The following is a 57671-nucleotide window of genomic DNA, read 5'->3' as shown; positions in this document are numbered from 1 at the left end:
AAACCAGCATTCTGGCAGGCACACTCGGTACTGACCGAGCTGGTGATATTCAATCTCTCCAGCCTGTTCGACCGCATTGCGCCGCGGGAAGCACGCAACCTGGCCCTGCAAATCAACCAATTGGTGCATGCCCGTCCCCTGAACCACTACGTATTGGTATATCGTGACGATGCAGGACCTTGCAGGAACAACCATTCCTATACGGCCTTCTGCAACCATCTTTCACCGGAGCTGAAACCGCTCCAACCGCAGATGCCCCTGTACGGAAAAATCCATTGTAACCCTACCGAAGGACTTCCGCTTTCACAGGAGTTCCTTTATGAAATACGTACCAACTGATGAAAAAGAAACCTATCCAGCGGGCCCTCATCGTAGGGGCCACTTCCGGCATCGGAAAAGAAACGGCCTTGCAACTGCTCCAAAAGGGATGGATACTCGGACTGGCAGGCCGACGCGAAGAAAAACTGAAAGAATTGCAGCAGTTGGCTCCGGACCGCATCCACATCCGGGCCATCGACATTTGTCAGGCGGATGCACCCGACCGCCTGCAGGAACTGATAGAAGAAATGGGAGGAATGGACCTCTACCTGCACTGCTCAGGCATTGGCCATCAGAATTACACACTGGCACCGGACATCGAACTTCAGACGCTCGAAACCAACGGAACGGGGTTCGTACGGATGGTCACCGCGGCGTTCCGTTATTTTGCCCGGCAACAAGGAGGACATCTCGCCGTCATCAGCTCCATTGCCGGAACCAAAGGACTGGGAGCCGCCCCGGCCTACTCCGCCACCAAGCGTTTCCAGAATATCTACATCGACTCCCTGGAACAGCTGGCTTGCATGCAACATCTCCCCATCCGCTTCACCGACATCCGGCCCGGATTCGTGGCCACCGGCCTGCTGAACGATGGCAAGCACTATCCCATGCTGATGTCCACGGAGAAAGTAGCCCGTCACATCGTGCGAGCCCTGGAGAAAAAGAAACGCATCGCCCTCATCGACTGGCGCTACCGTATCATGGTAGCCCTCTGGCACCTGATACCGCCTACCGTCTGGAAACGATTGCCCATCAGGAATTGACGAGCACCCGTCTTTCCTTCACCACAATCTCCTTCAGGCGGCGGTACACATAGATGAAAGCCGGCACCAGGAACAGGTTGGCAAACAGCCAGGCTGTCGGGTCGCCAAAGCAGACGCCCCAGAACTTCCAGGCCGGTACGAGGAAGAGGCTGACCAACACACGGGCCACCATTTCTGAAACACCCGAAAACATGGCCAGCCGCGTATAGCCTGCCCCTTGAATGGTATAGCGGAGAATACTCAGCGAGCCCAGCAGGATGAAGAAAGACGTGTTGATGTGCAGGAACAACACGGTATCTTTCATAATCTCCGTCTCATCGGGCGAAATGAACAGCAAGGCAAACTTGTCGGCCAGTCCCCACATTACAATGGCAATCGCTACGGAATAGACCAACATCATCAGCGTGGCCGACTTGATACCCATCCAGATGCGGTCGGGCTTTCCGGCACCATAGTTCTGTCCGGAATACGTGGCCATGGCCATACCCAGACTGTCCAACGGACACATCACAAACATCTTGATACGCATGGCCGCGGTGAAGGCAGCCACACAGGCCGTACCCAATGCATTGTTCGCACTCTGCAACATGATACTGCCGATAGCCGTAATGGAAAACTGCAAGCCCATCGGCACCCCGATGGACAAAAGCTGACGGGCCAAGTCTTTCCGGAAACGACGGTCGGACGGCTCGGTTTTCAAGATGTCAAATTTGCGGTACATATAGATGTAACACAGCAAAGCCGAAAGTCCTTGCGAGAAAACCGTGGCAATGGCCGCTCCGGCTACCCCCCATCCCAGCGTCAGGATACAGAACAAATCGAGTACAATGTTCAGCAACGTGGAGAACAGCAGGAACCAGAACGGGGTCTTGCTATCTCCCAACGCACGGATGATGCTGGAAAGCAGGTTGTAGAAAAACGTACACGGTACGCCGATAAACGTGATGAGCAGATAGATGTAAGCCCCTTCAAAAATATTCTCAGGTGTCTGCATGGAACGTAGGATAAATCCGCAGAGCAGACTCGTGACAATGGCCACCGCCACCGACATCATGGCCGCCAGCTTCAAGCTGACTGACACATAACGCCGCATCGTGACATAATCGCGGGCCCCAAACTTCTGTGCCACCGGAATACCAAAACCACCGCAACATCCATTACAGAATCCCAGTATCAGGAAGACCACCGATGTACTGGCTCCTACGGAAGCCAGTGCATTGATTCCCAAGAATCGTCCTACAATGGCCGCATCCACCAGCGAATACGTCTGCTGAAGCAGGTTGCCCAACAACAAAGGAAAAGTAAAATTCAAAATCAGTGGCAGACTCGGCCCTGATGTCATCTCTCTCGACTGTGCCATATATTCTCTCGTTATCCTCAAAAAATAATAAGTGTGCAAAAGTACACTAAAGTTGTGAAACGAGAGAGAATCATCCCGTTAAATAAGGTAATTCGAAGCGCTTTTTTGTCTTAAATCATCCCTGAAAAAACACAAAGAGGTTTTCGAAACACCCCTTTTCAGGCAGTGATTTATTATCATTTGTGAATTTTTTAGTGCCGGAATTGACTTACCTTCGCAGCCAAATGCAAAAACAGAGAAAAGACATGAAAGACAGTATTGACTTCGGAAGCATGGACATTCCGAAATTATTCCGGAAATTACTTATCCCTACCGTACTGGGAATGATTTTCTCGGCCATCTTCATCATCACCGACGGCATCTTCGTGGGAAAAGGCATCGGCAGCGATGCCCTGGCCGCCGTCAACATCACAGCTCCCCTCTTCCTGATTAATACAGGCGTGGGACTGATGTTCGGCATCGGTGCCTCGGTCGTGGCCTCCATCCACCTGTCGCAAGGGAAAGTAAAGGTGGCCCGCATCAATATCACGCAGGCTGTCGTAGTTTCCTCCTTATTGCTCATCGCCTACGCCGCTGTCATTCTCTGCAATGTGGAAAAAATAGCCTTACTGCTGGGAAGCTCGCCCCGCCTGCTGCCTCTCGCCGCCGAATACATGTATTGGTTCGTACCCTTCCTGGTGTTCAGTGCCCTGCTGAGCTCGGGCATGTTCTTCGTGCGGCTGGACGGCTCACCCAACTACGCCATGGTGTGCAACATCATCCCTGCCCTGCTCAACATCGGCCTGGACTACCTGTTTATCTTCATCTGCAAATGGGGCATGTTCGGAGCCGCCCTGGCCACCAGTCTGGGCTACATCGTCGGTGCCGCAATGATTCTGATTTATCTGATGCAGCCTCAGCGCGTCCTCCGTTTGTGTAAAGTCAAGCTGTCCTGGAAAAGCCTGCGGCTCACCCTCCGCAACACCGGCTATATGTGCAAGCTGGGATTGTCCAGTTTCCTCTGCGAGGCAGCCATCGCCACCATGATGTTTGCCGGGAACTACGTTTTTATCCACTACCTGGGTGAAGACGGGGTAGCCGCCTACAGCATCGCCTGCTATTTCTTCCCCATCATCTTCATGGTGTACAACGCCATCGCCCAGTCAGCCCAACCTATTCTCAGCTACAACTTCGGAGCCGGACACCCGGAACGCGTGCGGGCAGCCTTCCGATTGGCCCTGCTGACCGCCATCTCCTGCGGCATCATCGTTTTCGCCGTCACGGCCTTGTTCTCTTCCCCAATAGCCTCCTGGTTCATCGACAGCCGCTATCCGGCACACGACCTCGCCGTAGAAGGACTTCCTCTGTTTGCCTCCGGCTTCGTATGCTTCGGCATCAACATCGTATCCATCGGCTACTTCCAGAGTGTGGAACGCGACCGCCCTGCCATGGCCATCACCCTGCTGCGCGGATTTATCCTCGTGCTACTCTGCTTCTGGCTGATGCCCCTGCTATGCGGAGTGCCGGGAATCTGGCTGGCCGTCCCCGTTTCCGAGCTGCTGACCTTCCTTTTTGTCCTCACTCTCTACTGCCGCGACAAACGAAGCTAAGATTTTATTACCTTTGTAGCGACATAGATACCCAAAGGAATGAAGACTTTTAGCGAGATACTGCACGAAAAATATGGACTGAGTGCCTCGGAATCTGAGCAATTACTGGCACAGATGGAACGACTTACCTACCGAAAAGGGGAACACATCGTACGGGAAGGAGAACGCAACAGCAGTCTCTACCTGGTGGCCCAAGGCATCTGGAGAGGACATTATCTGCGCGACGGAGTGGACATTTCACTCTGGTTTGCTTCAGAAGGAGACACGCTCTTCTCTTCGTGGAGCTACGTGGCCGACCGTCCCTCTCTTACCTCCATCGAAGCCATTAGCGACAGCACGGTCTTCCGCATCTCCAAGCAAAAGATGGAGACTTTTTTCGCCTCTTCCATCGCCTTTGCCAACATCGGAAGAATCATTTTCGAACGGCAGTTTCTGGACATGGAAAACTGGATGATAAACGGAGGAGCTGCACAGGCGAAACAACGTTACCTTGCCCTGCTGGAGCAGAATCCGGAATTGCTGCAGCATGTCCCGCTAAAGCACATCGCCTCTTATCTGATGATTACGCCTCAGTCGCTCAGCCGCATACGGGCGGAACTGAGCAGAAAGAAATAACGGAGTAGAATTAATGAACGCCAGTGATGGCACTAATCCAATATCTGCCTTCTTGGTATGTAGTCTGAATATTCATTTGATGGGTGTACTTTCCTGCCTGATAAGTAACCTGATAATTATCAGCGTCCAACGGAAGAACTTTCAGACTTTTGAACCACATACTGTCGAAATCAAAATTCGTAACCAAAAGGTCATAGCCCTCGAAAGTATCCTGCAAATACTCCTGTTCTGCTTTCTTGAATTGCTCCAAAGCTGTGTGAGACAAATTTGACAGACGTAAAGACTGCAACCTGACATTCAAATCGCCGCACATACTGCAATAGGTAGCCAAATAAACTTTATAAAAACTTTCGACCAATGATTTTCCCGATGAACTATCTATTTTATCAGAAGCTACATTCCCAAAACAAAACAACCACTCATCTCCATATTGGGTATCGCTTTCAATCGGGGTAATATATACAATCTTACATTGGTCATTCACGTATCCCACTTTCAATGGAATCTCTACCAGACTGGTACTATCTTTTTCATCCCAAAGATAACTTACCATATACCAATCGTCTGCAATTTCTCTTACATTCAATGTCTTGATTGCATCTGAATTCACATCTTGTGCCCGTATAATCGGATTGCTTCCTGTAGCATAAACCATTCTTTGGAGTTTGGCAGCCAATTCTTCAGTTAAATACTTCTTACACAGTGCTTCATTATGCGAATCCACATTTAAAAGATTCGTCATATAATTCGTATAAAATGTACGCACTTCATCTATGCATGCACCAGAACAGATTGCGCTGCAACAAAGCCACAAAACCGAAATAAATAAAAGTTTCCTTTTCATTGTTTAATAGTTAACGTAAGCGTAAGACTTTTCAGCGCCTAAAGTACAGAAATTTATGATATGACTAATGATTTTTGTAAGAAATTTGCATTACAAGAGGAAAAATATAGGATTGAAGGCAAGCAAAAAGACATCATAACAAGCCCAACTGAGATTATGGTTATTCTCATTCTGCCCCACTCCGGTGGTTTCCGTTACTTTACACATTACTACAAAGAAAATCTCTTTCCTAATAGAACACTCCAGACATCGTTCCTTCAGCAATATATCATAACCGATTCATTGTCACCTATCGCAGCCTATTATTCCTTTAGAGAAGAGCCTCGCCATTGAAATGAACTTTATCAAAGACAGGCAGCCATTATCTTTTGATTTTATATCGAACTCACATAATTAACGTGAGCGTAAAATAAGAATCAATATTATCTATCGGTAAATTAAGAAAACATGAAGTTTTAGATTTATATGTCAAGTTGTAACCTAATGATTACCCAAATATGAGGCTGTCTTAAAACCGTTTTTATTGAAATCACAAACCCAATTATAAACATCTATTCATTTGTAAATCTGCAAATGAACCTTTTCTTCTATTATTTTGTTATCATAAAAATAATAAGTTCCTTGAATCACCAAGGGTCCAGTGCTATAAAGAACCATATTTTTTACCAACCTGAACATTATGAAAAAATCTCTATTAATTATTTCATTGTGTGCATTTATTTTTTCTTGTTCTAAAGATTTACCAGAAAATCAAAGTACACAAAACTCTACGAAGCTTATAGGAAAAACTTTTAGTACTCAGAGTCTTTCCCTCACCTTTACAAGCAGTGATTCTGTTTCTTTCCAAACCAAAAATACGTTATATCTTTTGAAAGGAAAATCAAAATATGAAATGAATAATGACACCATCGTCATAAAAAGTCCTTATGGAAAAAGACTGAAGCCCAATGAAACTACCGACAGTTATATACTTAACTTCATCGGTTACTTACGGAATGATAGAATAGAAGCTACGTTTTTCATCATTGGCCCAGAGGAAAAAGAACAGTACTTAGGACATGATGTCACATTGTTTATGGAATAAGATCTATAATAAAGTAAGCACTATCTATAGCATACATACTCTAATAAAAACAAAAAAAGGTGTGAAAGCACTTGGGTTCCACACCTTTTCTTATGGATGTTTATCGATACTTATTTCATTTCTTGGATATTTTAGAGAGTGAAATATTACTTAATTTTATTATGATTTTTTCTTTCCCAATATCACATAGCCGTTGTCATCCGGTGAAATCTTTGACTTCCAAACATTCATGAACCAGCGCTTGCTTTCCAAGGCTATTCCGCCAAGCCACTGTTCACCATTTTATAATATGCACCTCGTAGCGTCTGCTTATTGATGATAATTCGCTTCACCACCGTGGCGGTATGCAAATGCTTGGTCTTCGGGTCAGTATTGGGACCGTAGATGTCCGTGAAATAGTAATTACCGCAATCTTTGAAAGCATGACTTGGAATTTCGCTACCAAAATCCGTAGTAAATAGCGGGATAAGTTTGTTGTTGTCCGTATGATAAATATATAAGGAATCCACGGTCGGCATAAAACGGTCTATTGAGAATATCAGACCGGAACCACTTTTCCGGTGCAAGTAAATCTCGTTGCTATAATCCGGTTCCATGTCCATCTGTGGTGATTTGTTTTCGAACAGGATGTTCCCTTCCATGTCCTGCACCCAAGCCACCGGTTCACCCATAAACGCAAGTTGCAGTACAGCTACCCGTTGTCTGTCATAGTCCACCTGCATCTCTCCTTTTCTAACCCTGTAAGGCAATGGGATACTTCCTACGTAATTACCCAGTAAGTCGTAAGACAGTATTTGTTTCGTAGTCCAGGGAAGCAGGAAGATTCGGTTGTCGCTTCGTCAATTTGACTAACACAAATCATATTCGCCGGGGCCTTGCCCGATATTTCCTACACGACCTATAAACTTGCCTTGGCGGGTAAACAGTTTATAAGGGTCGTGAGCGATATTTATTCCCAGGTAATTGTCTGTCAAGGTTATCATCTGCGCTTCACTCACCAACGCATCCTCATTACTGTTGTCAAGCTTGATGACCTCCAACGTATCGAAAAACGTACTAAACGGTATACGCACGGATTCTTTCACGGCAGACATATCGCAGGTTATCACCGTATCTCCATTTACCACCGTCCGATTGGCCACAACACTACATTTGTCTATCCACCGCGCATTGTTATCACTGTTTCCACCAGCACATGAAGCCATAAGGGCAGGCAGAATCATGAATGTGGCAATTCGGTACGTGAGTTTACAGCACCAAGTAAATTGTTTCATGGAGATGTTTTGCATGACTGTTAAAATTTATGCGCAATGAATGTACGAAAAATAACATTTGGTGGTTCCGTATAAGTTTTAATTTAAGAACGTCCTAAAAATCAACACCAACAAACAATGACAAACGTATCATCTCAGCATTATTCCTTTTGCATCATCAAAGAGTGCAGATTCCATACAGTATTAATCTTTGCTATCGCAATCGGATATTTTTGAATATGCCCCACCAAAGTTTTGGCTATCCGATAAAACTTTTTAAAAGTAAATCAGGTAGAAGGAAAAACGAAGTAATTTTCTTCCTACTCGATTATAGGTTATATTGTATATAAACCACAATTATAGATTTATCCATCTATATTTTTCAATTATAGATTAAATAATCTATAATTTTTGATAGAATAAAAGAAAACTCATACCTTTGTCATTAAATCAATGACTAATAATATGTTTGCAACAATTTCAGCGGATATAGTAGCATCCACTTCCTTGTCTGTGAATGAAACTATAAGATTAAAGCAAAGGATAGAATCATTATTTGGCTTGCTAAAAGTGAGTTATCCTGATTTTGAAGGTCGCCAAATAAAAGGGGACTATATAGAGTGTGTAATGCAAAATGTATCAAACGTATTCCGGATAGCCTTTATAATCAAATCCTGCATCAAATCTTTTTCCACAGCTAAAAATGAAAAGACGAAAAATTTCCATACATACGGAATACGGATAGCCATTGGTATCGGAGGTATGAGAATAGTGAATACCGAACAAGGCATTTGGGATGGTGAGGCCATATATCTATCAGGACGTGCGCTTGAGGAAATGAGTTCCCTGAATAAGGGAACGATGTCTGTTCATACAAGTAAAAAGCAATTATCTGCTCCTTTGCAAACTATAGCCCTATTGACCGATGCCATATTAAATGATATGACTATGCGCCAAAGTGAAGTTGTTTATTATAAACTACTTGGTTTCAAAGAGGCAGACATTGCCAAGAAACTAGGTATATCCCAAGCCAGTGTAAATAATGCTTCTACAGCTACAAAATGGTATTGTATAGAAGAATCCATAAAATATTTTGAACAGATAAATTTTGAAGAATATGAATAGTTGGTTGTTTTTAAGTCTGTTATTGGCACATGTTATAGGTGATTTTTACCTGCAAAATGATAAATACTGTGCACAGAAAGAGGAAAGGAAATTTAAAAGTTGGTTCCTGTATGTGCATTCGCTTATCATAGGCGGGGTGTCATGGGCAGCTGTTCCTGTTTGTGAATTCAGATTTTATGCCCTTGCCATTGCTTTTTCTCATCTGGTGATAGATGTTATCAAAACATATAGCCCCAAAGGATTATGGAATTTTGTGATTGATCAGATTTCTCATTTGGCGATACTGATTATAGTAACATTTTCCTTTGACACTACAACAAAGTTGCCAATCCAATCGATGGATTGCAATGGCAGCTACTCTATACCTCTGTTCATATTGGCGTTACTATTGTGCATCAAGCCTGCAAACATCCTGATTAAGTTGGTCTTAAAGAAATATCAAGTTGGAGAGACACAGTCTTGTGAAAATATCAAAAATGCAGGAGCGTTAATTGGTAATTTAGAGCGTATTCTTACAATCATATTCGTTATCATTGGACAATATGAAGCAATCGGTTTTATCATAGCGGCAAAATCCATCCTTCGATTCAAAGACACGGATACAGCAAAAACAGAGTATGTCCTTGCCGGAACGTTTCTAAGTTTTGGAATTGCATTGCTGTGTGGTTTAATGGTAACAAAATAACAGATGGACAGTTTTCAAGAGAAATACAATGTGCTTGTCATAAAATACGATGCCCTGCTTGCCGAAAATGAAGAACTGAAGTCAATACTTTCACAACATGGTATAGTGTATTCCTCCATCAAACGTGACGATGAAAGCACAGCATTTTCTTCCATAATATACCCTCCAATCAAACTATCTCTTGATGAGAAAATTGCATTGTTCCGTAACTTTTTCAAGGGACGAGATGATGTATTTGCACGACGATGGTTCAACAAAACCACAGAAAAAGGTGGTTACCAACCTGTATGTATCAACGAATGGCGCAGAGGAATATGTGACAAGAAAAAGCATAAATGCGCAGAGTGTCCTAACCGCAATTTTGCCCCGTTAACCAATCAAGACATATACCGACATCTGGAAGGCAAGGATGAGAACGGATGCGATGTTATCGGTCTGTACGTCGTTACTTCTGATAATAAATGTTCTTTCCTGTGTGCTGATTTTGATGACAAAAATTGCACTCATGGATATAAGAACGATGTTTTGGCATTTATTTCCATTTGTAGAGAGTGGAGAATTCCGTTCAGTATAGAACGCTCACGTTCTGGCAATGGTGCGCATGTGTGGACTTTCTTTAATGAACCCATACCAGCCTACAAAGCAAGGAAATTAGGCAATACAATTCTTACAGAAGCCATGAAGCGCAATGGACGGATTACATTCGATTCATACGATCGCTTCTTTCCCAATCAGGATAAAGTACCGGAAGGTGGATTCGGCAATCTCATTGCGTTACCATTGCAGGGAAAAGCCAGGAAAGCAGGAAACAGCGTTTTTGTAGATGAGCAGTTTCTTCCGTTCCAGGATCAATGGACATATCTATACAATGTAAGAAAAATAGATGAAGGTACCGTAGATACATTATTGATACAGCATCAGCAAGAAGATTTTGGGACATTAGCTACTTCTTCGGAAAATAAACCGTGGGAAATACCAGTCATACAGGATGTGACCCAGGAAGACTTTAACGGCAGACTTATAATACATAAATCAGACAGGATATATATTCCTTTAAAATCTATTTCAGATAAGGTTAGTAATCATTTGAAACATATTGCGGCGTTCAAAAATCCTGAATTCTACAGCAAACAGGCGATGCGTATTTCCACATATAACATTCCTCGTATTATCTGCCGTGCAGATTTTACCGATGAATATCTTGCAATGCCTCGGGGGTGTGAGGATGCCATTATCAACATGCTGTATTCCCTCAAAATTGATTATGAAATAGTTGATAATACAAATTATGGTAAACCTATTGGCGTAACATTCAAAGGAAAGGAACGCGATGAACAGTTGGACGCTATCAATGCCCTCATGCCATTTTCCAACGGTGTGTTGTCTGCAACGACAGCCTTTGGAAAGACTGTTACAGCCGCGGCTCTGATTGCCCGAAGAAAGACAAATACACTTATTCTGGTACACTCCAAGGCATTGCTTATGCAATGGCATGAACGCCTGTCAGAATTTCTTGACATAGATTTTACAGAAGATGAGATTTCCAAGAAACGAGGCAGGAAGAAGGCATTTTCTCCAGTCGGGTGTCTTGATTCTACCTCTAACACGTTGCATGGTGTTATTGATATAGCCCTTATGCAGTCATGTTTTGAAAACGACGAAATCAAACCTTTTGTAAAAGGATACGGGATGATCATTGTAGACGAATGTCATCACGTATCTTCCATTACATTCGAGAATGTATTAAAACACGTTACGGCACATTATGTCTATGGACTTACTGCCACTCCCATCCGCAAAGATGGTTTGCAGCCTATTATCTTCATGCAATGCGGTCCGATTCGTTTTTCTGCCGATGCCAAGGCACAGATTCAGAAGCAGTCGTTCCAGCGCTATCTTGTGCCGAGATTTACATCTTACAGACCTGTTACCGATGATAAACAATCGTTTACGGCACTATCACAATCCCTCGCTGAATCGAAAATACGGAATAATCTTATAATAGAGGATGTTCTTAATGTCGTGGCTGCAGGCCGAACACCTATAATACTTACTGCCAGAACTTCTCATGTAGAATTGCTTGCCGAAATGTTGAAGCAGCATGTAGCCAACATCATACAACTCACAGGAGAAGGGACTGCAAAAAACAAGAGAGAAACGCTGCAAAAGTTACAGGATATACCCAAAGATGCCCCTCTTGTAATAGTAGCCACGGGAAAATATGTGGGAGAGGGATTTGACTATCCACGACTTGATACACTGTTTTTGGCACTGCCAATCTCATGGAAAGGATTGGTGGCACAATATGCCGGACGTTTGCACCGTGAGAATGAGGGGAAAAAAGATGTCCGTATTTACGACTATATTGATATACACGAACCTGTTTGTGAGAGCATGTATCGTAAACGCCTGAAAGGATACTCTGCCATCGGTTATCGTGTACTGTCAAAAGATAATCCGACATTGTTTGATGACACAGAAAACTTGCACACATCGTCATGTGAAGGACAGATTTTCAATGGCAGTACGTTCCGCTTGGCATTTATGGAAAATTTGAAAAGTTCAAGACAATCTATTGTCATATCCTCTCCAAGACTCTATCGTACAGAACGAAACACATTTGTTAAAACACTCAGAGAGTTTCATGCGAGTGGTATTCAAGTATCAATTCTCACATCAGAGGAAAACAGTCAGACGGATTATCTAAAAAGTTTGGGATTATATGTAAAGATTGTACCGAAACTATCCTTATCCTCGTGCGTCATAGATAAGTCCACAGTCTGGTATGGCAGTATCAATATACTTGGCTATGTAACAGAGGAAGACAACATTATTAAAATCACAGATGTGAAACTTGCAAATGAGCTACTTGATGTCATTTACGATAGCGAAAAATAGGGGAATGCAAATAAGTAGAATTTAGTTTCACATTATCTACTTTTTTGTCTTGTCGCAAATAAGAGATAAAAAAGCCTATAGAAAACACATAGAAACCATGAACCCTATAAACGCAAAAAGCGTGCAACTCGTTGAGCTGCACGCTTTTTGTTTATTATTTGTTTACTTATCGGAATCATTTGACTTCCTCGAAGTCAGCATCCTGTACATTCTCATTGTTCTTGCTGTTTGAACTCTGACCGTTGTTTGCCTGACCAGCATTAGGACCTGCCTGAGCACCGCCTTGTGCACCAGTCTGAGCGTACATTTCTGCACTTGCAGCCTGGAAAGCGGTCTGCAATTCAGCGCTTGCTGCATCGATACCAGCCAAATCCTGAGCCTTGTGAGCATCTTTCAGCTTCTGGAGGGCAGCTTCGATAGGAGCTTTCTTGTCAGCCGGAATCTTATCGCCAAGATCTTTTAACTGATTTTCAGTAGTAAAGATCAAGCTATCTGCCTGGTTCAACTTATCGATACGTTCCTTTTCCTTCTTATCAGCTTCTGCGTTAGCTTCAGCTTCAGCCTTCATACGGTCGATTTCTTCCTTGCTCAAACCAGATGAAGCTTCGATACGGATGGCCTGTTCCTTACCTGTTGCCTTATCCTTGGCAGATACCTTCAAGATACCGTTGGCATCGATATCGAATGTAACTTCAATCTGAGGCACACCACGACGAGCCGGAGCGATACCTGTCAAGTTGAACTGACCGATTGACTTGTTCTGAGCAGCCATCGGACGTTCACCCTGCAATACGTGGATGGTAACTTCCGTCTGGTTATCAGCCGCAGTAGAGAAGACTTCACTCTTCTTGCACGGAATAGTCGTGTTGGCATCAATCAGCTTGGTCATTACTCCACCCATTGTTTCAATACCCAATGTCAACGGAGTGACATCCAGCAATACGATGTTACCTACACCGGCTTCCTTGTTCAAAACGGCACCCTGGATACAAGCACCTACGGCTACTACTTCATCCGGATTTACACCCTTAGAAGGAACTTTGCCGAAGAAGTCTTCAACCAGCTTCTGTACAGCCGGGATACGTGAAGAACCACCTACCAAGATGACTTCATCGATATCTGCGTTGTTCAGACCTGCATCGCTCATAGCTTTCTTACAAGGTTCCAAACAAGCCTGAATCAGGTTGTGAGCCAAAGCTTCGAATTTTGCACGAGTCAATGTCTTCACCAAGTGTTTAGGCACACCGGCAACCGGCATAATATACGGCAAGTTGATTTCAGTAGAAGTGGAAGAAGACAATTCAATCTTTGCCTTTTCAGCAGCTTCCTTCAAACGTTGCATAGCCATCGGATCAGTAGTCAAGTCGGCACCTTCGTCATTCTTGAATTCCTGAACCAACCAATCGATGATTACTTGGTCGAAGTCATCACCACCCAGGTGAGTATCACCGTTAGTTGACAATACTTCGAATACGCCACCACCGAATTCCAGGATAGAGATATCGAATGTACCACCACCAAGGTCGAATACGGCTACCTTCATATCTTTGTTAGACTTGTCCACACCGTAAGCCAATGCAGCTGCAGTCGGTTCGTTCACGATACGTTTTACATCCAGACCGGCAATCTGACCAGCTTCCTTAGTGGCCTGACGCTGAGAGTCTGAGAAGTATGCCGGAACGGTGATGACAGCTTCAGTGACTTCCTGACCCAGGTAATCTTCAGCAGTCTTCTTCATCTTCTGCAGAATCATGGCTGAGATTTCCTGCGGAGTGTACAGACGTCCGTCGATATCTACACGCGGAGTATTGTTGTCGCCTCTTACTACTGAGTAAGGTACACGAGCAATTTCTTTCTGAACCTGATCGTAAGTTTCACCCATGAAACGTTTGATAGAATATACCGTACGTTTCGGGTTTGTGATAGCCTGACGTTTGGCAGGATCACCTACCTTACGTTCGCCACCGTCAACAAAACCTACAACTGAAGGAGTGGTACGTTTACCTTCGCTGTTGGCAATTACCACCGGTTCGTTACCTTCAAATACTGCAACACATGAGTTTGTTGTTCCTAAGTCAATACCAATAATCTTTCCCATAATTGTATCTATTTTTATTATTATCTAATCAGTTAATTCTGTAGCGCCGAAGCGTTACGCCCTATAAAAGACAAATCTCATGCCAGAAGAAAAAAAAGTCCGGGCCAGCATTTTTTTCTGACACGGACTGCCATTTTGGCCGTTTTATGTGACATTCTTGTCTCCAGACACACTATGGAGACTGACAAAATCAGAGGAACTCTCCCCAGAAAGGAACAGTCTGAAGGGGCTCCGAGAGGAAAGGCACCTGGAAGAACAACACAATTCCTACAGCCAGGGCCACCATCCACAACAGCACCAGCACCACTTTAGCGGAGGTACCCATGGGCTTCCAGCTTCCAAACGACTGCATGACGGCCTGAATCAGTCCGGCAATGGGAATACCCACCACCAGTAGTCCGCACACGGTCAATCCGACAATCACGCCCGGAATGGCATGCACACCGCTCCAGTCCACCCAAGGCAATATATTATATATAAAGGTAGGCAGGTTCACAATCACCCCCGTGGCAGCCATCAGCAAGGCAGACAGTACCACCAAACCGACCAGCAGGAAGGGCGCACAGCAAATCAGCAACAGTACCAGACACAGTTTCAGTAGGAAGCCGAACACGGCCACCACTCCGTTTCCCAACTTCTGCAAGGCCGAACGGGGCTTCTCGGAATGTACGTAGTCGTTCACTTTCTCAAAACCGTCGGTCACCGTGCGTCCGATGTTCTCCACATTGATAGGTTCCCCCCGCATCTGCAATTTCTCCGTAGCCGTTCGTGCCAACGGAATGATAATCCAGGCCAGCAGATAAGCCAAAATCAATCCATGAATCAGGAAACCGGCCAGGATAAAGACGATACGGGTCCAGGTCACGTCCCAGCCGAAATAGGCTGCAAGACCGGATACAACTCCACCCAAGACACGGTCGTCCGGGTTACGGAACAAACGACGGCTGGTTCCCGTCGATTCGCTGCCATAAGCCTTCTCGCCCGAGGCGGATGCGTTTTCCTCCTCCCCGTCGTTCAGCTCTTCGGGCTTGCCCATACGGGCAATGACCTCTTCCACCTCTTTTATCGTAATCACCTGCAAGCCGCCGCGCAAGGCTTCGTCAAACAGTTCGGCGATGCGGGCTTCCATGTCGCGCACAATCTCATCCGCCCCTTCTTCCTTGCGGAAATGATAGCGGAGGTTATTCAAATAATTATCCAGCAGGATATAGGCATCCTCATCAATGTGATATACGGTGCCTCCTAAATTTACAGTCAGTGTCTTTTTCATGTCATGCAGGTTTTAAATGTTCTTTCTTAAATGGTTTACCGTGTCGGAAAGTCCGTCCCAGGCACTTTCCAGTTCTTTCAGGAAATTCTCTCCTTCCGGAGTCAGTCCGTAATACTTGCGGGGAGGTCCCTGGGTAGACTCCACCCACTCGTACGACAGGAGTCCGTCGTTCTTCAGACGGGTCAGCAACGGATAGAGTGTGCCTTCCACTACAATCAGCCGGGCCTCCTTCAGCTTCTGGATGATGTCGGAAGAATAGGCAGACTCCCGGTGCAACAGCAGCAGGATGCAGTATTCCAGCATCCCTTTGCGCATCTGTGATTTTACATTGTCTACATTCATTTCATCTCATTTATCTTGTATGACACAAATATAGGTTTTATCTAGATACTATGCATTGCAAGGTATTATAATTTTAGAACATTTAACAAGATTCTATCTCCATAAAAGCAAAGCAATCGAAAGAAAAAGTACTTTTGTAGAAAACACACTTATTTTATTACAAAACGCCTATGTTTAATATCAGAAAAGCGACAATCGAAGACATTGAGATTATCCGGTCACTGGCCAAGCAGACCTTTCCGGTCACTTACCAGAAGATTCTGACCCCGGAACAAATTGATTACATGATGGAGTGGATGTATTCCGCCGAGAGCCTGAAGAACCAGATGGAGAAGGAGCACCACATTTACTACCTCGCCTACGAGGAGTGCGAACCGGCCGGCTACGTGTCCATCCAGCAGGAAGGGCCCGACCTCTTCCACTTGCAGAAGATTTATGTGCTCCCCTACTTCCAGAAATACAAACTCGGACGGCAACTGTTCAAGCAGGCCATCAAAGGCATCAAGGAACTTCATCCCGAACCTTGCCGGATGGAACTGAACGTGAACCGTCACAATCCTGCACTGGGATTTTATGAGCACATGGGCATGAAGAAGGTACGCGAAGGTGACTTCCCCATCGGCGAAGGGTATTACATGAACGATTACATCATGGGGCTGGACATCTAAACGGACTGCCCCGTTCTGTTCATCTCTTTGCGCAGCAAGCAAGAATCAGGTTCTTACAGCTTGCAGAACAAAGAGATGAAAAACGGAACGGACATATCTACCAGGATGCCATGGAAAATGGCAATCGGCACCACCTCCTTGCCGGATACCCGGATGATGGAAGGCAGGGCCACATCGACAGAGGTCACCCCGGCCACCGAGATAGGGGCCAGTTTCCCGAAATACTTGCAAATCAGAGGGGCTCCCACCAGCGCCACGAGTTCGCGGATGACATTCGTCAAGAGGGCGATAGTAGCCAGTTCCGTGGCCAACTGCGTTCCGATAACCGGGGCCTTCAGCTCCACAATCAGAATGGAGGCCAGGGAGTAATATCCCAGCCCGCTACCGATGGCCATGCAGTCGAACACGCTCCAGCGGGTCAGCAGCACACTGACCAAGGCAGAGAACAGCAAGGTTCCTCCAATCGTAGCCAAAGGAATCAGCAGCATCTTCCACCGGAAACCGTGAATCAGCGCCTTGAAATCTTCGCCTCCTCCAATGCTGATACCTACCTGAAACATCAGGGCATACAGGATATACAGCGACAACTGGTGCATATCTCCCATTTCCCAACCGGACACATTCCACACGTAACCCAACAGACAGCCCATGAAAAACATGGACAGTACCAACAGACTTCCTTTCATTTCTCACCTCCTTCCTTGAAAAACCACAGATACACCAGCCGTGCCAGTAGCACGCTTCCCGTAATGCCGGCCACACTGAGCAGCAGGGCCTGTCCGCCAAACGAGCCCAGATTCTTCACAATCAACGGGTTATAGCCTACGGAAAGTCCCAATACAAACAGCATCAGACAAATAGTGACTGAAATGGTCTGATTCACTTTCTTCAAAAAATCACACGTACGAAGGACATATCCCAACAGGACCCCTGCCAGGACAGTCAAGATAATACTCCACATAACAAATTCGAAATTAAAAGTTCATAAGCAATTTCTACCACACGTCAGGAAGACGCAACTTCCTGTCTTACAAACTTTCGTGAAGGAATCCGCTAAACCAATGTGCACGTGACAGGCGCAGGCGGTACATCGCCGTACCCGCTTTCCGCTGAATGATCTTATGTGCTCCGTACACTTTCATACTTTTATTATTCTCCAAACTCTCCCTATGATATAAGAAAAACGTCTGCCCACCTTCTATGTTTTTCAGCCCGAAAACGTATGTTTCCGCTCCCGGAGCCGTATGTTTCCCAAATGGAAAACGTACGTTTCCCTCATGGGAAACATAAAAAAGACCTCGAAGGCAGTCTTTCTTCTCCAAAGGATTTTTTATTTTATGTGGCGAACCTCTTCGCAAACAAGCGGTCCCATCCGCTCCCACTGGTTCTGAATCACGGTGCAAAGGTAACTCATTTTAAATTAATATGCAATTAATATGCAATATTTTATAAAGAAAGGCCGCCAGAAGTACTTCCAGACGGCCTTTTGCACCAAGAAAAAAACAATCAACGGCGCCCCGTGACTTGCAGATATTCCCGTTTCTTCAACTCATAATTTGTATAGCTTTCCACGTATTTGTCACAGCTTTGCTGAAACAAGGTCTGCGCATCAAGCAAATCACTCATCGTACAAGTACCTGACTTGTAATAATCGGTGTTCAAACGCAGGTTCTCCGTGGCCTGATCAATGGACAGACGAGCGATTTTTATCTGCTCGTAGGCCTCATTCACCCCGTTCCATGCATTTTTCATGCGGATAACCAACAGTTCTCCCTGGTCGGCCAACTGGTTTTCCGTGTTCTTCACCTGGAGCTTCTCCTTCTTGAGGGCATGGCTACCTCCCCACCATCCGGTCAGAGGCACGGTCACCGTGGCAAACCCCACCCAGAAGCGCTGGTCTTCCGGCAAGAAGTTATGATACACATACCCTCCGCCAATGGCCACCGTAGGCAGATTCTTGCCCAACTCCATCTTGTATTGCAGACGGCTGGCCTTCACATTCTGTTGTAACAGGGCATATTCACTGGTCAGTCCCAAGGCCGACTCCGGGTCGCAGTAAAGACTGTCCGGACAGGAGGGCAGCTGGTCGTCGACGGCAAAAGCCACCGCCAGGAAATCGGAGCCAAGGCCCGTATATTGCGCCAGCATGTTCCGCGAAAGGGACAAAGCGTTCTCCAGTTGCAGGCGGCTGCTTTTGGTCTCGTTCCGGCGAAGCTGCACCTGCAACAAATCGTTGCGTGTCACCACGCCTGCCTCCACCGAGGCCTCCACATCGCGCAAGATACGATCCAGCTGCGTTTCCACCTTACCCAAAGTCTTGAGTTTCTCCTGCAGAGTGACCACTCGCCAGAAATACTGCTCCGTGGTCAGTGTCACTTCACTGTCAGAGAGGTTCCGTTGCAAACGCTTCACCTCTACCCCCACTTTGACCAACTGGTTTCCGTTCACAATCTGCCCGCCAGTAAAGAGCGGCAGGGAGGCGCTCACTCCTCCCGCAATTCCGTTCTTGAGCATGGACATGTGCATGTCCGGAGCCATATCCATCTGCATCAGTCCTTTATCCGCCATAAAGCCGGTACCCGCCGCCATGACACTCGGAAAATAATTGGTAAACGCCTTCTTCTTGTCCTGTCGGGCCATTTCCAGTTCGTTACGGGCATTCTTCATCCGCACATTGTTTGTCAAGGCAGCCTGAATACATTCATCCAAGGTGTACGCTTTCTGCCCGAAGGCCAGATTCACACACGCCCCACCTATCAATAGAAAAGCTATGATTCTGTTTCGATTCGTTTTCATAATGATTCTTCTTTATCTTGATTCCTAATCGCCTTGTCAGGCATTTTCCAAGGCCTCCAGCCGGGCACGTTTTTCAGAGCTTCCCCTGAAAATCAGCAGATAAGCCACCGGAAGCACCGTCAGCAGGAAGAGCATGGTAATCAGCGTACCGTAGCAAATTACCGTACCCATCGGCATCCAAAGTCCGCTCTTGCCCAATATCATCGGAATGACTCCCATGGAAGCCGCAGCCGAAGTCAGGAAGATAGGCCGCATACGGCGACGGGCCGAATGATAAATGGCATCGCGCACACAGAGTTTCTCCGTAGCCCGCAATTCCTCGGCATAGTCAATCATAATAATACCGTTACGCACGATGATACCCATCAGACTGATAATACCCAACGTACAGGTCATACCGAAATCCACTCCCTGAATCAGTACACCCACAGCCGTTCCGAACAGGCAGAGCGTCATGCTGGCAAAAATCAGCAGGGCAATGCTGATGCGCCGGAAATGGGCCAGCAGAATGAAGAAGATGATGAAAGCAGCAATGGCCAGCGCTCCCATGATGGGAGGAAGATTCTCATTGTCCTGCTCGTCGTCACCTCCGTAGGCCAGCGTTACTTTATCCGGCAGAGGAATAGCTGCCACATTCTCTTTCACTACACTCGTCAAGGCGGCTACGTTCACGTCACGACGCACATCGGCCATCACCGTAATCGTATAGATACCGTTCCGGCGGACCAGCTGTCCGTCTTTCACGGAAGGTACCACTTCCGCTACCTGACGCAAGGGCACCTGCGTACCTCCCAACACCGGAATCAGTTCGTTTTCCAAATCGGAGAAATCGGCACAGTCGGCTTTCTCGCTCTTCAATGTCACGGAGATGTCATAATCGCCTTCCCACACACTGGCCACCTTCAGTCCGTCGCCGTAGCGCATGGCCAGCGTGGTTTCCAGCTGGGCGTTCTGGATGCCCAGGCGCGAAGCCTCATCTTCTTTCAGCACCACCTTGGCCGAAGTCTGCGGCTCACTGAAATTAGTCTGCGCCAGCCGTATCTCGGGCATCCGGCGCAACAGGCTCAGGTATTTTCCGGCTACAGTCTTCAATGAATCCAAGTTCTCGCCGCTCAGACGGAGTTCAATCGGATAAACTGCCTGGCTGAAACTGATTTGCTTGAACCTTACCCGCACGTCGGGAAAGGCATCGGTGTAGCGCGGAGAATATTCATCCAGCAGTTCCACGGTTTCCTTGTTATCCTTCGTGTTCACAATCAGCTGGGCATAGTTGGTTCCTCCCAGCTGAGGGGCGTATGCCGTATGGAAACGGGGTGAAGAACAGCCCACAAACGAAGTGACGGAAACCACTCTCGGGTCCTTACGGAACACCTGTTCCATCGTATCGGCCGCCCACGCGGTCTTTTCCACCGCCGTTCCCGTAGGCAGATAAATCTCTACGGCAAACTGGTTACGGTCGGCCACCGGCATCAGTTTCTGCGGCAATTTTCCCATCAGGAAGATACCTATCACGACAGAAGCCACTCCCCCCATCAGGGTGATGTAGGGATGCGCAAAACATTTGTCCAACAGTTTGTTGTAATAGGTCTGCAGAAACTCCATAAACGAGAATCCTTTTTTGTGCGAAGGCACCGGTTTCCGGATGAACCAGAACTGCATGAACGGTACCAACAACATGGCCACCACCAAGGAAATGCCCAGAATCAGCGAAATGGACCAAGGGAAGCTCAGCAGGAAGTCGTGTATCATGCCCGGAATCACAATCAGGAAGGGGAAGAACGTGATACTGATGGCCAGCGTAGCCGAGAAGATGGATTTAAAGAAATGCGTGGCACTATAAATGGACGCATGCCAGCGCGACATCCCCTCTCCGATTTTCTCCAGATAACTGTCGATTATGACGATGGAATTGTCCACAATCATTCCCAAGGTCACAATCAGGGCTGCCAGCGTCACGGTGTTCAGTTCGATGCCAAAGGCATAAAAGAGTCCCAACGAGATAAAGATGGTTATCGGAATGGTGGAAGCGGCTACCAGTGCCACCCGTAACGGCAACAGCAGCATCACCACAATCACCACGGCCACAATGGCGATAACCAGCTCACGCAAGAACGAATTGACACTGTCGCCCACCACCTGCGCCTGGTCCGTGATGCGGTACATGTTGACTTCCGAAGGCAGTTCCTTCTTGAACTCTTCCAGCACCTGGTTGATGTCATCCCCCATCTGCACGATGTTCTTGCCTTTTTTCATCTCCACACTCAGCAAAATGCATTTCGTGCCGTTGTTCTTGATGTAACTGTCGGCATGAGGGTATTCCTTCACCACACGGGCCACATCCTGCAGGCGTACCACATTGCCCGAGGGATCACTGTACACAATCTGCTGCTGCACGTCATAGAGCGTGTTGAACGTCTTTTCCACGTGTACCGGCAAGACATACTGAGGAGTCTGTATGCGTCCGCCGGTGGTCACAAACCCCTTGGCAAACAACTGTCCGGCGATGAGCTGCTCGTTCAGTCCGTAATGCGACAGACGCTCCGGATCCAGGTAAATGGAAATCTGTTCCTGTCTTTCTCCGCTGACGGTCAGACGTCCCACACTGGGAATACGGCGCAACCGGTTTTCCAGTTCATCCATGTAGTCCGACAATTCCCGATAGGTCTTGTCCTTGCTCTCCATGGTAATCAGCAGTGCCGAAGTATCGCCGAAATCATCCATCACCTGCACGGCCAGCACATTCGGAGGCAGCTGCGACTTGAACGCGGCCACTCCGTGCTTGAACTTGCTCCAGAACTCATCTTTGTTGTTCAAGTCATCATTCAGTTCCACCTGCACAAACACGATTCCGTCGCGGGTGGTCGAAAAAGTCTTTTCCTTCTTCACCTCCTTGTAGGTAAAGATATAGTTTTCCAATGGCTTCGTCACCTGTTCCACCATCTCATTGACCGTGTTCCCGGGAGCCACGGCAATCACCATTCCCTGACGTATGGTAAAATCCGGGAACTCATTTTTCTGCATTTGCGGCAGACTGTATATGCCGAATGCCACCAGGCAGCATGTCACCAGTATCACAATCTGGCGATAATGCATGGCCCACTCTACTATGTTCCGTTTCTTTTCCATGTGCTTTACCTATTTTTATATGGCCAACGGCGTGCCTTCGCACACCTTCTGCTGGCCTTCCACAATCACTTCCTCTCCTTCACTCAATCCGGCCACCACCGTTACTCCGCTTGCCGTGAACTTGCCACACGTCACCACGCGCTTGGAGGCTTTGCCGTCTGCTCCCTTCACCCACACGAAATAGCGGTTGCTTTCATCCAGCTGAATCACGCTGGCAGGAAGTACGCAGGTCTGACTCTTGTCGGCATCCTGCAGCCATACCTCCGTCACCATACCGGGAAGCAAGCCCGTATGCGGCGTCTGAATGCCGATGTTCACCTCGTACGACCGTGACAGCGGATTGGCCTGGATACCTTTCTCCATCACCACCCCTTCTGCCTGTCTGCCGTTCAGCACCGGAGCCTCAATCACTGCTTTCTGACCTTTCGTCACGTGCATGATTTCCGTTTCCGGTACGGCAATCCGTACTTTCAGACGGTCGTCGGACACCAGTTTCATGACCTGTACCCCAGGCACCACATTCTGCCCCACTTCCAGGTTCTTTTCGGCAATCACCCCGGCAAACGGAGCCACCAGCCGGCAGTCTGTCAGGTTCTTCCGGGCCACTGCCTCCATGGACTGGGCCTGCTGGAGTTTGCTCTGCACCTCCACCCACTTCATGTCGGCCAGACTCCCTTTTTCATGCAGTTCCTTCATTCGCCGGTAGGCATCTTCCGCCTGCTTCAAAGCCGCCTTTGCCGCCTGATACGTGCTTTCTACGGACGCTTCGTCCAGTGTAGCCAGCAACTGCCCCTGCCGCACCCGGCTTCCCAAATCCACCTGTACCGACTTCACTCTTCCCATCAGCGGAAAGCTCAACGCACTTCCGTTTTCTTCTTGCACCGTGCCCGAAAAACGGACGGTCTCGTTCCGTACTGATGACACTACGGTCATGACCTTTACCTTTACAGGGTCTACCTGCTGCGAAGCTTGCTCTCTGCTTCCGCATCCTGACATCATGACCAAAAATAAACCAATGGCCATCCAATGAAATTCTTTCATAAATCTTATCATGTTTAGTATGTCTACGATTTGTGAGCGCAAAGAAAAGACCATTACATGAAACACAGGATATATAGAACACCTTGGAAGTGTCCTATTTTTCCATTCGTTGCATCAATTTCACTTATAGAACACTCATCAAGAAAAATAGAACACCGATTATTAAAAAACATTCAGTTCATTTGTAATCGAACTAGATTTATTAGATTTATGGAGAAGGAAATAGAACTTATCAGGATGTCAAGTACCGAGATTATAGAAAAGGTGGCAACTTACAAGGATGAACAAGTTATCATACATAATCAGGTTAATAAGATTGACGCCATAGAACAAAACACTATAAAGGCAGACTTCTTCCTAGTTATTTTATGCCTGAAAGGAAAAGCATCTTTATCTCTCAACAACAACTCTTACGACATCGGTCCGAATGACCTGATGATTTGCCATCCGCAGACTCTGCTCAAGCACGGCACAATAGGTGATGATTTTGAGTGCTGTGGATTTTGCCTTTCACCAGAATATGCCAAACGTGTCTTCATCTTGTCGGCATCCACAAGCAACTGGTGTTCGAGGCTGTATCTGGACCAGCACCCCATCATTCCGCTCAACGAAGAGGAAAGCCAGCTTTTTTGTCAATACTACCACCTGCTCTACTCCAAACTGACAGGAACGCCCCACCGTCACCAGAGAGAACTCATCAACTCCCTCCTGCAAGCATTCATTTATGAGTTTCAGGATGCCCTGGAAAAATATATCCAGTTGCGTCCCACCTGCTTCAATTCCTCCAGCAACCTGTTCAACGCCTTCATCGAACTGCTGGTTTCGTCCTACCCCAAAGAACGCTCCGTAAGCTACTATGCCAGCCGATTGTTCGTCACGGCCAAATACTTGTCGGCCATCTGCAAGGAAAATTCCGGAGAAACAGCTTCCGACCTGATTACCAGCTATGTCATGAAGGATGTGGAATATCTGCTGAAATGTCCTGACAAAAGCATCAAGGAAATTGCCAACGAACTGAATTTCGCCACACTGTCGTTCTTCGGCAAATATGTGAAAAGAAACCTGGGTATCTCTCCCAAAGAATACCGGGAAAAGCTGTCGTAACAAAATGAAAAGGCACAGTAAAAATAGAGAATCGGTATACATGAAGACAAAAAAGTCCGCCCGTCTGATGCAGACAAGCGGACTTTTTTATGATTCAATCGGTCTATCTCAATTTATTGATGCTGTTCACGCAGCAAATCGTTCACGGTCTTTACCGGATTGAACGTGCTCAACGGTACTTCTACGAACACGGTATTCCAGTCGCTCATAGAACCGTTCCACAATCCTGGCAATTCGAGGGCTTTCAAGTCCTTTCCGTTCTTCGACTTGTAAGAGATGAAACCGGTAGCCTTGTCCACATGTTCCAGCAAGTTGAACTTGCGGCCTTTGTAATCGCGGATGGCACATACCAAATCCACCGGATTGAAGTGCGTACCTTTTTCGAACATCGCTTTCTTTTCCGGGTCGTTCATATCAATCTGTGAGCTTTCCAGAATCTGGAGAGAGATGGTTCCATCCGGATTATAAGCCAGGAACGGACCACCGCCCGGTTCGCCCACATTCTTCACCATACCACACACACGCATCGGACGGTTCAGTTTCTTGCGCAGATAGATAACCAAGTCAGCATCCTCCAGTTCTTTCAGGTCTGTCCTGCGGCAACGCAACTGCTGCTGTACGAAACGGATAATCGTTTCCAGCTGTTCGTGACTGTAGTGGCCGCTGTCCAGCAGTTCCAGGTATTCGAAAGCCTGCTTCTGCAAAGTGACAAGTACACCGGCCAGCAATTTCTTGTAAATCACGGTATCTGCCTTCAAACGGTCGGGCACCACGTTGTCGATGTTCTTGATGAATACGATATCGGCATCCAGATCGTTCAGGTTCTCGATCAAAGCCCCGTGACCACCCGGACGGAACAACAGCTTGCCGTCTTTGTCGCGGAAAGGTTTGTTTTCCATATCGGCTGCCACCGTATCTGTACTCGGTTTCTGTTCGGAAAAACTGATATGGTATTTCGCGCCGTATTTGGCTTCGTATTCACCCACCTTGGCAGCCACCAGTTTTTCAAACAAAGCCCGGTGTTCGGTAGACACTGTGAAATGTATGTTCACTTTACCTGTCTTTCCGGCTGCATACAACGCACCTTCTACCAGATGTTCTTCCAGCGGTGTACGTACGCCGTCGGCATAACGGTGGAACTTAAGCAGTCCCTTCGGCAGGGCACCGTAGTTCAATCCTGCAGCTTCCAGCAGATTGGATACAATGGCTTTGTAGTTCTGTTCCGACAACAAAGCATCGATGTTCTTGCCCGTATTGTCCATGCAAGCCGCATTCAGGTCGTTATAGAATGCAAAGTCATGGATATGGTCGAAGAACTTCTTCTCGAAATCCGTCGTCGGTTTGTCATAGTCCGCCCCTAAGAACTCAAACATATTCTTAAACATACGGCTGGCTGCACCGGAAGCCGGTACAAACTTGACAATTTTCTTCTCCCCATCCTTGTAAGCATTCCATGCCGCAAGATACCGTTCGAAATCTTTTGCTTCAGCTTTCATGATACCTCCGTTTTCTACAGAAGCCGCTGCCGACAATTTCAGGAACGGAAAACCTTTCTCAAAACAAGCCAACTGTTCGGCAATTTTCTCTTCTGAAATGCCTTTCTTGGCCAACAATTCTTTGTCTTCGTGTGTTAACATATTGTTTTATTTAGGTAATGAATATTCTTTCTGCATTCAGAATCATGCTCAAAAATAGAAAAAATACAGTAAGAATGCACCATATCGATAAAAAAAAAGTAACTTTACCCACAAACAACAAAACGAGGCATTATGGAGAACAATGAATTTTTCACGCCGGAAGAGCACAAACAACTGATTCAGCTTTATAAAAGGCTGTTATTACTATCAAAAGACACGTTACAAAAAGATGACTGCCGCAAACTGAAGAACCACCTCATAAAAGCCATGTCGGAAGGAACTATTCCACGGAATGTCTTCCAAATGAACCCCATCATCAAAGACATGCAGACGGCTGTTATCGTAGCCGAAGAAATCGGTATGCGCCGCGCCTCGATTCTGGGCATCATGCTTCATGAGTCTGTGAAATACAACTTGTGCAGCCTGGAGTCCGTCAAGGAGGAATACGGAGAAGACGTGGCCGGCATTATCCGGGGACTTGTAAAAATCAACGAACTATATTCCAAGAGTCCCATCATCGAATCGGAAAATTTCCGCAACCTGCTTCTGTCGTTTGCCGAAGACATGCGGGTCATCCTGATTATCATTGCCGACCGTGTGAACCTGATGCGGCAGATAAAGGACAGCCCGAATGAAGAAGCCCGACTGGAAGTGGCCAACGAAGCGGCCTACCTGTATGCCCCGCTGGCACACAAACTGGGACTGTACAAGCTGAAATCGGAACTGGAGGATTTGTCACTGAAATACACGCAGCATGACGTGTACTATTATATCAAGGAGAAACTGAATGCCACCAAACAAGCGCGCGACCGCTACATTGACGCATTCATCGAACCGATAAAGAAAAAACTGGAAGAAGCCGGACTGAAGTTCCACATGAAAGGACGTACCAAGTCCATCCACTCCATCTACCAGAAGATGAAAAAGCAGGGATGCCCCTTCGAAGGCGTGTACGACCTGTTTGCCATCCGTATCATCCTTGATTCTCCGCTCGACAAGGAGAAGCAGGAGTGCTGGCAGGCCTACTCCATCGTGACCGATATGTACTTGCCCAACCCCAAACGTCTGCGCGACTGGTTGTCCGTGCCGAAGAGCAACGGATACGAGTCTTTACACATCACTGTCATGGGACCGGAAGGCAAATGGGTAGAGGTACAAATCCGTACGGAACGCATGGATGAGATTGCCGAAAAAGGTCTTGCCGCCCACTGGCGATACAAAGGTATCAAGGGGGAAAGCGGTCTGGACGAATGGCTGAACTCCATCCGGGAAACACTGGAAAATGCTGACAACGACTTGGATGCCATGGACCAGTTCAAACTGGACTTGTACAAAGACGAAGTGTTCGTGTTCACTCCCAAAGGCGATTTGTACAAACTGCCGCAGGGAGCCACCGTGCTCGACTTTGCCTTCTCTATCCACTCCAACTTGGGATGCCGGTGTACGGGTGCCCGCGTGAACGGAAAGAACGTGCAGCTCCGCCAGAAACTGAACAGCGGTGACCAGGTGGAAATCATGACCTCGAACACTCAGACGCCGAAACGCGACTGGCTGACCTTCGTCACCACGGCGAAAGCCCGCAACAAAATACGTCAGGCATTGAAAGAGATTGCAGCCCGCCAGACAGAATTTGCCAAGGAAACCCTGGAACGGAAATTCAAGAACCGGAAAATGGAATACGATGAAGCCATCCTGATGCGCCTCATCCGGAAACTGGGCTTCAAGACCGTGACCGATTTCTACCAAAGCATTGCCGACGAGTCAATCGATGTGAACGACATCATCGACAAGTACCTCGACATGCAGAAGAAGGAGACCGAGCAGCGCGAAGAAATCAGCTACCGCAGTGCAGAGTCGTTCAACATCCAGCAGCCGACCGATGCCAAGGACTACAAGGACGACGTGCTGGTTATCGACCAGAACCTGAAGGGACTGGATTTCACTCTGGCCAAATGCTGCAACCCGATTTACGGCGATGAAGTGTTCGGCTTTGTGAGCATCAACGGAGGTATCAAGATTCACCGCTGCGACTGTCCGAACGCCAAGGAAATGCGTTCCCGCTTCCCTTATCGTATTGTTAAGGCACGCTGGGCCGGGAAGAGCCAAGGAAAGCAGTATCCCATCACGCTCCGTATCATCGGACATGACGACATCGGCATCGTGACCAACATCACGTCCATTATTAATAAGGAAAGCAATATTCTGTTGCGTTCCATCAGCATTGACTCGCACGACGGACTGTTCTCGGGCATGCTGACCGTGACGGTGGACGACAATGCTAAGCTGGAATCACTGATCAAGAAGATAAAAACCGTGAAAGGGGTAAAGCAGGTAAACAGATAACAACACTTCAAGTATGTTAATAAAACTGCACAAACATACCCCTTTAGCATAAAAACACTATCTTTGCGAAGTTGTCAAGAGTAAGGATTAAAAACAAAAGAAAATGAAGAAGATTTTATTTACTACCTTGTTGTGCGTAATGAACATCCTGTTCGTCATCGCACAGGGAACAGCACAGATTACGTTTGAAAAAACTACATACAACTTTGGCTCTTTCTCTGAAAGCAGTCCGAAAGTGACTTGCAAATTCAAGTTCACCAATACGGGCGACGGACCACTGGTAATTCATCAGGCCATCGCTTCGTGCGGATGTACCGTACCTCAGTATCCGAAAGAACCCATCAAACCGGGTGAAAGCGGTGAGGTGACAGTGACTTACAACGGAGCCGGCAAATTCCCCGGACATTTCCGCAAGACCATCACCCTGCGCACCAACTCCAAGAACGAAATCACCCGCTTGGTAGTAGAGGGAGACATGACACCGGCATCAGCCGATGCAAACAACTAAAATACAGTCGTTTTTCATACTTATTCAGGAGGAACATCTGCGGGTGTTTCTCCTGTTTTATTATGGTCTAAAACCGTCTTTAACCACGTACTTACGCTCAATCTGAAATGTCAAAGAGTTTTGATTAATGCACCTTTGCGTTTTACCTCAAACAAACTAGTGCTTCCCTTCAAGCGTAAAAGCATTCTATCTGAAACGTACTTGCGTTTTTCTACAGCGCAAAAATAAGGAGCCTTTTGCATGAATATGAATGATTTTTACTACTTTTGGACACCCGAAAGAATATTAATCAAATCATAATGCAATATTATTCATGAAAGAGACACAAGAAAAACCGACGGGATTGCCCGACAACGCGTTCCGTCCGCTCAAACCGGGAGAAAAATACGAACCACTCATGTCTCCCGGAAAAACGTATCCTGAAGTAAACCTGTGGTCCGTGACATGGGGACTTGTCATGGCCGTCATCTTCTCGGCTGCCGCCGCTTACCTGGGCCTGAAAGTGGGACAGGTGTTCGAAGCAGCCATCCCTATCGCCATCATTGCCGTGGGCATTTCCAGTGCCACCAAACGCAAAGGCGCACTGGGTGAAAACGTCATGATCCAGTCCATCGGTGCCTGCTCGGGCGTCATCGTGGCAGGAGCCATCTTTACCCTGCCGGCCCTCTACATTCTGCAGGAAAAATATCCGGAAATGACGGTCAACTTCATGCAGATGTTCATCAGCTCCCTGCTGGGCGGCGTGCTGGGCATCCTGTTCCTGATTCCGTTCCGCAAATATTTCGTGAAAGACAAACACGGGGAATATCCCTTCCCGGAAGCGACCGCCAGTACCCAGGTACTTGTATCGGGTGAAAAGGGAGGTGACCAGGCCAAACCGTTGCTCATGGCCGGACTGGTAGGCGGTCTGTACGACTTCATCGTGGGTACGTTCGGCTGGTGGAACGAGAACTTTACAAGCCGTATCTGTGGATGGGGCGAGACCATTGCCGACAAGTTCAAACTGGTTTTCAAAATCAATACGGGAGCTGCCGTACTGGGACTCGGTTACATCGTCGGCCTGAAATATGCGGCCATCATCTGTGCCGGCTCCCTGGTGGTATGGTGGGTCATCGTTCCAGGTATCTCCCTGTTCTGGGGCGACCAGGTGCTGAATGCCTGGAATCCGGACATCACCATGGCCGTGAAAGACATGTCGCCCGAACTCATCTTCAAGGAATATGCCAAGAGCATCGGTATCGGAGGTATCGCCATGGCAGGTATCATCGGTATCGTACGTTCATGGGGCATCATCAAGAGTGCGGTCAGCTTGGCTGCCAATGAGATGAAAGGAAAGAAGACCGAAGAAAGTGTGGAACGCACACAGAAAGACCTGTCCATGAAAATCATCGCCTTCGGTTCTTTGTTCACCCTGTTGCTCGTGGTACTCTTCTTCTATTTCGACGTGATGCAAGGCAACATCCTACATACTGTAGTAGCCATCCTGCTGGTAGCGGGAATCTCCTTCCTCTTCACCACCGTGGCGGCCAATGCCATCGCCATCGTCGGTACGAACCCGGTATCGGGCATGACCCTGATGACCTTGATTCTGGCTTCCGTCATCATGGTGGCCGTGGGCCTGAAAGGTGCCACGGGTATGGTGGCTTCACTGGTAATGGGTGGCGTGGTCTGCACTGCATTGTCCATGGCCGGCGGTTTCATCACCGACCTGAAAATCGGTTATTGGCTGGGTAGCACACCCAAGAAGCAGGAAAGCTGGAAGTTCCTCGGCACACTGGTTTCGGCAGCTACCGTAGGCGGCGTCATCATGGTACTGAACGATTCGTATGGATTCACCAGCGGACAACTGGCTGCCCCACAGGCCAACGCCATGGCAGCTGTCATCGACCCGCTGATGAACGGAGTAGGTGCCCCATGGTTGCTCTATGGCATCGGTGCGGTACTGGCACTGGTACTGACCTTCTGCAAGGTGCCTGCCCTGGCCTTCGCGCTGGGTATGTTCATCCCCTTGGAACTGAACCTCCCGTTGCTGGTGGGTGGAGCCATCAACTGGTACGTGACTTCCCGCAGCAAGGACGAAGCCGTCAACACGGCACGCGGCGAAAAAGGTACGCTGCTGGCTTCCGGATTCATTGCCGGAGGTGCTCTGATGGGAGTGGTAAGTGCCATCATGCGCTATTGCAACATCAACCTCATCCACGAGGAATGGCTGAGCAATCCGATGAGTGAGCTGGTATCACTAATTGTCTATCTGCTGCTGATAGCCTATCTGGTCAAGGCCAGCATGAAACTGAAAAAATAACCTCAGACTCATACGACACATGAAAAAACTACTGCTCATGGGGTGGCTGCTGATATCCAGCCACCTCTTTGCCCAAAAAGGCATTGAAATCAAGATATGGCCCGATGGTGCCCCCAACACCAACGAAATGACCCAACAGGTAAAAGATGGACCGCTTTACGTGGAAGAACCCGTGCTGACCGTCTATCCGGCAGAAAAAAGTAACGGGATGGCCATCGTGGCCTGCCCCGGAGGAGGATACTGGACTTTGGCCATGGGACACGAAGGCCACGATATGGCCGCCTGGTTCAACAGCCAAGGCATCACTTATGCCGTGCTACGCTACCGCATGCCCAACGGACATCACGAAGTGCCGCTGAGCGATGCCCAGCAAGCCCTCCGCATCATGCAGCAGCACACCACAGAATGGAATGTGAAGAAGCTGGGTATCATGGGATCGTCGGCAGGAGGGCATCTGGCCAGTACGGTAGCCACTCATTTCACGGATGCAGAAACCCGCCCGGATTTCCAGATTCTGTTCTATCCGGTCATCACCATGGACCCGGGCTACACACATACAGGCTCCCATGATGATTTGTTAGGCAGGAATCCTTCGAAGGAACTGGAACAAAAATATTCCAACGAACAGCAGGTCAACCCACAGACCCCACCGGCCTTCATCCTGCACAGCAGCGATGACACGGTGGTTCCCGTGGCCAACAGCGTAAACTACTACACTGCCCTCGTCAACAATAAAGTCCCCGCCAGCCTGCACATCTATCCGGTGGGAGGACACGGCTGGGGATACAACGACAGTTTCCCTTACAAACGCCAATGGACGGGCGAACTGGAAAAATGGCTGCGCGAAATCAATAAATAATTGGCGCAACTATTTGTAGAACAAAAGAAAAGTTGTACCTTTGCACCCGCTAATACGGGTTATTAGCATAATTCAAATCATTTACATTAAAAAAACTAATTAAGAAAAATGGCAACTAAAATCAGATTGCAAAGAAACGGACGCAAAGGATATGCGTTCTATTCAATTGTTATTGCAGACGCAAGAGCACCACGTGATGGTAGATTTACTGAAAAAATTGGTACTTACAATCCGAACACCAATCCTGCCACAGTAGATTTGAATTTTGAACGTGCATTACACTGGGTAATGGTAGGTGCACAGCCTACTGACACAGTACGCAACATCTTGTCTCGCGAAGGTGTGTACATGAAGAAACACCTGCTGGGCGGTGTAGCTAAAGGCGCATTCGATGAAGCACAGGCTGAAGCTAAATTCAACGCTTGGAAAGAAAACAAACAGTCAGGTTTGGCTGCTTTGAAAGCTAAAGAAGAAGAAGCTAAGAAAGCTGAAGCTAAAGCACGTTTGGAAGCTGAAAAGAAAGTAAACGAAGAAATCGCGAAGAAGGTAGCTGAAAAGAAAGCTGCTGAAGCTGCTGCAAAAGCTGAAGCTGAGGCTGCTGCCAAGGCAGAAGAAGAAGCTGCTGCTCCTGCTGAAGAAGCTGCTACAGAAGCTCCTGCTGAAGCATAATTCTTCTTTCAGAAAAAGACAAACAAAAGACTGTCCTTGCAAAAGGATGGTCTTTTTTTATGCAGAATTATCGTATCTTTGCACCACATTTCCCCATCATCTGATATCCGTTTTTTATGCATACGAAATATACCAACCGCGAAATATGGAAGGTGGCTTACCCCATCTTGATCAGTCTGCTCATGGAACAACTCATCGGCATGACCGATACGGCCTTCATGGGGCGGGTGGGCGAAGTGGAATTGGGTGCTTCGGCCATTGCGGGCGTATATTACCTGGCCATCTTCATGCTGGGATTCGGTTTCAGCATCGGCTCGCAGATTCTGATTGCCCGTCGCAACGGAGAAGGTAATTTCCGGAAAATCGGTTCCATTTTCTATCAGGGAATTTACTTCCTGCTGGCCATGGCACTGGTCATGTTCACCCTGTCCCAACTGTTTTCTCCCTGGATATTGTCGCACGTAGTAGCGTCTCCCCGGGTCTGTGAGGCAGCCGTGAGCTACATCAACTGGCGGGTATTCGGATTTTTCTTCTCGTTCGTGGCTATTATGTTCCGGGCTTTCTTTGTAGGCACCACCCAGACCAAGACCCTCACGCTCAACTCCATCGTTATGGTCACATCGAACGTGGTATTCAATTATATCCTCGTATTCGGGAAACTGGGATTTCCGGCGTTGGGCATTGCCGGAGCAGCCATCGGTTCTTCACTGGCAGAACTGGTATCCATGCTCTTTTTCATCGTCTACACCGTTCGGCAGGTGGACTGTACCAAATACGGACTGAACCAACTGGTGAAGTTCCGATGGGCAGAACTGAAACGCATCATGAGCGTATCGCTATGGACCATGATACAGAATGCGGTATCCATCAGCACCTGGTTTCTGTTCTTCATCTTCATCGAGCACCTGGGCGAACGTTCACTGGCCATCACCAACATCGTACGCAACGTGTCGAGCGTGCCGTTCATGACCATTACGGCTTTTGCCTCCACCTGTAGCGCTCTTGTCAGCAACCTGCTTGGAGCCGGAGAAGCACGCTATGTCATGCCGACCATCCGGCAGCACGTACGGCTCTGCACCTACATTGTCTGGCCTGTCATCCTGCTGATAGCCTGTCTGCCTACGTATGTACTCCGTATCTACACCGACATGCCCGACCTGGTAGATGCCGCCGTCCCTACGCTTTGGGTACTCTGCTCCAGCTATCTCTTCCAGTGTGCCGGATTTATTTTCTTCCAATCTGTATCGGGTACAGGCGATACCCGGGCTGCTTTTCTGCTGGAGATGATTGCCCTGACCTGCTACCTGATTTTCATCGTCCTCATCATTCTGCTCCTGAAAATGGACGTAGCCGTATGCTGGTTCTCCGAACATGTATATGCCGGAGCCATCGGCCTGCTGAGTTATATTTACCTGAAAAAAGGAAGCTGGCAAAGGAAACGAATTTAAGGATATAAAAAAGGCTATTCATTAAATGTTATAAAGTCAGCCAACTAATTCACACACACAGCATTATGGATTAGTTGGCTTTTTGTATCTCTAGATATCTCCCGCAAATAAGGTTGGGCAGCCCAAACAGGGGAAATTCCGGTTTCGAATTCAATTTATGCTTTTACAACGGGACAATAGAGTGCTAATCAACGATATAATAAATGTACTATCTTTCATAAGTTGTCTTTCATTACCTTTTCTTCCGAAATCTGATTGTCTACAGGAAGTTCTCCCGTCTTTTTCTCTAGAGGAAGTTTCAACGTATAAAGGGCAGCATTCAGTTTACGAATCTGGTCACGTTTCAGTTTGCCCGGATTATAAACGAAACCTTCTACTACGACAATCCGACCGTTCGTACGGTCAACACGAACATGTGAAACGAAAGGGCCTCCCATCGCATCGTTCTCCATCTCCCACAAACCGCGTACTTCATATGCATAATCACCCTGCACTGCAATATTACGAGCTTCTACAAAAATAGAATCGGCAGTCACCATATACATACCTTCTTTTACTCCCGGAATGTTGGCTTTCATCACAGAATCTCGTTTTTCTATGAAATATGCCTTTGTAAAAGTTCCCTTGCTGGTATACGGATAAGTGTAGATAACAAAGTTCAAATCATTCAGGTTGCTGGAAGCCCACAAGAACTGTTGGCCAACCTTGTACGAAGCCAGTTCTACCGGCATCCAGATATCACAGTCAAAAAAGCTTTGTACCTTGGCAGACAAGACATCATTATGCTTCTTCTCCAACAGTTTTACTTCTCGGTTCATTTCTGCCCGGGTAAAGAAATCAATAATCACCTGTCCATTCTTGGATACATATTCAGCAAACTCTTCCTGATTCGGCGACTGGATAGTCATAATCATCTGTGGAGAAGAATACGCGTCACGGGTATACTTGAATTTGGTTTGCGTATAGATGTCCTGAATATCCGCAATAATGATGTTGCGGAACAGACGGGTACTACGGTCAAAATACTCCGGACGAACTCTCGAAATCCGGAAAGAACGTTCCGGTTGGGGCAATCCCGGTACATCGGTATCAAGTACATGGAAAAGCGCACTATCCGGACTGTTCCAACATTTGTCATCCGCAACTACCAGTACCTCATAAGGCCTACCACTGGATACCGGAGTAACAATACTTTTACCATCCTTCTGACAAGAAGCAAACACCGATACAACGAATATAAGACTTAAATAAAAGGAAAAAGGTTTCATAAATTTTAAAACTAAGTTTTCAAATACAGACTATTACACGAATCAATTCTAAAAACCACTCATAAGATTCAGTTTAAGCATATATCCGTCACGTAATGCCTGCTTGATATCATATACCACCCCTTCAGAAGCATCTGAAGGTATCTTTAGCGAAACGGAAAGGTTTTCAGCCTTATTTCCCTCACATAACTGCTTGATTTTCGAAGAAAGTTCATCCAGAGAAAAATCCTCCAACTCACCTACTATCACATTATCTTTCAAAAATCGGACTTCATATCCCGGCAACGGAACACTCTTATCGGCCACACCCACCGGTACATCCGCATATGCTTTCGGAGAAGCATAATAGAAACGGGAAATCAAACATTCATTCACCAATTCCTGAGGATAAGTTTTCGCAAGCTCCCGTCTGACCTCATCATACGCTTTTACCAGTTTCTGCTTGGCAATAGTTATCGCCCCCATCTTTGTATTGCGGTCTGCTACAATACGGACAACGATAGGAGACATTTCCGTTTTCTGCTCAGCATACAATTTGACGAAAGAGTCTTTCAATTGCTTCTTGGCCTCGTCCATCATGGTTCCATAATCAACAAACTTCTTCTTTGAAATATGATTTTCAGGCCCGAAAAGAAACTGATTCCGCTGGTTACAATACAATTCCAGCACATACGCCTTTTCCGACGAAATATGATCCAGCATCAGATTGTCTGCATTCCGCTGCTGTGCTGTGTCCCTCACCATTAATCCGGATTTTTCTTTTCCTTGATGCTTCGTTTGAAGAGCTGCGCCATAATCCGCTACCGTTTCTTTCACTTCCGGCCTCGCAAAGGCATACACGACCCCTGCAGCCAAAGGTACGGCTAACAAGACACGCAGCCGGACCCACTTACTGTTTCTTTTTTTCGACATCATAGATATACGTTTTTTAAGTGAACTGTGAGTAAAACCGCAAGCCATAGAGTAGAGCCTTGAACCCACTGCTTTCCTCACCAATAACAATTGATATGTTTTTACATCGATGCCTTGATTCAGTACACCTTCATCGGCCTGATACTCATGAACACTACTAAGTTCATGCTTCAGTTTCCACACCAACGGATTCCACCAATGAAAGATTAGAATAAACTGTATCAGCAGATTATCATAACAATGTCCATACCGGCAATGCATTTCCTCATGCAAACGGACCGGAGAATATTCTTCATATTCCTGACTGTTCATGACGATATACGTTCCCCAGCTAAAAGGACGGACAGGAATATCATACAACACCCATCGTAATCCATTACATTCTTTATATTCCTGCCCGTTTATCCAACGGAACAGACGGATATAGCCTACAACCCATTGCAAAAGAATAAAGGCACATCCCGACAGATAAGCCACCATCAACAGCACAAGCCAATCCCAATAATTGGCTTCCTTCTGAGTAATCTCCACCATACCTGTAGCAGAAGCAGATATTACATCAACAGGCTGTTTCCATTCCTCCATAAGGCTAAAAGGAGACTGCACTAAAGGTTCATGCTCTAATTCCAGAGAAACGAAAGGCAACAACAGGCAGGTCAACATTCCGCCCACCAACACCCATCGGTTCAAGGAAAAGCGAGTGGTCGAAGCACAAAGTAGCTTATAGAACCCATAGAACAATGTCAGGCAGAAAGAGCTTTTCAGTAAATAGATTAAAAGGGCTACCATAGGTTCAAAATTTACGATTATTCTTCCCCTCCTCTATCTGAGCTATCAACTGCTTCAGTTCCTCCAAGTTCATTTTCTCATCTTCAATAAACTGAGAAACAACCTTGGTATAAGAATTATCAAAATATTGAGAAACAATCTCTCCGATAGCTGAACCCTTGTATTCATTTTCTGTTATTTTTGCTTCATAACGGTAGGTGTTTCCAAACGCACGATAACTGACAAAGCCTTTTTCTACCAACAGCTTCACCAGAGTAGCTACTGTATTGTAATGTGGTTTCGGCTCCGAATAGAATGCCAACATTTCACGGATAAACAAAGGGCCATGGGTCCATAGGATATTCATTATTTCTTCTTCTTTTGGTGTCAGCTTCTTCATAAACAGCTCATTTAAGATTAATACCATACGAAGATATGAAAATTATCGGACAAACAACTAAAAGTTTTAGTAGGACTACTAATATTAATAGTAATTAATAGAGAGGATAAAAAATACAAAATATTCAAACGATTTATGGAAAACGCAAACAGATTTTGACCGACATGCCAAAACTAAAATAGAACATTCAGTAAATATCCCAATTTAGGGATATAAAAAAGGCAGGAGAGCGGTTTACTTTCCTGCCTTTTATATGTTTATATCTTATCTTCTTTTTTAGAACTCGCTGGTGAAATGGAACTTGATGTGCTTGAAGTCCATCTGCGCCATCTGAAGCACATAACCGCTGTCGGCCAGGAACACATCGCGTCCGTCGCGGTCTTTGGCCATATACTGGTACTTGCGCTTCTTGAAGGCCTCCAGTTCTGCCGGATCGTCACTTTCAATCCAGCACGCCTTGTAGAGGCTCAACGGTTCCCAACGGCATTTGGCATTGTATTCATTCTCTAGACGGTACTGAATCACTTCAAACTGCAACTGCCCTACCGTACCGATAATCTTCCGGCCATTGAATTGGTTGACAAACAGCTGTGCCACACCTTCGTCCATCAGCTGATCGATACCCTTGTTCAACTGCTTGGTCTTCATCGGGTCGGCATTCTCGATGTACTTGAACATTTCCGGAGAGAAGCTGGGCAATCCCTTGAAATGTAGGATTTCACCTTCGGTCAGCGTATCGCCAATCTTGAACGTACCGTTGTCCGGCAGACCGATAATATCGCCTGCCCAGGCCTCATCCACCGTAGTCTTGCGCTGGGCCATGAACTGCGTGGGTGAAGAAAAACGCATGGTCTTATTGTGACGCACGTGCAGATACGGCGTGTTGCGGGTAAACTTGCCAGAACATACCTTGCAAAAAGCCACACACGAACGATGGTTCGGGTCGATGTTGGCCGTAATCTTGAACACGAAACCCGTGAACTTGGGCTCTTCTGGCATCACGATACGTTCCTCTGCCTGCACCGGACGCGGACTCGGCGCAATCTCCACAAAGCAGTCGAGCAATTCCTGCACACCGAAATTGTTCAACGCCGAACCGAAAAACACCGGAGCCAATTCCCCTTTCAGGTAATCGTCCACATTGAATTCCGGATAAACCCCCTCAATCAGTTCCAGTTCGCTGCGCAGCTTGTCCGCCAGCGGCGTACCGATATGATTGTCCAGGTCTTCCGTATGGATATCCACTTCCACCTTCTCCGTCACCACCTGCTTGGACGGCTGGAAAAGATTCAGCTTCTGTTCGTAGATGTTGTACACTCCTTTGAAACGCGGACCACTCTCAATCGGCCACGTCAGCGGACGCACGTTGATAACCAGCTCTTCTTCCAGTTCATCCAGCAAATCAAACGGGTCCTTGGCCTCACGGTCCATCTTGTTCACGAAGATAATCACCGGCGTGTTACGCATACGGCAAACCTCCATCAGCTTACGGGTCTGCGATTCCACACCCTTCGCTCCATCCACCACGATGATGACACTGTCCACCGCCGTCAGCGTACGGTACGTATCTTCGGCAAAATCCTGGTGACCCGGTGTATCGAGGATATTAATCTTATAGTCATGGTAGTCAAACTCCATCACGGAGGTAGTCACCGAAATACCACGCTGCTTCTCGATGTCCATCCAGTCGGACGTGGCCGTTTTCTTGATTTTGTTTGATTTTACGGCTCCGGCCACCTGAATCTGCCCACCGAAAAGCAACAGCTTTTCCGTCAATGAGGTTTTACCGGCATCCGGGTGCGCGATAATCGCGAATGTTCGTCTTCTTGCTATTTCCTGATTTGCCATATTTATTGTTTTAATTTTTCAATACATTCTGCCAGACTGTCCATCCAGTAGGGCACCTCCACTCCGTAGGTCTTCTTCAGCTTCGTCTTGTCGAGCACGGAATAGTGCGGACGGCAAGCCTTGGTGGAATAATCTTCCGTGTGAAGCGGCAACACGTGACAAGTGGTAATCCCAGCCAACCGGTGAATGGCTTTGGTAAAATCATACCAGGAACAAACCCCTTCGTTGCTGAAATGATAAATACCGGGCACAATCCCCTTCTCCAATGCCACAAAGATGGCCTGAGCCAAATCGCGTGCATACGTCGGTGTTCCAATCTGGTCGAAAATGACGCCCAGCGTCTCTTTCTCCTGCCCCAGCCGAATCATTGTCTTCACAAAATTGTTGCCGAAGCTAGAATACAGCCATGCCGTACGGATAATCATCGTATTCGGGCAATACTTCAAGGCCTCCTGTTCTCCTCCCAACTTGGTAGAGCCGTACACGGAATTCGGACAAGGAGTGTCTTCTTCCCGATAAGGGATATGAGCGGTTCCGTCGAACACATAGTCCGTAGACACTTGCACCAGCCAACCGCCGCGGCTCTGCACCGCCTTGGCCAGATAGCCCGGCGCCACACGATTCAGTTTGTCGCAAAGTTCCACGTTGTCCTCCGCCTTATCGACCGCCGTGTAAGCCGCACAATTCACAATTCCGTCAATCTGATGCGCCGAAACAAAGTCCATCACAGCCTTTTCATCGCAGATGTCGAGTTCCGCCACATCGGTAAAAAAATACTCAAAATCTTTGTGCTCTTCTGCCAGCAGACGCATTTCACTACCCAGCTGTCCGTTGGCTCCCGTCACCAATATCTTTTTCATTTTCAGTATGTGTGTGTTAATCCAAGTCCAAATCGCCTTCCTTATCCTTTATATAATAGCCGGCCAGCATAGCCAGCAAATCACTGATGGCTTTCACTGCCTTGGCCGTCCCTTCGCTGATTTCCTTTTTCTGCAATTTCAGCATCAGCACCCCATACATGGCATCAAAGCAAGTCTCCAGCTCGGGCACATCCTTGTCGCCCCCTTTGGCTCGCAGTTCAACGATAAAAGGCAATACCTTGTAATAAGCCGCCGTATAATACGGGAATTTAGGTGAACGCAACAGACGCAGATGTAGGTCGGTCAGCCAGACAATGACATTTTTGTTAATCTGCAGATGACCCTTTTCCATCACTCCCTCCTGCTGCATCATATTAATCAAGTCTTCATACCAACGGGCTAGCTCCTGCTTCTGCTCGTCCGTAGCCGGATAAGGCTCAATGATGTTCTTCCGGATTTTCCCCATATCGCAGCCATTGGCCCGAATCAAATCCTCCACCTGCCACATATACAACAGGTATTCGGCAATATTCTTTTTTTTAAGTTGCTGAGAAATATACATATTCTATCAAGAAAAAGATTTACCGGCAATGGCCAGGACGATTCCTACCACCGCCGCTATCATGACCACGACACCGATGATGCGGTTGAGCACCCAGATGCCGCGCAAATTAAATCGCGAACGTACCTTGTTAACGAAATACGTAATGCTGAACCACCAGCCCAATGCCCCTGTAATAATGGCCAGATAGCCTACCAGCTGGAAGCCGATGGGACTGCCCGGCATCACGAACGAGAAACGGGCAAACAGACCGATGAACAGGAAAATGATGAGTGGATTGGACAGGGTGACAAAAAAAGCCGTCACGAAATTATGCAAGTATGTACCTCGCGTGCCCGAAGCCGGACGAAGAGATTTCACTGGATTGCTGCGAAACGTATAAATACCAAATGCCAGCAACATGATACTTCCCACCACTTGCAGGAAAATATGATGTTTCAGAATCAGTTCATCCATGAAACTCATTCCGTATCCGGTTATCAACGCATAACATATATCGCTTAATGCCGCCCCAACTCCTGTTACGAAACCAAACCAGCGCCCCTTGTTCAACGTACGCTGAATACAGAGCACACCGACCGGTCCCAAAGGAGCAGACACGACAATGCCGATAATCAATCCCTTCAGCAACAAATCAAGTATAGTAACCTGTTCAATCCAATTCATACTGCAAAGATGCTACTTTTTTACGAAAGTACCTACATTTTTATGCGATTATCATTACATGCGCAACGGAAAAAGAACAAATCAGAAAAAGCTCAAAGCAATAAATTATCAGCCTTTAATTATTTTTTACGTCTTCCAAGGCAGAGCCGTATGTTTCCCGACAGAGAAACATACGGTTCTGAGTCAAAAAACATACGGTTCACGCAAAGGAAACATACAATTGACAAGTTCGTTTCCTACATTACATCCTTACATTCTCATGTTTACAAACGCATTTTACACGAACAGTACCGCCAGAATGCCCAACCCTACGGCCACAAAAGTGGAAATCAGTCCCGGCATCATAAACGAATGGTTGAGCACATACTTTCCGATACGGGTCGTGCCCGTAGTATCGAAATTGATGGCGGCCACCACCGTCGGATAGTTCGGGATAAAGAAATATCCGTTCACTGCCGGGAAAAGCGCAATCAGCATGTAGGGCGAAATGCCCAACGCCATACCCAAAGGAAGCAGGGCACGAATGGTAGCTGCCTGACTGAACAACAGGATAGACATGACGAACAGAGCCACCCCGAAAAGCCAGGGCATGTCGGTCACCATGCCAAAGATTCCTTCTTTTATCACCGCAATGTTGCCCGAAATGAAGGTATCGCCCATCCAGGCAATACCAAAGATAGCCACTACCGCCTGCATGCCCGCGTTGAATACCGAACTCTTGGCTGCCTTCATGCCACTGGTACCGGTCAGCAGCAGAATCAATGCGGCTACCGACAACATGAGCACTTCTATGATGTGCGCCATCTGCATCATTACCACACCTTCGGAAGTTTGAAACGACGGCCGGAAACTGTCGACAGAACCAAACAGCACAATCCCTACCGTGGCAGCCAGAAACAACAATACAGAAGTCAGCGCCTTGCCGGGATGGAGCACCTCGGCCGTACAATAATTGGCGCCCGAAAGTTCCCCTGACTTCAAACGGGCCTGATAGACAGGGTCATCCTCCAGTTCCTTGCCCACCCGCATGGAATACAGCGCGCCAGCCAATACCCCCACCAAGGTGCAGGGAATGGAAATTTTCAGTATGTCAAACAAGGTAATATCGTATCCGGCCAACATACTCAAAAGGACAACCGTAGCCGCAGAAATGGGACTGGCGGTAATAGCCTGCTGGGAAGCAATAACGGCAATTCCCATCGGACGCTCCGGACGGATACCCGTCTCACGGGCCACTTCGGCAATGACCGGGAGCACGGAATAAGCCACATGCCCCGTCCCGGCAAAAAAGGTAAAGAGGTAAGTCACCAAGGGACTCAGCAAAGTGATACGCTGAGGATGGCGGCGCAAGATTTTCTCCGCCCATTTCACCATCAAATCCAATCCTCCGGCAGCCTGCATGCAACCCGCCGCTGCAATCACAGCCACAATCATCAGCATCACATCAATAGGAGGAGCGGTCGGTTCCAGACCGAACACGAACGTAAGAACAGCCAGACCGAGGCCTCCGAACACACCCAATCCGATGCCCCCAACCCGTGCACCGACCACAATGGCCAACAAGACAAACAGTAATTGTAACCACATAAAATAGAAACAGTTTTTGATTTAAAGCGCAAAGATAGGCATATTCCGCGGAATGTGAAAACGAAGAACAGAATACAAAATCCTCCCCCATCCCATAGACCTAATATCACAAAAGAAGCTGTTCCAAATTTGTTTTGAAACAGCTTCTTTCTTATTTTTCAATTTATCGTATGTTCTTTTTCGCTTCTTTCTTGTCTTGGTAATTAAAATACGCCAAACTGACGAGCGCAATAACAATCACCATCACCGATACAATAATTGCTCCCATTATTTGTCCTCCTTCTTATCTTTAAGCAACGTAAGTCCTGTCACAAGAGTTACTAATACGGCAAGGACTACAAGTCCATACATATACCATGCCCATTCATTCACCCCGTTAAAAAGAGAGGTCAGTAACACAGCAGTGGTCATATACTTGGCTATATCTAAAAACCATTTGCCTAACTCTTTTCTCATGATGCAAATATAACAATTTATTTCTAATAGCCAATCGTGCTTACCTTTCTATTTTAAGAAACTTCTTACCCCTCATCCCATCTACCAGTTAAAAGCCAATTCCTATCGATGCAACATACGCAATTACTTCTATTTTTTTCGTTTATTCCGAGGATTTTCCCTACCTTTGTACCACTTTTAAAAGCGCATTGAATATTCATTATAACATACAAGTGCTATGATTCTATTTTTCAGAACACCCACAAACAGTGTGATTGCCACAGAATGCAATCAGGAGCTGAATGCTGAAGACGTCAAGAAACTATGCTGGCTTTACAGCGACGCTACTGTGGAAAATGAAGACAACCTGAAAGGATGGTTCATCGGTCCACGTCGTGAAATGATTACCCCCTGGAGTACAAATGCAGTAGAAATCACCCAAAACATGGGCCTCACGGGCATCCGCCGTATCGAGGAATATTTCCCGGTAAAGGACGAGAACGCCGACCATGACCCGATGCTGCAACGTATGTACCACGGACTGAATCAGGACATTTTCACGGTGGACATCAAACCGCAGCCTATCATATACATCGAAAACCTGGAAGAATACAACGAAAAGGAAGGTCTGGCGCTGTCACGCGAAGAAATGGACTATCTGCTGAAGGTGGAAAAAGACCTGGGCCGCAAGCTGACCGACTCGGAAGTATTCGGCTTTGCACAGATTAACTCAGAGCACTGCCGCCACAAAATTTTCGGCGGTACATTCATCATCGACGGACAGGAAATGGAATCTTCTCTGTTCCAGATGATCAAGAAAACCACTCAGGAAAACCCCAACAAGATTATCTCGGCCTACAAAGACAATGTGGCCTTCGCCGAAGGTCCGGTGGTAGAACAATTCGCTCCGGCCGACCACTCTACTTCTGATTATTTCATTATCAAAGATATCAAGACCGTCATCTCACTGAAAGCGGAAACTCACAACTTCCCGACTACCGTAGAACCGTTCAACGGGGCTTCTACCGGTACCGGTGGTGAAATCCGCGACCGTATGGGTGGTGGTAAAGGTTCCTGGCCGATTGCCGGAACTGCCGTGTACATGACTTCTTATCCGCGCACGGACGAAGGACGCGACTGGGAAAATATTCTGCCGGTGCGTAAATGGTTGTACCAGACTCCGGAACAGATTCTGATCAAGGCGTCCAATGGTGCTTCCGATTTCGGTAACAAGTTCGGACAGCCGCTGATTTGTGGTTCTGTACTGACTTTCGAACACGAAGAGAACAACGAAAAATATGCTTACGACAAAGTCATCATGCTGGCAGGAGGTGTAGGTTACGGTACACAGCGTGATTGCCTGAAAGGTACTCCGGAAGCTGGTGACGAAATCGTCGTACTCGGTGGTGACAACTACCGCATTGGTCTGGGAGGTGGTTCTGTATCTTCCGTAGATACCGGACGCTACTCTTCTGGTATCGAGCTGAACGCCATCCAGCGTGCCAACGCCGAAATGCAGAAGCGTGCCTACAACGTGGTACGTGCCTTGTGTGAGGAAGATGTGAACCCGATTGTATCTATCCACGACCACGGTTCTGCCGGACACGTAAACTGTCTGTCTGAGCTGGTGGAAGACTGCGGTGGTCTGATTCACATGGACAAGCTGCCTATCGGCGACGAAACCTTGTCGGCCAAGGAAATCATCGCCAACGAATCACAGGAACGTATGGGCTTGCTGATTGAAGACGAGGCCATCGAACATGTACGCAAGATTGCGGAACGTGAACGTGCCCCGATGTACGTGGTGGGTGAAACGACCGGCGACCATCGCTTTGCCTTCGAACAGGCTGACGGCGTACGTCCGTTCGACCTTGCCGTAGACCAGATGTTCGGTTCTTCTCCGAAAACATATATGGTGGACAAGACCGTAGAACGTCACTATGAAAACGTTTCTTACGATGTCACCAAACTGAATGAATATTTGCGCCGCGTACTGCAGCTGGAGGCCGTAGCCTGCAAAGACTGGTTGACCAACAAGGTAGACCGTTCCGTGACAGGTAAGATTGCCCGCCAGCAGTGCCAGGGCGAATTGCAGTTGCCGTTGAGCGACTGCGGTGTGGTAGCCCTCGACTACCGTGGCGAGAAAGGTATCGCTACTGCACTGGGACACGCTCCGCAGGCTGCCTTGGCCAATCCGGAAGCCGGTTCCGTACTGGCCGTATCCGAAGCACTGACCAACCTGGTATGGGCTCCGCTGGCCGACGGCATGGACAGCATTTCTTTATCAGCCAACTGGATGTGGCCTTGCCGCTCACAGGAAGGGGAAGATGCCCGTCTGTACAAGGCTGTGAAAGCGTTGTCTGATTTCTGCTGCGAACTGCAGATCAACGTACCGACCGGAAAGGACTCTCTGTCCATGACACAAAAATATCCGAACGGAGAAAAAATCATCAGCCCGGGAACCGTCATCGTTTCTGCCGGTGGTGAAGTTTCCGACATCAAGAAAGTGGTTTCTCCGGTCATGGTCAACAAACCGAAATCTACCTTCTATCATATCGACTTCAGCTTCGACCAGCTCCGTCTGGGCGGTTCTGCCTTTGCACAGTCACTCAACAAGGTGGGCGACGACGTGCCGACCGTACAGAATCCGGAATACTTCCGCGATGCCTTCATGGCCATCCAGGAACTGGTCAACAAGGGATTGATTCTGGCCGGACACGATATCTCTGCCGGTGGTCTGATTACGACCCTGCTGGAAATGTGCTTTGCCAACGTGGACGGCGGTATGGAAATCAACCTCGACAAGATTAAGTGCGACGACATCGTGAAGATTCTGTTTGCTGAAAATCCGGGTGTAGTGATTCAGGTAGCCGACAAGCACAAATCAGAAGTCAAGAAGATTCTGGAAGATGCCGGTGTGGGATACGTGAAGATTGGTGTACCGACCGAAGAACGTCACATCCTGGCTACCTTCCACGATGCGACTTATCAGTTCGGCATCGACTACTTGCGTGATGTATGGTATTCTACTTCTTACCTGCTCGACCGCAAGCAGAGCATGAACGGCTGTGCCAAGAAACGTTTCGAAAACTACAAGCAGCAGCCGCTGGAATTCGTATTCGACAAGTCGTTCACCGGCAAACTGTCACAATTCGGACTCGACCCGAACCGCCGTACACCGAGCGGTATCAAGGCAGCCATCATTCGTGAAAAGGGAACCAACGGTGAACGTGAAATGGCTTACATGCTGTATCTGGCTGGCTTCGACGTGAAAGACGTAACCATGACCGACCTGGTCAGCGGACGTGAGACACTGGAAGACATCAACATGGTAGTTTACTGTGGTGGATTCTCCAACTCCGACGTGCTGGGTTCTGCCAAAGGATGGGCCGGAAGCTTCCTATTCAACCCGAAAGCCAAAGCAGCCCTCGACAACTTCTATGCCCGCGAGGATACCCTCTCACTGGGTGTCTGCAACGGTTGCCAGCTGATGATGGAACTGGGACTGATTACTCCGGAAGACAAGAAGAAAGGAAAGATGCTGCATAACGATTCCCACAAGTTTGAATCTGCCTTCTTAGGCGTGACCGTACCGATGAACCGCAGTGTAATGTTCGGTTCACTGAGCGGCTCCAAACTGGGTATCTGGGTGGCTCACGGAGAAGGTAAGTTCTCATTGCCTTATCCGGAAGACCACTACAACGTAGTGCTGAAATATTCTTACGACGAATACCCAGGCAACCCGAACGGTTCAGACTACAGCGTGGCCGGCATTGCCAGCCAGGACGGACGTCATCTGGCTATGATGCCTCACCTGGAACGTGCCTGCTTCCCGTGGGAAAATGCCTACTATCCACTCGACCGCAAGAACGAAGACCAGATTACTCCGTGGATGGAAGCCTTCGTCAATGCCCGCAAGTGGGTGGAAGCCAACCGCAAGAAATAATCCGGAACTACCGGAACATGATACAAAGTGGAGGTGCACTGCAAAGCGCACCTCCACTTTTTTTATTCTTTCTTCCGACCAAAGTCAGGAATCCTCTCCTCTCTGTACCCGAATGGATTCCTTCATTCATTCCATAAAAAAACGGTGCACAAATCCGACTGCTCAGATTCATGCACCGTCTGTATTCGGAATCCCTTACAAGGATTTTCGTATCACATTCTCGCTCTGTTCAATTCTTACTGAAAAAGCTCTTTCAATTTCGTAGCCAAAGCCTCACCGCGCAGGTTCTCACCCACCGTTACTCCATCGGCTGTAATTAAATACATGGTCGGTACGAATTTCACTTTATAAAGTGCAGCTACTCCTGTTTCGTCCAAGAAGTTCGGCCAAGTCAGTCCTTCTTCCTTCAACGCTTTTTCCCAGTCGGCTTTCTTCTGATCGATGGAAATGCTCACAATTTCAAAACCTTTTCCGCTATACTGCGCATAGAGTTTCTTCAAGTTCGGAATTTCTTTCCGGCACGGGTTGCACCAAGAAGCCCAGAAATCAATCAGCACATACTTCTTGCCCTGACGTAATGCAGAAAGCGACACTTCCTTTCCGGTTTTGTCTTTCACCTTGAAATCGGGAACCTTCGTTCCTTCCTTTCCTGCCGGATAAAGTTCCTCTTTTACCTTCTGTCCGTAATAAGATTGTTTGGCCGCAGGAGAAAGTGCTTCATACCACGGTTTCATGTCCTCGCTCAGGTAGCTGGTAAACGAAATCATCATCAAAGGTCCCCAGAAAGAATCCTTGTTGGCCATGACTACCTGATGATACAATGAGTCTACCGTAGTAAAGAATACCTGATCGGCAGCTGCTCTGGCCTTACCCTCCTCGCTCTGCCGCAGTTCCTGAATCTTCGCCTGGTCTTTGACCTGATAAGCCGCCATCATCAGGCTGTCGAAGGCGGCAAATTTACGGCCATTAAGCGCATACAACGAGTCCAGATGCGTCCGTGCAGACAGCAATGAATCATAACGCGCACTCAGTGGAGAGCCTTTTACCGCCAAAGAAGACAGATTATAGGAAACTCCCCCGTCAGATTCCTTCTTGGCCACCAGCTTTCCCGTAACCTCCATCTGGACATTTTCCAACATAAGATTGCGCGAGCCATACGCATCTTTCACCAACAGATGGAAAGCTCTCGGCTCTTCCATTTTTCCTGTAAATACAAACTGTCCGTTGACCACCGTCGTGTCGGCAAAAGGCAGTTCACTGTCATGGCTGACCGGTACCAGCTGCACATGTGTACCGTCGGGCAAACCTTCAATATTACCTTTCAACACATAACCATCTACCGCAGGCTGGCTGGTACATGCCATCGCCATCAAGCCCATAGTGGCCATACAAAAGAAATTCTTCATTTTCATAATTCGATTTTATTTAGTGACGTTTTGTTCGATTGTTCCGTTTCCGGGATTATTGAGTGCCCCGGCCGGGAAAGGCATGGTCCACAAATGAGATGTCGGGCTCAAGGTATACTCCTTCTCCTCATAAGTCTTGGTCAGCGTCCTAGCATACGTACCTTCCTGATTATAACGACGGGCATCCGCAAAAGGCACGATAGAGAAAATCAGTTCATTGTCCTTGGTGCGGCGAATCTGCGACAACGCCTCCTCCAATGTAGAAGCCTCAGCCGGACGATAAACCTCAGGACGGATACGGGTAATCCGTACGGTATTCAGTGTATTCATCGCTTCGGAATAATCGTTGCCTTCGGCCAGCCGTGCCTGGCACTCCGCCTTGATGAGATACACCTCACAGGTGGTCAGTCCCCCATGATTGAAATAGCCCGACTCCAGTGCCTTGTAATACGTATCATTATTATCCGTCTTCAACTTCCAGCGTGACAGGAAACGGGCATCCCCTTCCTCGAAACGTGCCGCTCTTTCCACCGGAATATTTTTTTCGTAACTGTCGTACACCGATTGTTCCCCAAAGCGCAGGTAATAGTTCTCCACATAATCGTATTGCATAGGGGTGGCAATCTTGTCATAATTGTCCGGATCGTCAATTGCAGCCTTATGCTCTTCATAAAATGCGTTCCAATCATAAAGCTGGTCATTCTGTGCCAGAGCCAGGTTGGCATAACGCAAAGCCTCACTGTAATTCTGCATCTGCAAGTACACACGGGCCAACAATGCATACCCTGCCCCCAAGTTAGGATGAATGGCTGTCATGGACTGGGCCGGCAATCCCATCTCAATGGCCTCCTTTACATCCTGGATAATGAAGTCATACATCTCCTGAATGGACACCTGCGTGTAAGGCGCATCAATCTCCGCACTGGTAATTAGGGGTACACTGCGCTTTTGGGCAGCCGTTGCCGCATCGTACGTATCGGCATAATAATTGACCAGCACATCGTAGCAAAGCGCACGTATCACCTTGGCATACGCTATCACTTCGTTCCGCTCGGCATCTGTCGCCTCAGTGGCCGTAGGCACATTCTCTACAATCAGATTGCAGCTGGAGATGGCTCCATAAAGCACGTAGTAAGTTCCTTCATCGGAATTATTCAACACAATGCGATCGGCCGATTCGTCCCACATGTAGTTGGCACGGCTCAAGCTCGGCGTGTTCACCTGTGAATTGGTCAGATAGACATCATTCAACAGATACAACGCATTGGTCACAGGAGTCCGGCCGATGGTATACTGATCGCGCAACAAAGCCTCAAAATCAGCCAACGTGGTAGGAATCTTGTTCCCTTTCGGCGCTATATTCAAATAATCATTGCATGAGCTGAGCAACAGGCAAACCAGCGCAGCCCCCAAATATAATATCTTATTCATACGTTTCATACTATAAAAATCGAGGTTAGAAATTCAGATACACACCGCACAAGTAGTTAGGTCTGGCATAACCACCCAGCAAGTATTTGGCATTGCTGCTCTTGGCCACCATAAACACATTTTCCATACCCAACATAATACGTGCATTCTTTACATACAGTTTGTGACACACACTGGCCGGAATGCGATACGTCAACGACAGGTTTCTCAGCCGCCAGTTGGTGGCATCCAGCACATTGACGGAAGAATAAGCATACATACTCTCATAATTATAGTTATAGAGTTCACTCTCTGCCGAAATATAACGCGGCACATTGGTATAAGCCTCATCCCCCGGTTCCCGCCAACGGTTTTCAATGTCTTTGCTTACCGGACTCATGCCAGAACCGATGAAAGCCACGTTGGTATTCCGCATCTTGTGTCCGCCTTCAAATAAAAACTGAGCTGCCAGTTCCCAGTTCTTCCAGCGCAAGTTCGTATTAATGGAACCGTTGTAAACCGGTACGGTAGTTCCCAAATAAACCAGGTCTTCAATTTCGGTAGGAGTCATGTCTGTGTACAAGTTTCCTTTGGCATCGTACACCTGCGGAGTACCTGTCGCACTTAATCCAGCCCACTGATATCCGTAAATCGCATTATACGGATTTCCCACACGCGGATAGGCCGTCGGATAATCAATCACCAGATATGACACCGGTGCCTCCACATTAATGTAAGTCACCTTATTCTTGTTGTAGCCCAACACTCCGCTCACATTCCAGTTCCAATCATTATTCCGGATAATATCCCCCGACAAAGTCAGTTCAAATCCCCGGTTTGTCATTTTTCCGTTGTTGATGGAATAGGTGCTGTATCCCCATCCTTCCGTAGGCACTCCATTGGTATTGGCCAGCAAATCTGCGCCTAGCTTGTTATAGAATTCCAGTGAACCGTTCAACCGGTTGCCCAGCAAGGCAAAGTCCACACCAATATTCAGCGTCGTAGTCTTTTCCCAACGCAGGTTCGGATTCGGACGGTTGGAAATGGTACCCTGAATACCTCCCACCTGGTTATTGGTATTATAATACGCAATCATGTAAGGAGCCGAGTCTTTAGCAATATTACCTCCGATACCATAGCTTGCACGCAACTTCAGCATATTCACCCACGGCACCTGGAAAAACTTTTCCTGACTGATGTTCCATCCGCCACCTACCGACCAGATAGGACGCTTCTGGTACTTGGACCCCGTAGAAAACAGGTTGGTCTTATCCCAGCGGATACTTCCGCTCACCATATATTTCCCATCGTAAGTGTAAGCCGCATTGCTATATACAGACACATACCGGTTTACCAGTTCACGGATGTAGGACATATCCTGCTGCCCAAAAGAGCCATATCCCCATTGCCCGCGGAAATTGCTCAACTGCCCCGCGTCAACCAAACTGTAAGTCAGCAATTGAGGGTCGTAATTATACAGCGTGCGGTCATTGTAATCCAATTTATTTTCCCGGGTTTCCGTACCCAGAATCATGGTCACATCATGTACCTCGGCAAAAGTCTTGCTGAAGTCCAGCTGCTGACGGAAATTATACGCATGCGTCGTATTGGCAGAAGTGAAAAAGATGTTTCCATACGGCAGAGCAAACGTCGATGTCCCATCATTGTTGGAAGTAGAAAACGTATTGACCTTATTGCGCACTTCGTACGAATCCTTGCTCTTCAGCTGCTCGGTCTTATATTCCGCATATTCATACTGGAAAGAAGCCGTATATTTCAACCAGTCGGTAAACTTGAACGTCAGACGAGCAAACGTACGGTTGCTGAAATCCTGATTTTTGGTCTGATTCATCTTCATCTCATCCAGCGGTGTAATATCCAGATTATACAATCCGTTATTGTGCAGCAGATTCAAGTCATACACACTATAACGGTCAGCTTCAGTATTGGTGTAATACGTACCGTCACCGTTTACCAGTCCATCATAAGGCATATAAGTATATCCCGGTGAAAGAAGATTGTAAGACTGCGTAGTACCTTTACCGTAGTTCAGATACGTCCCCACATCCAGTGTCAGCCAGGAAGTCATTTTCGTAGAGTTCTGCAGATTGATACCGATGGTTCTGTTTTCAGAGAATTTATCCTCCAGCTGATTGTTACGATAAGACACAGAGGCATTAAACGTATTCTTTTCCGTTCCCTTCCCGATATTCAAGTTATACTGCTGGGAGAAAGGATTACGCTTGCCATACTTTTCCACGTCCCGATAATAACGGTATCCCTGAGAGGCCAGCCCTGCCAGGTTGCTTTCCATCTGCTCCTTTGAAATATGTCCGGCATAATAATTCAGGATGTTACGGATACCTTGTGTAGGATAAGACATGTTATCGAGTACCGTCTGCGCATAACTTTGTGCATCGGCCCCACTCAGATGAGGATTCTGGGCAGCCCATTCCCGTTCCAATTCCACCATTGTGGCCGAACCAGCCAGATATTTATCCGCATACGTAGCGTAAGGCTGTACGGTCAGTGTAGCAGAGAAAGACACATTCAGTTCGTCCTTTTTGGCCCGCTTGGTCGTAATCACCACCACACCGTTGGCCGCACGTGCTCCATAAATAGAAGTAGCCGCCGCATCTTTCAGGACCGTTATGCTTTCGATGTCCTCCATATTCAGGTCGGGCACACTTTCCACCCAGTTTCCATAGCCGTCGTTCGTGGTTTTCTCTACTGGGAAGCCGTCAATCACATACAACGGAGTAGTCAACCCGTTCATGGAAGTCACTCCTCGGATTTTCCCGTCGCTGTATCCAGCCACACGTCCCTCCAATACGGAACCCATGTCACTGAGACGCTGCGTCTCCAACTTCTGGGCATCCACCTTTGAAAATGCTCCGGTAGCACGCTCCTTCGAGATAGTCTGATAACCGGTCACCACCACTTCGTCAAGCAATTCCGTCGAAGGTTGAAGGGCTATGTAATAATCATTGTCTGAGGTCAACTGTACACGCTGAGATTTGTACCCTAGATAAGAAGCCTCAATCTCTTTCGTACCCCGCGGAAGTGTCAACGTAAAATGACCCTGCATGTCTGTGATGACAGCCGCAATGGAACCTTTCGGGTCCTCATTGACCTGCCTTACATGTGCAGCAGGAAGCGGTTCCTTGTTTTCATCCACTACAATGCCATGAATGGTGCGCTCATGCTGGGCATAAGCCGGAAATGCGGACAAAGCCAGCATAGCACACAATAACAGAAAGCTCATTTTGAGCCGAATGTCGTGCAATACGTTTTTTCCCATACTTATATCTTTTTAGAAGTTATGAACAGATGTCTTCCTACATTCTTTGCAAATCTCCTATGTGCAAAAATGTAAAAAAAAGATATAACATTGATATTAAACGCGCATCCAAATTCGACAATTGCCGCATTTGAATAACATTTTGCTAGGAAAAGAGACTTTCAAGCATTTTTATGCATCGACATTACCTTGTTACGGTACTGTTTGGGAGGAATACCTACTGCATTCTGGAATATCTTATAGAACGTACTCATGGAATTAAAGCCGACTTCCGAGGCCACAGCCTTGAGCGGAATGTCAGTTTCTGGGTCACTCAGCAGACGGATGGCCTCATTAATCCGGTAATTATTGACATATTGTGTGAAATTCTGCTGTGTCTGCTCATTGATGATTTGTGACAGATATGTCCGGTTCGTCCCCAACAAGTCGGCTACCCGCTCCTTGGTCAGCAGATTTTCTTTATAAACCTCTTCTTCCTGCATCAATTTTTCCAAACGCTGGAACAAGGAGTTCTTCTTTTCGCTTGTCAACGAAGAAGCCGCATATTTCTCCCCCACAGAAGACACCGGTGCTGCAGACGCTTCCTCTTGTTGCTTCCGAAGTGAGGAAATGACCTCTTTCAACTGCTGCTCCTTCCGAATCGCCTCCTGATGCTGCCGGACAATACTAGTGTACAGCTGGTTCTGCCGCCTGTAACGATACCATAAGGCAAAAACCACCAACAGTACAAGGACCAGAATCCCCACGAGGGCCTGCTCCTTTTTCTCCTTTTGCAACAAGATCAGCTTGTTTTTCCGGATTTCATTTGCCTGGTGTTCCGTATCATACTTGATACGCAGTTCACTCAGCACCTTTTCTTTGTCCGTATTGAAAATACTGTCGGTCTCCTGCTGAAGTTTACGCTGCCACGCCAATGCCTCGACATACTGTCCCATATTCTCATAGCAGACCGACAAGGTATTGATCACCCTGTTCCGATAAATCTCACAATTCTTTTCTTTAGTGAACGCCAACGCCTTAAACAACAAATCGATGGCCTGCTGGTTCTTCCCCTCCTCAGCCAGAGCTATGGCATATTCATTCAGCAACAATACCTTATACGAGGTCTGATTCATGTCATTCAAGGCCAATCCTTTCTTATAGTATTCAATGGCCTGTTGCCGGTTGCCTTTGGCAAACTCAATCATCCCATAGATGGCATACACGTTTCCCTGATTGTAATACTCGTTCTGCTTCATGATAAACTCCGCTTCCTTTATGTAGGGCAAAGCCTTGTCATAGTCATGCAACAGATAATACATGTACGAGGCATTCAAAGCCCCAATAAAGATAAGGTAGGCCGAATTCTGTTCGTGCCCCATCTCATAGGTCTGCAACGAATAAGTCAGCCCCGCCGGATCTTCTTTCAAAAAATAAATACTCGAAATATTCCCGAGCAGAATAGCTTCCAGTTCTTTATAGTGACACCGGTGTGCCGCTTCTATCCCTTCAAAGAAATAGTGCAAGGCAGAATAGTAATCTTTATGGATGTTGCTGGTATAAAGTCCCATCCCATTATACACAGAACACAGGGCGGAATCATTCTTCTCACTCTTAGCCAACAACATGGCCTGTCCCAGATGGTTTATCGCCGAGGTATCCCCCAGCATGACGTATGCCTGCCCCAACCCGATATGGGCGTAAAGGATACTGAACTTATAGTCTTGCTTTTTATACCCCAATTGGAAAAGCTTCTCCCCGTATTCAATCGCTTTCCGATAATCAGACTTATATAAATAAAGGAAACACAATTCTTTTAAAGCTTTCGTATCTTCAGGATGACATTTCAAAACCGCTTTCTGCTTCTGAATGGCAGGAAGAATAGTTTCTTGTGCAAGTCCACGCACCAACATACCCACAAACAAGAAAAGGAATGTTATGTATTTCATTATCCAATTCATCCGGATGCAAATTTATTTAATATGACATTTCACCAGACAAAAAAATGACATTCATCGCATTTTGATACTCTATAAACAATTAAAAAGCCTTTTTGCCGCCTTAAAAGTCAATTTTATTTCGTGCAAACTTACGGAAAATCTATGGAATATCCGCCATATTTCGGTAGATTAACGCAATGTAATCTGTGAATTAAGCAGTTAGAAGAAAATCACGGAAGTTGGGAAAAGGGTTGAAAAGCGTTTCAAAGCGAATTGGAGAAAGAGAACGGTTTCCTATTCGTTACCCGTCAGAAATGCAGATTTAACACTCTCCGTCCCGTTTGCACCGTTCTGCATAAGTTTGCTTGTCAGGGTTTAACTCGTTGATTTATAGTTTTGCAACCAAAAAAGAACGAGTATGACAAGGAGCACATTTCGCGTGCTGTTCTATGCGAACGGCAGCAAGGAGAAGAATGGAACTGTCCCCATCATGGGACGGGTTACAATCAACGGAACGGTGGCGCAGTTCAGTTGCAAGCGGAGCATCTCAAAAGAACTTTGGGATGCAAAGGGCAACCGTGCCAAAGGCAAGAGTTTGGAGGCAAGGGAAACGAACCTTGCGCTTGACAACATCAAGGCGCAAATCATCAAGCACTACCAGCGCATATCCGACCGTGAGGCGTTTGTGACGGCAGAGATGGTACGCAACGCCTATCAGGGCATAGGCGGCGAGTATGAAACGCTGCTCAAAGCCTTCGACCGTGAGAACGAGGTGTTCAAGAAGCGTGTCGGCAAGGACAGGAAACTGGTGACTTACCAGTCAAGGGTAGTGGCAAGGAACTATGTGGCGGCGTTCATCAAGTCGTTCTACAAGCGCAGCGACATGTCAATGCTGGAACTTACGCCCGACTTCATCAAGGAGTTCGCAGTCTATCTTTCCACGGAGGCAGGATTGCGCAACGGCACGATATGGGAAAAGTGCATGTGGTTGAAAGGCGTGGTGATGAGGGCGCACTTCAACGGGCTGATACCGAGAAACCCATTTGCGCAGTTCCACATCAGTCCGAATGTCAAGGAGCGTGAGTTTCTGACGGAGGACGAATTGAAGACGGTGATGACACACGAGTTCGCAGACTCGAAGCTGGCATACATCCGTGACCTGTTCGTCTTTGCGAGCTTCACCGCACTCTCTTTCGTGGACATCAAGGAACTGACCAACGACCGCATCGTGGAAGTGAACGGCGAGAAGTGGATTATCTCCAAGCGGCACAAGACGGGCGTACCGTTCCAAGTGAAGCTGCTGGACATCCCCTTGCAGATAATAGAGCGTTACCGACCGTTCCAAGAAAATAACTTTGTGTTCCCCAATCTGAACTATTGGTCAATCTGCAAGCCGTTGAAGAAGATGATAAGGGAATGCGGTGTAAATAAGGACATCAGCTTCCACGCTGCAAGGCATGGATTCGCAACCCTGGCCCTCTGCAAAGGTATGCCGATAGAGAGCGTAAGCCGCATTTTGGGGCATACGAACATCGAAACGACCCAAATCTATGCGAGTGCGCCCAGATTGGTCGCTTGATAAATACTTCTGTAGTAAGAAGTTAGGATTGGGTTCAATATAATCCTATCGTCAATCA

General features: G+C 47.2%; 45 protein-coding genes (1 of these 45 running past the window's edge). 19 read left to right on the top strand and 26 right to left on the bottom strand.

Going from position 1 to position 57671, the window contains the following annotated elements; genetic code table 11:
• A protein-coding gene (locus OCV81_RS08385) for an AAA domain-containing protein (protein WP_148329629.1) crosses the window boundary here: on the top strand, positions 1-339 show its 3' portion. 3912 nt of this gene lie to the left of the window's left edge; the window shows 339 of its 4251 coding nt (coding positions 3913-4251); its start codon lies off the left edge, out of view; its stop codon occupies positions 337-339.
• A complete protein-coding gene (locus OCV81_RS08380) occupies positions 339-1082 on the top strand; it encodes an SDR family NAD(P)-dependent oxidoreductase (RefSeq protein ID WP_262640289.1) in 744 nt (247 codons plus the stop codon). Before OCV81_RS08385 ends, OCV81_RS08380 begins: the two co-directional genes overlap by 1 nt.
• Here OCV81_RS08380 and OCV81_RS08375 read toward each other — a convergent pair.
• Positions 1072-2442, bottom strand: a complete 1371-nt coding sequence (locus OCV81_RS08375; protein WP_148329628.1) for an MATE family efflux transporter — start codon at positions 2440-2442, stop codon at positions 1072-1074. The genes OCV81_RS08380 and OCV81_RS08375 overlap by 11 nt on opposite strands.
• Before the next feature lie 245 nt (positions 2443-2687).
• Between OCV81_RS08375 and OCV81_RS08370 the strand changes: the two genes are divergently transcribed.
• Positions 2688-4031, top strand: a complete 1344-nt coding sequence (locus OCV81_RS08370; protein WP_148329627.1) for an MATE family efflux transporter — start codon at positions 2688-2690, stop codon at positions 4029-4031.
• Between the two features lie 39 nt (positions 4032-4070).
• On the top strand, positions 4071-4646 hold the full coding sequence (locus OCV81_RS08365) for a Crp/Fnr family transcriptional regulator (protein ID WP_148329626.1): 576 nt from the start codon (positions 4071-4073) through the stop codon (positions 4644-4646).
• Between the two features lie 10 nt (positions 4647-4656).
• Here OCV81_RS08365 and OCV81_RS08360 read toward each other — a convergent pair whose 3' ends face one another.
• Positions 4657-5388, bottom strand: a complete 732-nt coding sequence (locus tag OCV81_RS08360) for a hypothetical protein (protein WP_394802527.1) — start codon at positions 5386-5388, stop codon at positions 4657-4659.
• 162 nt (positions 5389-5550) lie between these two features.
• Between OCV81_RS08360 and OCV81_RS17850 the strand changes: the two genes are divergently transcribed.
• Together OCV81_RS17850 and OCV81_RS08350 are read left to right on the top strand one after the other, a co-directional pair.
• Positions 5551-5823 carry a hypothetical protein gene (locus OCV81_RS17850; RefSeq protein ID WP_148329624.1) on the top strand — a complete coding sequence of 91 codons (273 nt, stop codon included), beginning with the start codon at positions 5551-5553 and terminating at the stop codon, positions 5821-5823.
• A 346-nt stretch (positions 5824-6169) separates the two neighbouring features.
• Positions 6170-6574, top strand: a complete 405-nt coding sequence (locus tag OCV81_RS08350; protein ID WP_148329623.1) for a hypothetical protein — start codon at positions 6170-6172, stop codon at positions 6572-6574.
• Between the two features lie 254 nt (positions 6575-6828).
• Here the strand turns inward: OCV81_RS08350 and OCV81_RS08345 are convergent, their stop codons facing one another.
• Together OCV81_RS08345 and OCV81_RS08340 are read right to left on the bottom strand one after the other, a co-directional pair.
• Entirely contained in the window at positions 6829-7290 is a 462-nt protein-coding gene (locus OCV81_RS08345; protein ID WP_262640288.1) for a hypothetical protein, read from the bottom strand.
• A 132-nt stretch (positions 7291-7422) separates the two neighbouring features.
• Entirely contained in the window at positions 7423-7848 is a 426-nt protein-coding gene (locus tag OCV81_RS08340; RefSeq protein ID WP_262640287.1) for a 6-bladed beta-propeller, read from the bottom strand.
• A gap of 444 nt (positions 7849-8292) precedes the next feature.
• Here OCV81_RS08340 and OCV81_RS08335 point away from each other — a divergent pair, with 444 nt between their 5' ends.
• Genes OCV81_RS08335 through OCV81_RS08325 form a run of 3 tightly spaced genes read left to right on the top strand, consistent with a single transcriptional unit; the run spans position 8293 to position 12535 of the window.
• Positions 8293-8952, top strand: a complete 660-nt coding sequence (locus OCV81_RS08335; RefSeq protein ID WP_148329650.1) for an RNA polymerase subunit sigma-70 — start codon at positions 8293-8295, stop codon at positions 8950-8952.
• On the top strand, positions 8945-9637 hold the full coding sequence (locus OCV81_RS08330) for a DUF3307 domain-containing protein (RefSeq protein ID WP_148329620.1): 693 nt from the start codon (positions 8945-8947) through the stop codon (positions 9635-9637). Before OCV81_RS08335 ends, OCV81_RS08330 begins: the two co-directional genes overlap by 8 nt.
• Before the next feature lie 3 nt (positions 9638-9640).
• Positions 9641-12535, top strand: a complete 2895-nt coding sequence (locus OCV81_RS08325; protein WP_148329619.1) for a TOTE conflict system archaeo-eukaryotic primase domain-containing protein — start codon at positions 9641-9643, stop codon at positions 12533-12535.
• A gap of 175 nt (positions 12536-12710) precedes the next feature.
• Here the strand turns inward: OCV81_RS08325 and dnaK are convergent, their stop codons facing one another.
• The 3 genes from dnaK to OCV81_RS08310 all read right to left on the bottom strand — a co-directional run bounded on the left by dnaK (position 12711) and on the right by OCV81_RS08310 (position 16245).
• Complete coding sequence (dnaK, locus tag OCV81_RS08320) at positions 12711-14633, bottom strand: molecular chaperone DnaK (protein WP_148329617.1); 1923 nt, start codon at positions 14631-14633, stop codon at positions 12711-12713.
• Between the two features lie 190 nt (positions 14634-14823).
• The gene (locus tag OCV81_RS08315; protein WP_148329616.1) at positions 14824-15903 is read right to left on the bottom strand and encodes a PspC domain-containing protein; all 1080 of its coding nucleotides are present in this window, start codon (positions 15901-15903) and stop codon (positions 14824-14826) included.
• A 12-nt stretch (positions 15904-15915) separates the two neighbouring features.
• Entirely contained in the window at positions 15916-16245 is a 330-nt protein-coding gene (locus OCV81_RS08310; RefSeq protein WP_148329615.1) for a PadR family transcriptional regulator, read from the bottom strand.
• Positions 16246-16415: 170 nt separating this feature from the next.
• Between OCV81_RS08310 and OCV81_RS08305 the strand changes: the two genes are divergently transcribed.
• Complete coding sequence (locus OCV81_RS08305) at positions 16416-16913, top strand: GNAT family N-acetyltransferase (protein WP_148329614.1); 498 nt, start codon at positions 16416-16418, stop codon at positions 16911-16913.
• 53 nt (positions 16914-16966) lie between these two features.
• Here OCV81_RS08305 and OCV81_RS08300 read toward each other — a convergent pair whose 3' ends face one another.
• The 5 genes from OCV81_RS08300 to OCV81_RS08280 form a co-directional block, all read right to left on the bottom strand.
• Positions 16967-17599, bottom strand: a complete 633-nt coding sequence (locus OCV81_RS08300) for a lysine exporter LysO family protein (protein ID WP_148329613.1) — start codon at positions 17597-17599, stop codon at positions 16967-16969.
• On the bottom strand, positions 17596-17874 hold the full coding sequence (locus OCV81_RS08295; protein ID WP_072543019.1) for a LysO family transporter: 279 nt from the start codon (positions 17872-17874) through the stop codon (positions 17596-17598). Before OCV81_RS08295 ends, OCV81_RS08300 begins: the two co-directional genes overlap by 4 nt.
• 545 nt (positions 17875-18419) lie before the next feature.
• Positions 18420-19709, bottom strand: a complete 1290-nt coding sequence (locus OCV81_RS08290; protein WP_148329612.1) for a TolC family protein — start codon at positions 19707-19709, stop codon at positions 18420-18422.
• A gap of 36 nt (positions 19710-19745) precedes the next feature.
• Complete coding sequence (locus OCV81_RS08285; RefSeq protein WP_148329611.1) at positions 19746-22835, bottom strand: efflux RND transporter permease subunit; 3090 nt, start codon at positions 22833-22835, stop codon at positions 19746-19748.
• Positions 22836-22850: 15 nt separating this feature from the next.
• Positions 22851-23876, bottom strand: a complete 1026-nt coding sequence (locus OCV81_RS08280) for an efflux RND transporter periplasmic adaptor subunit (protein WP_262640286.1) — start codon at positions 23874-23876, stop codon at positions 22851-22853.
• A 210-nt stretch (positions 23877-24086) separates the two neighbouring features.
• Between OCV81_RS08280 and OCV81_RS08275 the strand changes: the two genes are divergently transcribed.
• Positions 24087-24980, top strand: coding sequence for an AraC family transcriptional regulator (locus OCV81_RS08275; protein ID WP_148329610.1), 894 nt, complete (start codon positions 24087-24089; stop codon positions 24978-24980).
• 113 nt (positions 24981-25093) lie between these two features.
• Here the strand turns inward: OCV81_RS08275 and OCV81_RS08270 are convergent, their stop codons facing one another.
• Entirely contained in the window at positions 25094-26617 is a 1524-nt protein-coding gene (locus OCV81_RS08270; protein WP_148329609.1) for a DUF4301 family protein, read from the bottom strand.
• Between the two features lie 132 nt (positions 26618-26749).
• Between OCV81_RS08270 and OCV81_RS08265 the strand changes: the two genes are divergently transcribed.
• From OCV81_RS08265 to OCV81_RS08240, 6 genes are all read left to right on the top strand, one after another.
• Positions 26750-28960: a RelA/SpoT family protein gene (locus OCV81_RS08265; protein WP_148329608.1), complete on the top strand. Its 2211-nt coding sequence runs from the start codon at positions 26750-26752 to the stop codon at positions 28958-28960.
• A 103-nt stretch (positions 28961-29063) separates the two neighbouring features.
• Positions 29064-29468: a DUF1573 domain-containing protein gene (locus OCV81_RS08260; RefSeq protein WP_148329607.1), complete on the top strand. Its 405-nt coding sequence runs from the start codon at positions 29064-29066 to the stop codon at positions 29466-29468.
• A gap of 313 nt (positions 29469-29781) precedes the next feature.
• A complete protein-coding gene (locus OCV81_RS08255) occupies positions 29782-31770 on the top strand; it encodes an OPT family oligopeptide transporter (protein WP_148329606.1) in 1989 nt (662 codons plus the stop codon).
• A 19-nt stretch (positions 31771-31789) separates the two neighbouring features.
• Positions 31790-32629, top strand: coding sequence for an alpha/beta hydrolase (locus OCV81_RS08250; protein WP_148329605.1), 840 nt, complete (start codon positions 31790-31792; stop codon positions 32627-32629).
• Between the two features lie 108 nt (positions 32630-32737).
• On the top strand, positions 32738-33298 hold the full coding sequence (locus OCV81_RS08245) for a 30S ribosomal protein S16 (protein WP_022353329.1): 561 nt from the start codon (positions 32738-32740) through the stop codon (positions 33296-33298).
• Between the two features lie 116 nt (positions 33299-33414).
• Positions 33415-34746 (top strand): MATE family efflux transporter, encoded by a 1332-nt coding sequence (locus tag OCV81_RS08240; protein WP_148329604.1) that lies wholly within the window; start codon positions 33415-33417, stop codon positions 34744-34746.
• Positions 34747-34961: 215 nt separating this feature from the next.
• Here the strand turns inward: OCV81_RS08240 and OCV81_RS08235 are convergent, their stop codons facing one another.
• The 9 genes from OCV81_RS08235 to OCV81_RS08195 form a co-directional block, all read right to left on the bottom strand.
• Positions 34962-36014, bottom strand: a complete 1053-nt coding sequence (locus tag OCV81_RS08235; RefSeq protein ID WP_148329603.1) for a DUF4837 family protein — start codon at positions 36012-36014, stop codon at positions 34962-34964.
• 48 nt (positions 36015-36062) lie between these two features.
• The gene (locus OCV81_RS08230) at positions 36063-37715 is read right to left on the bottom strand and encodes a M56 family metallopeptidase (protein WP_262640285.1); all 1653 of its coding nucleotides are present in this window, start codon (positions 37713-37715) and stop codon (positions 36063-36065) included.
• A gap of 4 nt (positions 37716-37719) precedes the next feature.
• Positions 37720-38094, bottom strand: coding sequence for a BlaI/MecI/CopY family transcriptional regulator (locus tag OCV81_RS08225; RefSeq protein ID WP_148329602.1), 375 nt, complete (start codon positions 38092-38094; stop codon positions 37720-37722).
• Positions 38095-38370: 276 nt separating this feature from the next.
• Entirely contained in the window at positions 38371-39942 is a 1572-nt protein-coding gene (locus tag OCV81_RS08220) for a peptide chain release factor 3 (protein ID WP_148329601.1), read from the bottom strand.
• 2 nt (positions 39943-39944) lie between these two features.
• Positions 39945-40802 carry a dTDP-4-dehydrorhamnose reductase gene (gene rfbD / locus OCV81_RS08215; RefSeq protein ID WP_148329600.1) on the bottom strand — a complete coding sequence of 286 codons (858 nt, stop codon included), beginning with the start codon at positions 40800-40802 and terminating at the stop codon, positions 39945-39947.
• A gap of 16 nt (positions 40803-40818) precedes the next feature.
• On the bottom strand, positions 40819-41364 hold the full coding sequence (locus tag OCV81_RS08210) for a DUF4924 family protein (protein ID WP_022353333.1): 546 nt from the start codon (positions 41362-41364) through the stop codon (positions 40819-40821).
• A gap of 6 nt (positions 41365-41370) precedes the next feature.
• Positions 41371-42030, bottom strand: coding sequence for a LysE family translocator (locus tag OCV81_RS08205; RefSeq protein WP_022353334.1), 660 nt, complete (start codon positions 42028-42030; stop codon positions 41371-41373).
• Between the two features lie 276 nt (positions 42031-42306).
• Positions 42307-43617, bottom strand: coding sequence for an anaerobic C4-dicarboxylate transporter family protein (locus OCV81_RS08200; RefSeq protein WP_148329599.1), 1311 nt, complete (start codon positions 43615-43617; stop codon positions 42307-42309).
• 267 nt (positions 43618-43884) lie between these two features.
• On the bottom strand, positions 43885-44073 hold the full coding sequence (locus OCV81_RS08195; protein WP_022353337.1) for a DUF6722 family protein: 189 nt from the start codon (positions 44071-44073) through the stop codon (positions 43885-43887).
• Positions 44074-44290: 217 nt separating this feature from the next.
• Between OCV81_RS08195 and purL the strand changes: the two genes are divergently transcribed.
• Complete coding sequence (gene purL / locus OCV81_RS08190; RefSeq protein ID WP_148329598.1) at positions 44291-47998, top strand: phosphoribosylformylglycinamidine synthase; 3708 nt, start codon at positions 44291-44293, stop codon at positions 47996-47998.
• A gap of 236 nt (positions 47999-48234) precedes the next feature.
• Here purL and OCV81_RS08185 read toward each other — a convergent pair whose 3' ends face one another.
• The 4 genes from OCV81_RS08185 to OCV81_RS08170 all read right to left on the bottom strand — a co-directional run bounded on the left by OCV81_RS08185 (position 48235) and on the right by OCV81_RS08170 (position 56055).
• A complete protein-coding gene (locus tag OCV81_RS08185) occupies positions 48235-49410 on the bottom strand; it encodes a TlpA disulfide reductase family protein (RefSeq protein ID WP_148329597.1) in 1176 nt (391 codons plus the stop codon).
• Between the two features lie 9 nt (positions 49411-49419).
• Positions 49420-50835, bottom strand: a complete 1416-nt coding sequence (locus tag OCV81_RS08180; protein WP_262640284.1) for a RagB/SusD family nutrient uptake outer membrane protein — start codon at positions 50833-50835, stop codon at positions 49420-49422.
• Between the two features lie 25 nt (positions 50836-50860).
• Entirely contained in the window at positions 50861-54115 is a 3255-nt protein-coding gene (locus tag OCV81_RS08175) for a SusC/RagA family TonB-linked outer membrane protein (protein WP_262640283.1), read from the bottom strand.
• A 161-nt stretch (positions 54116-54276) separates the two neighbouring features.
• On the bottom strand, positions 54277-56055 hold the full coding sequence (locus OCV81_RS08170; RefSeq protein WP_148329595.1) for a helix-turn-helix domain-containing protein: 1779 nt from the start codon (positions 56053-56055) through the stop codon (positions 54277-54279).
• Between the two features lie 397 nt (positions 56056-56452).
• Here OCV81_RS08170 and OCV81_RS08165 point away from each other — a divergent pair, with 397 nt between their 5' ends.
• The gene (locus OCV81_RS08165) at positions 56453-57613 is read left to right on the top strand and encodes a site-specific integrase (RefSeq protein ID WP_148329594.1); all 1161 of its coding nucleotides are present in this window, start codon (positions 56453-56455) and stop codon (positions 57611-57613) included.
• Positions 57614-57671: the final 58 nt, after the last annotated feature.

The sequence above is a fragment of the Phocaeicola fibrisolvens genome (genome assembly GCF_025567125.1).
Taxonomy (GTDB): Bacteria; Bacteroidota; Bacteroidia; order Bacteroidales; family Bacteroidaceae; genus Phocaeicola; species Phocaeicola fibrisolvens.
This window is presented reverse-complemented; position numbering and strand designations above follow the sequence as displayed.

Coding starts and splice junctions, on each gene's coding strand:
- OCV81_RS08380 (WP_262640289.1), top strand. CDS start 339: ATGAAAAAGAAACCTATCCAGCGGGCCCTCATCGTAGGGGCCACTTCC.
- OCV81_RS08375 (WP_148329628.1), bottom strand. CDS start 2,442: ATGGCACAGTCGAGAGAGATGACATCAGGGCCGAGTCTGCCACTGATT.
- OCV81_RS08370 (WP_148329627.1), top strand. CDS start 2,688: ATGAAAGACAGTATTGACTTCGGAAGCATGGACATTCCGAAATTATTC.
- OCV81_RS08365 (WP_148329626.1), top strand. CDS start 4,071: ATGAAGACTTTTAGCGAGATACTGCACGAAAAATATGGACTGAGTGCC.
- OCV81_RS08360 (WP_394802527.1), bottom strand. CDS start 5,388: ATGACGAATCTTTTAAATGTGGATTCGCATAATGAAGCACTGTGTAAG.
- OCV81_RS17850 (WP_148329624.1), top strand. CDS start 5,551: ATGACTAATGATTTTTGTAAGAAATTTGCATTACAAGAGGAAAAATAT.
- OCV81_RS08350 (WP_148329623.1), top strand. CDS start 6,170: ATGAAAAAATCTCTATTAATTATTTCATTGTGTGCATTTATTTTTTCT.
- OCV81_RS08340 (WP_262640287.1), bottom strand. CDS start 7,848: ATGAAACAATTTACTTGGTGCTGTAAACTCACGTACCGAATTGCCACA.
- OCV81_RS08335 (WP_148329650.1), top strand. CDS start 8,293: ATGTTTGCAACAATTTCAGCGGATATAGTAGCATCCACTTCCTTGTCT.
- OCV81_RS08330 (WP_148329620.1), top strand. CDS start 8,945: ATGAATAGTTGGTTGTTTTTAAGTCTGTTATTGGCACATGTTATAGGT.
- OCV81_RS08325 (WP_148329619.1), top strand. CDS start 9,641: ATGGACAGTTTTCAAGAGAAATACAATGTGCTTGTCATAAAATACGAT.
- dnaK (WP_148329617.1), bottom strand. CDS start 14,633: ATGGGAAAGATTATTGGTATTGACTTAGGAACAACAAACTCATGTGTT.
- OCV81_RS08315 (WP_148329616.1), bottom strand. CDS start 15,903: ATGAAAAAGACACTGACTGTAAATTTAGGAGGCACCGTATATCACATT.
- OCV81_RS08310 (WP_148329615.1), bottom strand. CDS start 16,245: ATGAATGTAGACAATGTAAAATCACAGATGCGCAAAGGGATGCTGGAA.
- OCV81_RS08305 (WP_148329614.1), top strand. CDS start 16,416: ATGTTTAATATCAGAAAAGCGACAATCGAAGACATTGAGATTATCCGG.
- OCV81_RS08300 (WP_148329613.1), bottom strand. CDS start 17,599: ATGAAAGGAAGTCTGTTGGTACTGTCCATGTTTTTCATGGGCTGTCTG.
- OCV81_RS08295 (WP_072543019.1), bottom strand. CDS start 17,874: ATGTGGAGTATTATCTTGACTGTCCTGGCAGGGGTCCTGTTGGGATAT.
- OCV81_RS08290 (WP_148329612.1), bottom strand. CDS start 19,709: ATGAAAACGAATCGAAACAGAATCATAGCTTTTCTATTGATAGGTGGG.
- OCV81_RS08285 (WP_148329611.1), bottom strand. CDS start 22,835: ATGGAAAAGAAACGGAACATAGTAGAGTGGGCCATGCATTATCGCCAG.
- OCV81_RS08280 (WP_262640286.1), bottom strand. CDS start 23,876: ATGAAAGAATTTCATTGGATGGCCATTGGTTTATTTTTGGTCATGATG.
- OCV81_RS08275 (WP_148329610.1), top strand. CDS start 24,087: ATGGAGAAGGAAATAGAACTTATCAGGATGTCAAGTACCGAGATTATA.
- OCV81_RS08270 (WP_148329609.1), bottom strand. CDS start 26,617: ATGTTAACACACGAAGACAAAGAATTGTTGGCCAAGAAAGGCATTTCA.
- OCV81_RS08265 (WP_148329608.1), top strand. CDS start 26,750: ATGGAGAACAATGAATTTTTCACGCCGGAAGAGCACAAACAACTGATT.
- OCV81_RS08260 (WP_148329607.1), top strand. CDS start 29,064: ATGAAGAAGATTTTATTTACTACCTTGTTGTGCGTAATGAACATCCTG.
- OCV81_RS08255 (WP_148329606.1), top strand. CDS start 29,782: ATGAAAGAGACACAAGAAAAACCGACGGGATTGCCCGACAACGCGTTC.
- OCV81_RS08250 (WP_148329605.1), top strand. CDS start 31,790: ATGAAAAAACTACTGCTCATGGGGTGGCTGCTGATATCCAGCCACCTC.
- OCV81_RS08245 (WP_022353329.1), top strand. CDS start 32,738: ATGGCAACTAAAATCAGATTGCAAAGAAACGGACGCAAAGGATATGCG.
- OCV81_RS08240 (WP_148329604.1), top strand. CDS start 33,415: ATGCATACGAAATATACCAACCGCGAAATATGGAAGGTGGCTTACCCC.
- OCV81_RS08235 (WP_148329603.1), bottom strand. CDS start 36,014: ATGAAACCTTTTTCCTTTTATTTAAGTCTTATATTCGTTGTATCGGTG.
- OCV81_RS08230 (WP_262640285.1), bottom strand. CDS start 37,715: ATGGTAGCCCTTTTAATCTATTTACTGAAAAGCTCTTTCTGCCTGACA.
- OCV81_RS08225 (WP_148329602.1), bottom strand. CDS start 38,094: ATGAAGAAGCTGACACCAAAAGAAGAAGAAATAATGAATATCCTATGG.
- OCV81_RS08220 (WP_148329601.1), bottom strand. CDS start 39,942: ATGGCAAATCAGGAAATAGCAAGAAGACGAACATTCGCGATTATCGCG.
- rfbD (WP_148329600.1), bottom strand. CDS start 40,802: ATGAAAAAGATATTGGTGACGGGAGCCAACGGACAGCTGGGTAGTGAA.
- OCV81_RS08210 (WP_022353333.1), bottom strand. CDS start 41,364: ATGTATATTTCTCAGCAACTTAAAAAAAAGAATATTGCCGAATACCTG.
- OCV81_RS08205 (WP_022353334.1), bottom strand. CDS start 42,030: ATGAATTGGATTGAACAGGTTACTATACTTGATTTGTTGCTGAAGGGA.
- OCV81_RS08200 (WP_148329599.1), bottom strand. CDS start 43,617: ATGTGGTTACAATTACTGTTTGTCTTGTTGGCCATTGTGGTCGGTGCA.
- OCV81_RS08195 (WP_022353337.1), bottom strand. CDS start 44,073: ATGAGAAAAGAGTTAGGCAAATGGTTTTTAGATATAGCCAAGTATATG.
- purL (WP_148329598.1), top strand. CDS start 44,291: ATGATTCTATTTTTCAGAACACCCACAAACAGTGTGATTGCCACAGAA.
- OCV81_RS08185 (WP_148329597.1), bottom strand. CDS start 49,410: ATGAAAATGAAGAATTTCTTTTGTATGGCCACTATGGGCTTGATGGCG.
- OCV81_RS08180 (WP_262640284.1), bottom strand. CDS start 50,835: ATGAATAAGATATTATATTTGGGGGCTGCGCTGGTTTGCCTGTTGCTC.
- OCV81_RS08175 (WP_262640283.1), bottom strand. CDS start 54,115: ATGGGAAAAAACGTATTGCACGACATTCGGCTCAAAATGAGCTTTCTG.
- OCV81_RS08170 (WP_148329595.1), bottom strand. CDS start 56,055: ATGAATTGGATAATGAAATACATAACATTCCTTTTCTTGTTTGTGGGT.
- OCV81_RS08165 (WP_148329594.1), top strand. CDS start 56,453: ATGACAAGGAGCACATTTCGCGTGCTGTTCTATGCGAACGGCAGCAAG.